Genomic DNA, 57,671 nt, shown 5'->3' on the forward strand with positions numbered 1-57,671 from the left:
TCAGGCTGCTGGTCATTGTCCGGAGAATGTCGGTGACATCCCAGGTCATGGTGCCGTGGTCGCCTATAACCTGATCTATGCCGACACCGCCAGTAATAGTGTCTTCGCCGGTACCTCCAATGACACGATTGAAGCCATCGCCCAGGTTCAGGATGTCATCACTGCCCGTTTCGTCATCCAGGTCAGTACTGGTCAGCGTGGTCAGCTGACCATCCGTGAACAGGGCGGAACCGTTGTCGCCGATCACGATGTCATCATCGCCAGTAGTCGTTACTTCATCACCGCCCTGACCGGCGATCACAACATTGTTTCCACTGGAAAGGGTGATCACATCACGGGCGCCCTGATCTATCAGCGCGCTTTCCGCAGATTGCAGGATATTGGCAACATCGTAAGTCAACTCACCATGGTCACCGAGCACATGGTCTACCCCCGTACCACCAGTGATGGTGTCTGTGCCCGCACCGCCTATGATCCGGTTAAAGCCATCACCGGCATTCAGTTGATCATTGTCACCTGTCGTATCATCAGCATCTGTGGACTCGAGCTTTGTCAGGTGGCCATCCGTAAAGATGGCTGTTGCGTTATCACCGACAAGAATGTCATTACCAGCGCCCGCGGTGACATCATCCTGACCAAAGCCCGCAATCACCAGATTATTGCCATCACCCGCACGAATAGTATCGTTACCACCATTCTGGAGCCGGAGTGACGCAACACTGATGATCTGGCCTGCAGCCAGGGTGATAATGCCGTGATCACCAAGAATCAAGTCATTATCACTGTCCAGAAGCCCCAGCGGGCTACCATCTTCATTGGCGCCGTACAGTTCATCGCCGCCGACACCACCAAGCAGCCAGTCATTACCCGCATTCCCCTGCAGAGTATCAATACCACCATGATCAGCCGTACGGTTTTGAACCAGGTCAATGGTAATCAGGTCACCATCCACATTCCGGTCAACTTCACCATTGTCGCCTATCAGGATATCGTCACCGGCATTACCGGCGACCTCATCCGCGCCCGCACCGGCAAGGATAATGTCATTCTCATCACCGCCCAGCAGGATATCGTTACCGCCCTGCGCTTCGACTGCGGTTTCGATATGCGACACATTACCTGTTGTCATCAGGCGCAGCTGTTCAGGTGAACCGTCACGGATCTGGGTGATGACGCCATGATCACCAAAGATGATGTCATCACCCATGCCACCATCAATGGTGTCATTGCCTACAGCAAGATCATCAGCCTTGGCCCCATCGTTGTCAGGATCAGCAACAGTCACTACCGTCAGCACTTCTGTTGCCAGGCTCAGGCGCTGGGATAGATCAATATTGAAGCCGGAATCGCCGTAGAGATGATCATTGCCACCCAGGCCAAAGAGGGTGTCATCACCGGAACCACCGGCGATCTGATCATTCCCCTGTGAGCCATAAATGGTGTCATTGCCTGCACCACCATAGATAATGACGCCACTCAATGCGCCAGAGGCATCAATAACATCGTTACCAGCATTGGTATACGACACTACTGAATCCAGCCCTTCCCCTCTCAGAGACGCATACCGGCTACCATTCTGACTGGTATCACCAAAGATAATCAGCGGAACGTTATTGGTGTCAGTACCGGTCACAGTAATAGTGTCACCACCCATCTCGGTAGCGCCGGTCGAAGGATCAGTCATTGCCTGATTTCCTCCGCCATGTGCCACCATGATCGGGTTCTGTTTCTGGACACTGGCGCTTACCGTTTCATCGGCCAGCTGCTCACCACTGGCCAATGAAATCTGGCTGCCATCCAGCGAGATAGACGCAATGGTGTATGTACCGTCATTTCCTGTCGTATCAGCAACAACAATGCTGTCGCCGGCCCGGAAACCCTGGTCAAACCAGCTGCCGCCATCCTGCAAGGTGATATAACTGACACCCAGCCCGACATTGTGGGAGAACACCATGGCCGCGCTGATACTGATCGCCGTGACATCAACGGTCAGGCTATCATTACCGGTGCCCAACACGGCTTCGACCACTTCCATACCGTAATAAGTGATGCCACCGGCAATAGTCTGGTCCGGGGCACCGTTTTCACCGGCTACGACTATGGCATCATCATCCATATTCAGGCCGCTTACGGATGATGTCGTTAATTGACCACTGTCGTTAGTAAGGCTGGCGTCATTGAATACCGTCAAGGTATCCGTCTGGATGGTTTCATCCGTAATCGATGGGATATCTTTGGCTGATGTCGCCTGTTCGGTGGGCAGCACCACAGGCGTCTTGAGTGACCGGTCCGCCATGGTCAGGCCACCCTCCAGAATCAGGGAACCCTGGATTGCGCTGGTCAACCCTTCTGAGCCCACGATGAAATTATCGCTGCCCAAGCCGCCGATCAGGGTCGTAATGACGCCTTCACGGGTACTTTCGATAATGAAGGTATCATCACCCTCCAGGGCATCCACATCGACCGACTCCACGCCGTCATAACTGATATTCAGTCCTGCACCAATAATGGAGTCACGAGTCACAATGAATGTGTCGTCGGCTTCTGTACCGATCGCCGTCAGCGTATCAAAGCCGCTGCCGCCATCAATGCTTAGCGGTGCGTTGACGTTGTAATCAATCGTATCGTCGTCATCGCCACCATTGAGGTCTATCTGCTTTTCTGCAACAAAAGCCCGTACGACAAATTCATCGTTGCCTTTCTCCCCTTTCAGGGTCAGTTCGGCCTTGTTGCTGTAGATCGTGAAGCTGTCGCCATCATCGCCGCCCAGCAGGGTCAGTTCTTCACTGTTGCCGTAGCTCAGGTAGCCGCGGGTTACGGCAGTGCCGGCAACTTCATCGCCGGGCGCCGTTACCGGTGCTTCACCAAAAATCTGACCCACCTGGAACGTATCCCGGCCACTGCCACCATCAATGGTCATCAGTGCACTGGTGTCATCCAGGAAGAAGCTGTCACTGCCTTCGCCGCCATTAATCAGTACACCACCGGTCAGGTCATTGAGGCTGTTATCGTAATTGATCCGCTCAACCGGATCGGCAAAGGTATTGGTTTCCACCTCACCGTGCAGACGGGCAATGAAGTTATTCCGGATCAGGAACACGTCATCTTTATCCGCCTGGGTATCCCCGGCAAAGCCCCGACCGTGAATAGTCAGGTTATCCACACCGTCAGCCGCATCACCGCTGTCGTGTACATCAATCACATAATCCGTCAGGGTTACGCCGTCGGCGTCAGTATTCGACATTGTGACGATGTATTGATCACCACCACCCTGACCATCCAGGGAAAGCACATCATCCCGTGAATGCAGTTCGTTGACGGTCAGCGTATCGTCACCCGTACCACCGGTGACGTAGGTATCACCGGCCAGCAGGCTGACATCAATCAGGATACTGTCGCCTTCACTGCCACCATCCACATCAATGCGGGTGGAACCGGTCAAACTGCCAAGCAACTGGATATCATCACTACCCGCAGCGCCGGATATACTCAGAATACCCGCCGTTGTGATGACACCATCCAGCAGGATACTGTCACTACCCGCTTCACCTTCGATGGTGATGTTGGCACCACTCAGAGCTCCCTGGTTATGGATTGTTGTTCCGTCGGCATCAAGATTCTCATAATCCCCCTGCAGCAGAAGGTCACCCTTGGCACTGACCGTGGCGCCAGATTCAATTACGAGATCATCACCGGCTCGCAGAGTGACAGTCCCGGCTGTTGATTGAATGGTTACCCCGGACTTGACTGTCAGATGATCTTCTGCACCGACCACATCATCATTGTCTTCATTGGCATCAAGTAAGATATCCAGGTCAGTAATAACGTCTTTCGCTAGCGTGATCGGGCTATGTGCCACAATATTCACGGTTCCGGTCGCAACCATACCGTTGACCTGGTCAAGCCCACCAATCGTCAGGTGACCGGTATTGGTAATCCAGACACTCCCGCTGGTCGAACGCCCTTCCATGTACCCGACAGTTGTCTGAAGATGCTTGCCTGAAGCACCGATATCCCCTTCGGCAAACAGCCTTGTCTTGCCAGACGTTACATTGGACGCATTGGCATCCGTGTTGCCATTAAGGATATTGTCCCGTCCCAGGATAAAGGCCGTGTAATCCGCCCCTGTGCCAATGGTGTTGATGGACAGGTCGCCATCCGTTTCGATCAGGTAGGTATTGAGCGCGCTGCTGGTTGTTACCGTACCGGCGGAACGGTAGGCACTGTTGATATCCAGATCATTGCCAGACACCCCAATCGCGTCATTTTCAGACGTCAGGGTAATACTGTTACCAATAACATCCGCTTCCGGCAGGCCGGCCACGTCATTGCCGCTGGCATCTTCGGTGTCTTTGATGGCCAGGTGCGCACGCAGGTCGACGTCGCCGCCATCCGCCAGCACCTCACGGATATTCATATTCCCAAGGACTTCGTGAACAAAGACATCGGAGCCTGCAGCGATCGTCAGGGTCGCATCCGTGGCCAGGTCTGTTTCCAGGTAATCACCATCCTCACCGACACCAGACGACGCTGTAAGCTTAAGCTCAGTGGCCGCACTGATATTGGCGAAGTCATGGTCAAGACCATCCACAATCGCACCACTTTCCGCCGTCAGGTAGATACCGCCAGACTGCGCATACAGGGTGCCGACATTGATATTGTCAGTTCGCTCGGTCAGGTAGATGTCCCCACTGACCCTCGCTGTAAAGATGGCGTCTGCCGCCAGGTTGATATAAATCCGGTCGTCGGCGGAACCAATTGAGCCGTCAGCGGCCTCCAGAATGACATCATTACTGGTCACGTTGGTAACACTGGCGCCACCGGCATTGATGATGGACTTGCCGGTCTTGATCCTGACCGTATCACCCGCTACGACGGTATCCAGTTTCACATCCAGTTCAGAACCCAGGAACACATCACCACTGCCCGTCGCGGACACCGAGCCTAATGCATCCACATCCACATCATCACGCAGATCGATACGGATGCCGGCAATGGTCGCGCCATCTGCGGTCGGGTCGGCAATGATTTCCGCCAGCGTGATTTTGGCACTGAATTCGGTAGATAACTGATCATCGTCAGACAGTGTAATCGTGTTAGCGGTAACCGACTTAATAGTAAAGAACTGTCCATTATCATTGGCGTTGTCGGCATTGCCGAACACCTGAATGGTCATGCCGGACTGGAAGCCGTCAGAGAGCCAGTTTCCGCCATCAATACGCAAAATGGTGTCGCCACTATTGCCGTTATTCAGGAAGTGCACCCTGGCCGAAGCAATGTCACCGGCCAGGTAAGCGACATCCGTCCTCTCTGCGGCTGCCAGTGCTACACGTTTCTGGTCAAGATCTTCACGTTCACTGTCGGACAGCAAATCCTGCGACTTGCTGAAATTGGCCAGGTCATCGCTGTCAATGACCATCGCCCCCGTGGCCGAGCCGATACTGCCGGACGCTACCACCGTCACGGTGCCACTCGCCTCAATGTTGGCATCCTCAACGGAAACCTGGGTATCCGTGATCGGCTCAATCAGGCCGGCGCTGAACAGGTTCAGCAGTTCTGTTTCTGTCCAGACCTTGATACTGCCGGTCAGGCTTGTTCTCTCAGCATCTGACAGCGTATAGGTAAAGCTGTCATCGTAGCTGTCACCATAACCGCCATACTGTCCATGCAGACTGCGGTATTCCTCGGTTCGCTTGTTGACCAGCGTCTGGATTTCACCATCCGTCCAGCCGGCATTCTCGTAATAGGTCTGCTCCTCAGCGGACAGGGATACGACAAAGTTCTCGTCATAGACGTCAGGATCAGCCTGCATTCCCCGGTAACGCCAGTAAGCCTCGTATTCCTGCTCGCGATTACTGGCGTAATCAACCAGGGTCTGGTCAATCTTGCTCTGGGCGCCGGTGTCCTCGGTCAGCTGCAGATCACTCCAGACGCCATTGAGCAGTTCATCGTAGGTCCGGTCATCCCGAACGGCGCTGTCATTGGCATCCTTGAGGCTACCGCTTGCCACGTTGATATAGACGTCACCGCTGGCGGAAACGGCTTTTTTCAGGTGCAGGTCGCCACTGGTTTCCTTGAGGTAAATATCCGTCTTCGCATCAACTGTCACGTAATTGGACAGGCTGGTGCCGGAATTCAGCGACAGTGTACGGCTGGTGCTGTTACCGATCGAACCCTCTTCTGCCACCAGCGCCACGGTGCCGCCCTGAACGGAGCCGTTGTACCAGCTGCTTGAGGTCTTCTTCGCAACCTTGATGCTTTCCTTCGCGGCCAGTCTCACGGTTTCACCGGAACCGGCCTGAACACTGTCGATCGCCAGGTCACCACTGTCTGCGACAATATGGACGACACCACCGGCTGTTGCCTTGAGGCTGGCATAAGTGTCATCGGTGAGGTTTACGGTGAGCGCGCCTGAATCGACGATATCGCCATTACCATCGACGATTATCCGACCAATATCGCCAGTGGCAGACAATACAACGCGCTTACCCGTGATATAGGAATCTTCGCTGGTCTGGCGGATATCGCCCTTCGAGGTGATGGTCGTCGTGCCGGAACTGTTCAGGATACTGCCGTCGATCAGGATATCTGCGCCAGTGACGTTAGACGTTAGAGAAACACTGCCAGCGTCATAACCAATGAAGTTGATGTTGACGTTATAGTCAGCCTTCACCGTATGGGTGTGCGTAGTAGTCGTGTACTCTTCCTTTACAAACTTGGTGTAGTAGGTCTTTTTTCCATACCAGGTACTGGTCGTCCAGCGATCTTCGACATAATTTTTCGTCTTGCTTGCATCGACCTGGGGATCTTTGAAGTAGGTATAGGCATCATTCGCCTTGGCCGCATCCAGGAAGAAGTACGGGCCTTCATCGGTAAGGCTAGGGCCTTCAAGACGTTCAGAGGTATCCCAGTAATCATCGGACGGGTCAGCGGCAAGATCATCAATCCCCAGCCAGGCGCTTTTCTTCTCGGTCTTGTAGTACCGCGTGGCGTCCAGCACATCGACCGACCAGCCATAACGCCAGCCGGATTTGATGGAATAAGTATTGCTGTCACTGCCGCTTACATCTGATTTGCCGTCTTCCTGGATAGTGACGCCATTCTCATCCTTGGTGTAAATGGTGACATGGGGATTACTGCTGGTTCCCTTGGCCTTGTCCTTGATAACCAGTGTGCCTTCACCCCGCTGAGAGGCATCCAGACTTTTCACAACGACATCGTAGGCTGTGTTGTTGGTGACCGAGATCTTGCCATAACCGCCCAGCACCCGGATCTCACCGGCGCCGGTATTAAGCATATGGCCTTCCAGCTCAATGTAACCGCCGCTGACCCGGATTTCCTGAATTTCAATCTTGCCGGTTGTCGTATTGTAATAAACGGTATAGTCGTCCGTTGACGCCGTCGACAGCTTGACCAGTCCGCTGGCCCACCGACTGATATTGGCAATTTCAATGGCCGTCGCGTTGCCGAGGGTCAGGTTGTAGTCCGGCTTACCGCTCTGCATGATCCCGTTCAGGTTCAGGTATTCAGCGCTGATCACAATCCGGTCGCCATAGAGGCTGACACCACTGGGGGTCTTGGTCAGTTCGTTTTTAACCAAGGCATCGGAAGCAGCCTTCTGTTGTCCGTTATTGGTCAGGGTGTCTAGCTTGGAGTAGGTTTCTCCGCCCACGCTGTAATCGGTCAACCCGGTGATGTAGACACTCTTTCCGACCACGTTCATGTTTTCCGCACGAACCTGGGCTTCAAAGGTCACCAATCCGTCAGGATTGCTGACGGTGAGGCTACCCTGTGGGTTTTCGACATTGCCGGTGATCGTAATAGCCGGGGTCGGAACACCGTTATTTGCAGGATCACTGTCGTCAAACGTGGTACTGATGGTGATAAACGGCGGATTATCACTACCGCCCGCCGTAATGGTTGAGAAGCTGGCGGCATCGGCAGAAACACCGTCATCAGCCTGGTTATAGTTTTCGATCTCACTGTTGCTGGCGACTTCCACGCCATTCAGGAACAGACCGCCATTGGAATCCGGAATGGAAATGCCCTTGATCTCAAGGAAGGCCGCCGTGTTATTGGTGATCTCAACACTGGCGTCACCCGGCGCATCAAATACGCCTTCGCCCTGCAGGACATCCGAGCGAATATCAATGGTGCCGGCCTGTGCCCAGATTGGGTCAATTTCAACGACAAGGACATCCTGCTTGGTATACCCGGAATACCCGTTTTCATCGGTATCCCATAATCCCTGGGACGCCAGCTCATTGGTGATCCGCGTCACTTCGGATTCGTAGAATGACTTGAGGTTGGCGTTGGTATCCTTGTACTGGTTCAGCTGTTTCTGGGCATATTGCAATTCCTGAACCAGTTCAGAATCCAGCTGATCTGTGACCGTACGGAAGGTAATGCCATCCGACTGGACGCTGCTGGTCACCTGCCCGTTGACAATGGCGTCCAGCACCAGCTCCTGTTTGCGGTCGATACCGGTACGCACCGTTCCATCGACATCAACCGTCGCATGCGCCTCTGTTTTAATGGTTCCGTCGTACAGTTCAGTGCCGCCATTGAGCGCCTTGGCCACTTCGCTCGCCCAGTTCACACCCTTGGCCTTGGCCGCCATATCGGCAAACCCGAGGCGCTCGGCATGAAGTTTCGCGTCACGGGCCGTTTCCAGCACCGCGCCGGAAGCGACAGTAATCGTATTGTTCTGGATCAGTTTCGCCGTCGCGTCCAGGCTGTTGATGGGGATGGCGCTACCAGCAAAATTATCCGTCCGGGCTTCCAGCTTGTACTGGTCACGGTTGAAGCTGGTGTCCGTACCCGTTGAGATATTGAGATTGCCGTCCGTGGTCAGGTAACTGTTCGCAGCAAAAGTCACCCTGTTTTCAGGGCGCACTTCAACTGTGGTGTCCGCTACGGCAACGGTACCCGCGCCATAGGTTTCCACATTGACCTTACCGATGGCTTCTCCGGTACCCCGGGCAGACACCTGCACATCGCCCGCGCTGCTCAGCTGCGCACGGTTGCCAACAGCGACTTCAGCGATATTGGTATCCGTCTTGATTTCCATGGTGGCGCCGGCACCGGCCAACGCGCCGCCGGAGATCAGGGTCACCTTGTCGTTCAGGATGAAATCATTGAGGGCGTCCAGCGTCATGTCACCGGCACTTGACGCGCCGTCCTCTACGGTCAGCGACGCACGATCACCAATCACCACGCGGGTGGTCATATTGACATTGGTGAAGCTGTCCGCACCGGCGGCACTGGCAACGCCGCCGGTGGTGCCCTTGATATTGTCGCCCGATACACCGTTCTTGCGCAGCTTGGTGATCGCGTCCATATCAACGTCGGTCGCCTTGACCACGGCATCGGCGCCGATACCGGCGGTCACATTGGCCGTCACATCGTGATCGGCCTTGGCGCCTGTCGCACCGAGCACACCGCCGGAACCGACGTTAATCTTGCTGTCAAAGGTGGCATTCTGTTCCGCCTTGATGACCAGGGTGCCCGCGCCGCGCTGCGTCAGGTCGATGTCTTTGCCTGTTGCGCCTTCGCGTATTTCAGCCGTTACGGTGCTCTTGTTCACGGTAATGGCTTCTGTACCGGAACCGCCCACGATACCACCGGCCCCTGCCGTACCTTCCGCATAATTGTTATCAGTGCCAACGGCTGTGATCTGGAGCGTAGAGCCTGTCAGATCCACACCGTCGCCTAAAAATGCGAGCGTTGTCGTATTTGACTTGGCTTTCGCCGAGCTGCCGCCTGCCGCCAGTAAACCGCCCGAGTAACTGTCAGCCTCTGCCTTCTGCTTGGTATTGTTAGCGGCGGAAATGGTCGTTGCGCCGGTAATGGCGAGGGTTGCGCCATCCGCCACATAGCTCTTGACCGTGCTGTTGTTATTGATGGTCGAGAGAGTCGCGTCCACCCCGATCAAGGCGCCTGCAGCTCCCAGCGAGTAAGCCTTGGCGGAGTAGCTGTTAGTCGGCACTTTGGTTTCTGCCGTAATGGAGAGACTGGCCGCATTGATGCTGATACTGCCGTTCGTGGCATCATCCGGATCACCCAATGCCGCAATCACGGTAGGTTCAATAGTGATATCAGTCAGAGAGACACCGACGGCAAGGCCACCGGCATTGACACCGTGCACTGTCACATCGGCTTTCGGTGTAGCTGTCGCCTCGATATCCACTGTACTGGTTACCGTGACAGCGGCGTTGTTTCCGATAAAGGCTTTCACAGCCGGGTCAATCCGAACCCTGGCGTCATTGCCGGAACCGGCGCCGATACCAGCCGCGACCGACCAGATATTTTCAGTAACAGTCGCAGTTGATGTGGCGGTGATCAGTACATCATCGACTGAATCACTGCCCTGCCCAACCTGGGCATAATTACCCAGATAGGCCAGGGTGGAGCCACCGATATCTACATCGCCGACTGCAGCACCAGCGGCTGCGCCGCCCGCGGTCACGCCCTTGGCCTGAACCTCATAATTCCGTGAAGCCTCGGCAGTGATGACCAGGTCATCCGCCTTGGTAATCCTGGCGCCATTGGACGACGATGAGCCATGATCAACGAAGGCCAACTGCGTTGCCGTGTCGTTTATTACGCTGACCTGGGCACCAAGGCCGACAGTGCCCGCGGAGCCGCCATAGGCGTACACAGCCACATCTTCGGCAGTAAATACGGCATTAACAGTGATATCGTCGGTGGCCGCTATATCCGTGTTGTTATCGATATAAGCGGTTGTCGCGCCGGAAAGATTCAGCACTCCGACGGAACCACCGACACTCAGGCCGACGCCACCAATCGCAGCACCGCCGGCGATCTGCTGAATATCTGCGGTTTCTGTCGCCTTCACCAGGATATCCGCTGATGCGCCCTGGCTGCCTGCGGTTACCTGTGCGCCATCACCGATATAAGCCGTGGTGTCGGATACCGTGGGATCTTCTCCCACTGTGATCTTAAACAGGCTGCTGTCGGCAACACCGTCTGCTCTCTGCGCCGTATCATCGGTCCCCAGACCGTTGGCATTTTTGCTGCTGAAGGCAGCATCAATCTTTTCCTGCGCCGGTGTCGCCTGTTCATTGCCGGTTGAATCAAGACCTGTACCGACACTGATGACCGACACGGCTCCACTGATGCCAAAGGTTGCGCCGCCGGCAAAGGCCATAACCATGGAATCAATGGTTCGATTGGCTTCAGCCTCAACGGTCACATCGCCTGCAGCGGTCACGACGCTGTTGGCGCCGATATGGGCATCTACCGCGTTTTTCGCCGTGATGACATCAATGGAAGCACCGACGCCGCCACCGCCGATGCCACCGGCACCGATATCGTTATCGAAGGTGGTGTTACCGGTCGCCTTGACTTTGGTATGGGAACCAGACGTCACATTCGCATTGGTTGCCGCGCCACTGCCGGGTACATAGGCGCCAATCCATGCGGTCGTGTTCGAGTGTGTTTCAACCACGGAGACAGAACCGGCCAGTCCGGTTCCCCCGGCAGCCAGGGTGCCGACCAGTACGGAAACATTTTCTGTCGCATCACTGTTGACCTGCACACTGCCGGTCGCGTTAATGGTCGCGCCTTCGATATAGGCCCGGGTATTGCCGTCCAGCAGTCCTACGGCGACAGAACCACCGCCGCCGACAATGCCGCCGCCGATAGTGCCGTCATACAGATCCAGCTCCACACGACTGTTAGCGTCTACATTGACACCGGCGTCACTGGTCACCTTGGCCAACCGGATAAAGGCATCGGTATCGGACGTACTCTTCACGCCGGACGCCGCACCCGCCACACCGGCATACAAACCAACCCCGACGCCGGCACTGGCAGACAGGATTTTTTCACGACTCAGGGCCGAGACATCCAGCCCTGAACCGGCATAGATATGATCTTCATCGCTCGCAATATCATCATCGGCGATATAGGCCTGCGTGGTGTTGGCAACAATATCGGTATCAATGGACGCACCGACGCCCGCAGCACCCAGCCCCGCCGCCAGGGCGCCGCCGCCACTGGTGATATCGGTGTGCTGATGTGCGCGAACCTTAACCTGCTTGCCCCGGTTACTGTTGTTATTCACCGACGCATCACTGATATAGGCACGTGTCGTATTCGTGACCTTGTTCACGATCACATTAGCGCCAATGCCAACCTGTCCGGCAAGCCCCAGGCTAACGGCTACGACATCAATTTCTTCATCATTGGTGGCAATGACGGCCAGGCCATTCAGGTTTTCGGTGCTTTCTGTTCCGGAAGCATCGTCTGCCCATTTTTTGATAGCCAGTGAACTGCCGGAGCCTTTTGCAACAACGGTTGCATCTCCCGTGATATACGCCTGGGTGTCATTATCCAGCTGGTTAACGACCACGGTGCCGCCAACGCCGACAGTGCCTGAACCGCTGAGCGTTCCGGCATAGGATTTGATGGTGTCGTCAGATTCCGCCTGAACCAGGATGTTGTCGTCTGTTGTAACCGTACCGCCGTTGATATACGCCCGCACATCATTGTGAATCAGGTTGCTGGACGCAGATCCCGCCACGCTGGCCGTGCCGGAACCGGAAATACCGGCGGATAACGTCGAAATCGTCGCGTCCGACGTTGCCACGATGCGGATATTGCCTGCATTACCGGTCGTCACGACGACAGTGGAATTATCCACATAGGATTTAACCGTATTCTCGATTTCGTTATAGGCGACAGCCGCACCAACCGCGACGGTGCCGGAACCGCTGATCTGGGCTGAACCGGAACGGATATCCGAGGTGTCGGTGGCCAGAACATCAATATTCCCGGTAGCGGTAACGGATGCGCCACCGCTGATATGAGCGTCAACCGTCTTGCGAATCCAGTTCAGTGAGAAGGAACCGGCGCCAGCGAAGGTGCCGGAGCCCGTAATGGATACGCTGAACGTATTGATATCCGCATCCGATGTCGCCTCCACCTTCACGGCATCAGCGATAACGGTGGCGTTATCAATGTAGGCTTTGATGGTATTGGCGGTATCATAATCGCCCGGATCATCCGGGTTACCACCCACATAGTTATAACCGACAGCCGCCCCGATAGCAGCGGTACCGGCGCCACTGCCGCCACCGGCCAGCGCGTTGAGGGTGGCCTGGTCAGACGCGGAAACCCTGGCGGTGCCATTGCTGGCCTGCGCCCTGGCGCTGTCTGCAATACGGGCTTCAACACTGTTACGCAGCCAGTTCAGCGACAGGGATCCCGCGCCGCCCACGGTACCGGCGCCGGAACCACTGATGGTAAACGACCAGATCTGGGCATCCAGAATCGGATCGTCATCCGAGTCGCTATCGCCATCATCAGCGAGGGCGACAGACGGCAACTGGTCAGTATTCAGAACCTGGGCCGAAACCGTGATATTGCCATTCGTTGCCGTTGCCTGAGTGCCACTGCCTTCTATGCGGGCCTGCAGGTCACTGCGCATATCATTGGTGGCGGAAGCGATAGACGCCGCGCCACTGCCAGAGCCGCTGGCAGCGCCCGCAACAATCACCATGATGGGTGTCGTGGTTGCCGCTACATTGATATCCGAATAGGCGGTCACTGTCGCCCCGCCCTTGATGGAGGCGTTGACCAGGTTACGCATAAAGTTGATGGAGATGGAACCGGCCACCGCGACACTGCTGGCACCGGCAGCGCCAATAGTGACATTGACAATACTGGCGGAGGAATCGGCCAGAACATTCACCGAGCCAAGGCTTGAATCTACCGCTGAATTGTCGATGTAGGCGCGCACGATACCGGTATTGATGCTGTCGCGATTCTCCGCCACATTCCGGGACGGATCGCCCGGATCACCACCGATGTAGTTATAGGAAATGGCCGCCCCCAGTGCCCCGCTGCTGGCAATACCAATGGCAAAGGCGACACTGGTTATCTCCGCGTCGTCACTGGCGACAACCCTGATATCGCCACTGGCATCCACATCCGCGCTGTTAACGACATAAGACTCAACCGTATTGCGTAGCCAGTTCAGGGAGATGGCGGCGCCGCCTGCAAAGGTATTGGCACCGGCGCCGGCAATGGAAACATTGATGATCTGGGCGCCAAGATCCGTGTCGTCAGGCAGGCCGTTCGTATCTACGCCCAGCGACGCGAAATCAACATCTGCGCCTGGCGCCACGAAACCGGAAGTGATATTGACCGCACCGGCAGAGGACGTAACACGGGAGCCGTCCACATACGCGCGTACCGTGTTACTGACCTCTGCCGTTGAGATGGCTGCGCCAACAGCGGCGGTTTTGGAGACCGCGCCGCCACCGGCGACGACCACTACGGTGGAGCTGTCAGCGGCATTGATCCCGATGTCGCCGGAAGCATCCAGGTCAGCGTTACCCGTGACCTTTGCCTCAACCGTATTCTTGATTTCATTGACGGCAATCGAACCGCCCAGCGCATAGTTCTTTGAACCCGCGCCGCCAATGGCGACGCTGACCACAACCTCTTCAGCGGTTGCACGCACCTCTAGAGTCGAACCCGTGGATTCCACCTTGGCGTTATTGATACGGGCAGTGATGTCGTTATCAACCAGGTTGACACCGATGCTGGCGCCCAGGGCGCCTTCTTTGGAAAACGCCAGACCACCGGCAAATACGACGCTGGTTGTCGTATCCGCGGCGGCAACCTGGATCAGGCCAGCCGCTTTTACATCACTGCTGTCGGAAATATAAGCGTCAATGGTGTTTTCAGACTGGTTCACTGAAAACGCGCCAGCCAGCGCCACCTTGTCAGCACCGGCGCCCCCGACAGATACGGAGGTATTGGTTGAATCCTGCGTCGCCTTCACCCGAAGGGCGCCACTGGTGCGTAACGTGGAACCTTCTACCTTGGCAGTTACATTATTAGTGAAAAAGTTCAGGGCAAAGGCCGCGCCTAACCCAAGTGTCTTGCCGTACGCAAAGCCGCCACTGAATGAGAAAATCGATGATTCATCGCTGGCTGAAACGGTGACATTGCCAGCAGACGACTCGGTTGTGATGCTATTAACAATCCCTGCGGTAACCGTGTTATCCAGGAAGTTAACCGACAGTGTACCGGCAACCCCGTAACCATTGCCGCCATTACCGCCGGTCGCCGCTGCACCTGCGCCAGTGACAGTGACCAGCATGCCATCGGCCCTGGCCTGAACATCCATGGCCCCGTCATGCTCAAGCGTTGTGACATTCTCAACCAGGGCCTTGGTGGTATTCTGAATTTCTGCAAAGGCAATGGCCGCGCCTACGCCCGCCTTGCCGCCGAAGCCGCCAGAGCCGGCGACCACCACCATGTTGGTTTTATCATCCGCCAGCAGGGAGACCGTACCGGATATATCCGCGTCAAGGGTATTGTCAACACCGTCAGACAGGTTACGAAGACCAGCTTCTGTCGTGTAATCCGTAAAGTTCACAGCAACAGAACCCGCCATACCGGCGGAGCTTGAGCCACCACTGGCGCCGCCGACACCGGCAGTCACAGACACCACCCAGCCATCGCGGGTCGCGTCAAAGTCCAGTGACGACGCAGTCAGCTTGCTGGCGCCGTCAAGGAAAGCGCTATTGGTGCCAGTGACCACATTCACACCGATGGCGCCGGCAAGGCCCTTGGCCGTGCCCGTGGCCTGTCCACGGGTATAGGCGACGCTGCCACCCAATGCGCCAACAGCGGTAGTGTTACCGGACTTGATGACCAGGTTGCCACTGCTGAAATTCCCGGTGTCGTATACATAGGCACGGGCATCGTCGTCGATAACATTCAGGGTAATCGCGCCGGACACGCTGGTGCCGGACTTGGCGCTGGCGGGGCTGTCGGCCTGGGCCGCAGCAGAGGCAAACTTTGAATTGGTCTTCATTTCAGCCAGCACGGAAGACATTTTGGTCTGCCAGGCCATCAGGGCATCGCTGTCCTTCTGGCTGCCGCTTCCGCCCTGGGTGCCGCCGGTGCCGCCACTGGGAGCATCCGGCGCCGGGTTGACCACGGCCTTGGCGCCCGCAAGGGCCATCGCCCCGATAAAGCCCTTGTTGTCGGCAGACAACTTGACGTCACCGGCAACGGTCACGCTGCCACGGGTGCCGACAGAGTCATCGTCGTGCCGGTTACCGATCAGCGCCTCGGTATCACGGGTAATGAAATTCCCCGACATGGACAGGCCAATACCGATATGCTCGGAACTGGTGACGCCACCTGCCGCCGTGATCACATACGCGGTATCTTTCGCATCCACGAACAGGGAAGCGCCACTGGCATCACTGTCGCCTACCGCGTTGTTGCCCAGGTTGATGGTCGCGCCATTATCAATCCAGGCCAGTGTCGTATTCTGAACCACGTTGTACAGGAAGGCGCCATTGAAGCTGACATCATCCGCACTGCCGCCCGACGCCCCGACGGTGACACTGAGCACCTCGTTATCCGCGTCCACTTCCAGACTGTCGGCATAAAGTGTTACGCCGTCTTCTATCTTGGCGGTGACATCATCAATGTAGGTGTAAACGCCAAGGGTGCCGCCAACGGCATCGCCACCGTCGGCAGCACTGCTGCCAAATCCCGGGGTTTCAGCGGAGGGTTTCCAGTTCTTGGAATAGGAACTGCCCCCGGTAACACCGAGGGTTTTGAAATTACCCGCCAGGGCAATGGCATGGTTGACACTAACGGCTTCGACCACAACATCCCGTGAACCGGAAGCAAAGTCATCACTCCCCGTAACACCGTCATCATCCTGGTTGATCCGTGCGCCGCTCTTAATTTTTGCGGTGGCGTCATGATCCATCACCAGGACGGCGCCTGCGGCGGCAACCGACAGTTTTTGTCCTTCCGCCGTCGCCTGGCTCCAACTGTCTATCAGGTTGTTATCCAGCCCGAGGTTACCGTCAAGGTAGGTGGTGAGATTGCGGACAAATTCCATGCCGGTATCCACCACCACGTTGCCGAGTTCTTCCCAGTAATTGGTATCGGTGAAATCAGCCGTTGCCAGGTCGATATCCTGTTCGACCGTACTGATGTACTGATAGCGACTGCCTACATTGCCCTGGCCGCTAAAGCCTTCCTTGACATCAACCGTGTCGTCTTTTTTGAGTGTCTGCGTGTTCTGGTCGGTGGTATGGGTGGCCTGGGTATTTTGATCAAGGAACGGTGACACCAGGTTGGCGCCCCACAAACCCAGCGGGTCGATTTTGTTCAGGGTCTGCGCCTGAACAGTAATTTTGTCTTTTGCGTCGACCTCGGCATCACCATTAATCAGCGCTTCGGTTTCATTGATGTAAACACCGACACTGAGCGCGACAGAAATTCCTTTCGCCGTGGATTTCTTGGTGGAATCCCCCGTGGCAACTCCTTCGTCCGTTGCCGAGGATGAAGCCGAAACATCCGGCCGGTTTTCGATAATCGCGGAAACCCTGATAGTGCCGTCTGCCTCAACATCGGCCAGCTGGTCGGTATTACCGTCACCGATGCGGGCATCCACATGGTTCTGGTCGACCACAACCGACAGCGCTGCCGCCACATCAAAATCCCAGACGGCATCTGACGTCGGCAGTTTACTGGTCACATACTTGGCAATCGGACCTGTGATCCAGCTGGTCATCTTGTCAATGGCCGCACCCTTGGTATCATCCAGCAGGTCTCCGGTGGATTCGGTCCCTACCCCGGCCGCTGCCGTCACGCCGTTTGCCTTGGACGGAATCACGAACATCTTGTTGATGTCCACGGCTTCCTTTTCCTGGTGTGAGTAGACTTCAAGGTTACCGCCGACATCCGCCTGACCGTCCAGGAACGCCTGGGTTTCACCGTACTCCGAACTGACCGCGATAGCGATGCCGAGGGTGCCGTCATTGCCAGCGGTCGAACGGGCCATGGTCCGGTTACGGTCGACGGTTTCAGCCTGCACCACCAGGTGGTTGCCAACCGACAGGTTGGCGTCATTGGTCACATGTACCTGCGACAGGGAATCAATCACGCTGACCGCCGCCGCACCCGACATGGTGCCGCCAGCGCTGGCATCGGCAACTACATCGACGGTGTGGTCGGCAAGGCTGCGGAAAAACGCATCGCCTGTCGTATTGATATTGCCGTCTACAGTGACCTTGGCTTCAGTGATCGCAACACCGACAGCAATGCCAAGCAGCGGGGAAATCGGGGCGGCAAATGTCCGGACATACGACTGGGCATCGGCACTGAAATCTTCGGCGTAAATATTGGCAGTGCTGCCAATCTTGACCTTCGCCTTGGATGTCGACACCGCGACACCGGCAAACAGCGAGGTTTCGGTGGCGCTGATCACCCCGCTGAAGCCCCGGGCCAGGTAATCGCTGAGAGGTACGTTGTCGAAATCACTGTCACTGAGGTAGTAGCGGCTGTCTGCCGCCGCTTTCACCACGACATCGCCACCGCGGATAGTGGCGTTATCGATGGTGATATCCACCGAAATGTAATCAATATTGGCAAAACCGGTGGTCCAGATCGCCCGGTCGTCAATGGCGGAAATGGTGATCTTGCCATCCGTGCCAGCGTCCGTTGTCGCTTCGGCCAGCATCTGGGCGCCGGAATCGATGGTGATGTGATAGCCCTTCAGGGTAATGTTACCGGCTGCCGTCGCATGGCTGGTATCCAGCGTATAGCCCTGCAGTTTAATGGTGTCAGCCTTGAGCTGGATATTCTGACCTGAAGCCGTGATGTTTTCGCTGACGGTCAGTGAATCACCGCCGTTGACCACGTACTCGGCCGCAGCGGCGCCATCCCAGCTGATCCAGTTGAAATCCGACTGGGTTACCAATCCATCAGCGTCGTCTACCACCACCTCATTGGCCGTGCCGCCACCGACATTGATCGTGACCTTGTCACCAATGGCCAAGTTGGACGTATCCACCAGGAACTGATCGTCCTGGCTGCTGCCCTTGAGCGTATCCTTGCCGCCACCGGTCGCGAGAATGACCGAGCCCAGCGTAAAGGCAGACGCGTCAATCAGGTTGGCCGATGCCCCGCCGGTCAGGGTGGCATGCTCAATACCTGACAGGGTATCAGTCAATGTAGCCCCGTCGGTTTCGGCAACCGCAATCGTACCGCCACTGTTAAATGAACCCGTGGCTACAAGCTTGGCGACATTCTTCGCGGCCAGGTTACCGGTAAACGTCACAGTCAGCGAGTTATCAGCATTGAGGACAACGGACACATCTCCGTCGCCTATATTGGTCAGCGCTTTCAGTGCATTGCTGACATCAGCGGCGGTGGCATTCCAGTCCAGTGAGTCGGTTGTTTCGCCATCAAACGACAAGGTGTAATTACCTGACGTGACACCCGTCAACGTGATTTGCTGGCTTTCGTTGGTGCCGTCACCACGGTCGAGTGATGTATCGGTCAGCACAAAGCGGTTATCACCACTTTCGATGAGCCGGTCAGCGCCGAGGCCGCCGGTAATTGTGTCCGCGCCGAGTCCCCCGGTCAGGCTGTCATTGCCCACTGTTCCCGTGATCGTATCAGCGCCCGCACCACCATCAATGGTGACAAAACCGACCACCACCGTATTTCCGGTGATACCTGTCTTGTCGCCAGTTACCGAGAGCCCCAGGTCTGTAGCGGCAGTGGAGCCATTAGCGGCCGCCAGCGTAACAACGCTGTTCCCGCCAGTACTGTCGGTAATAGTGATCGCGTTTCCGTTGACAGAGAGGGACGCTGAGAGATTGTTGTGGGCTTCAGTGATGGTATCCAGCACATTCTGGATTGTCAGCGCATAGCTCAGGTCAATATCGACAACCGTGGTGCCATCGGACAGCGTGATCTGGAAATCAGCGCCGGTGGCGCGCCCCACGCCGTCGCCATTATTGAGTTCGGTAAGGTAAACGCCGGTTGTCAGGCCATTAAAGGCGGAGGCGTCAATAACGTTATCACCGGCGCCACCGGTCAACCTCGCCATTTCGATACCGGACAGGGTATCGGTATCACTGCCTGCGACCAGTGAATGATTAGTCAGTTTAAAACCGTTGTCCCCTGTTTCCACCAGGGTATCTGTTGCGCCGCCACCGGTGATGACATCGCTGCCCGCGCCACCGGTCAGGGTGTCGTTGCCGACACCACCGATCAGCGTATCATCGCCGCTGCCGCCGATCAGGATATTGTCACCGTTGCCGCCCGCCAGGATCACTGAACCCGTAAAGGCGGAAGCATCCATCAGGTTATCACCGGCGCCACCTGTCAGTGTCGCTTTTTCGATGCCGGAGAGGATGTCCGTTAATGTAGCCCCGTCGGATTCAGCGACGGATACGGTTCCACCACTGTTGAACGCACCAGTTGCCACGATTTTTCCGATGTTTTTCGCAGCAAGGTTGCCGGTAAACGTCAGGGTCAGTGTTCCATCAGCGTTTAGGACAACATCGATATCTTCATCGCCGATAGTGTCAAGCTGCCGCAGGGCGAGGCTGACTTCTTCAGCGGTGGCATTCCAGGCCAGCGCAGAGGTGGTTTTGCCGTCAAGGCCCAGGGTATAGCTGCCCGAGGTGACATTGGTGAAGGTAATTACCTGGACTTCATTAGTGCCATCACCCCGGTCAAGGGAGGTGTCGGTGAGAACGAAACGATTGTCGCCTGTTTCGACCAGCGTATCCGTGCCCACTCCACCAGTCACGGTGTCTGTGCCAAGTCCACCGGTCAGTACATCATCTTTGCCGGTGCCGGTCAGGACATCATCGCCAGCGCCGCCATCCAGGGTGACACCTGACAGCGTGAACGCCGAAGCATCCAGCGTATTGTTCCCCGCCCCGCCCGTCAGGCGCGCCGTTTCAATATTCGCAAGAGTGTCGGCAGCATCAAGGCCGACGGCTAATGTCGTATCAGTCAGCGTGAAATCCGCATCACGGGTTTCAACCAGGGTGTCGGTTCCACCCAGACCGTCGATGGAATCCTGACCTTCGCCACCCGTCAGGGTATCGTTCGCGGCGGTGCCTTTGAGGGTATCGGCGCCTGCGCCGCCATCCAGTGTTACGCCGCCCAGAGTGAAAGCGGACGCATCAAGGGTATTGTCACCATCTCCGCCGGTCAGCGCGGCGGATTCAATACCGGTTAGCGTATCCACTTCCGAGCCAATGGTAAGACGGCTGTCTTCCAGCTTGAAATTCGCGTCACGGGTTTCGCTGACGGTATCGACGCCCGTTCCCCCTGTCAGCGAATCCGCTCCGAGGCCGCCGCTGAGCGTATCATTACCGGCGCCGCCGTCTATCGTGTTGTCATTGTCGTTTCCGGTCAGGTTGTCGTCGTAACCTGAACCGGTGATGGAACCGAAACCACTGATGGATCGGAACCCGGTCGCGGTTCCCTGTTCCAGGTCAACGGTCACGCCGCTGCTGTAACCGGCATAATCCAGCGTGTCGTTGTCATCCGCGGACAATGCTTCGATACCGGTCAGGGTAATGCCGGCCAGCTCAAGGCTGTTGGCGTCTTTGACCTGCCAGCTGTTTTCGCTGTCAATGGTCGTATTGAGGGTATCGTCGCCACTACCACCGGCCAGTGATTCAATCCCGCTGAAGGACAAATCGCCGGATTCTCCGCTGTTACTGCCCGTCAGTGTCCAGGTGGAATCCGCGTCAGCGCCCACCAGGGTATCGCTGCCGGTACCGGCATTAAACGTGATCAGCAGGGTATCGGCACTGAGCGAGGTTATGCTCTTGTCCAACGTCAGGCTGTCATCGCCGTCTGTACCGGTAATGGTGATATGGTTCCTGCTGTCCAGGGTTGCTTCATACAGAACCGGGGCATCAGCATTGCTATTATCCAGCAGCTGCAACACCGACGTGTTGTCCTGCTCAATCACCCGCAGCATCAGGTCATTGGCATCGTTGCCCATCTCATGGCTGAGATCATTGGTCTGCAACGCCATGCCCATGGGGTCGGCAGAGAAGAGCAGCCTCGGCTCCAGGCTCTCGAAGGTAAACCGATGTTGCGCAGACGCGCTTTTACGGCGAATACGGCGAACCGGCTTTTTCCCAGGGGATGACTCTGCCCCGGGCATTTCCCGGTTCAGCAGGCTTTTCCCCAGCGACAGGACGCTGTTCTTCAACCGTGACAGAGGATGAAGGGCGGTTGTCGTAGGAAATGGATATGCCATGGTCTGCGCTTCCGTATTTGTCCGTTTTTATATCCGGTGTCTGGAGCTTGTCCTTACTGCAACACCGTGACGGCCTCGATCGGTACTACCTGGGTAGTGCGTCTACAGCCTTTATTCTAATAAGCCCGTCACGTCAGCGAGCGGCCGGAGCCGCTCACCATCCCGGGGCATAAAGTCGCACCGTACTGGTGCAACTTTCTTTTACTGCAATGTGGCTTCTTCTTCCGGTGCAGCGGCTTCTTCCTTGGACGCTGCTGGCTCCGATGCTTCAGCACCCGCCACTTTCTCCAGCATGCTGGTGAAGTTACGCATGGACTGGAGATGGATATAAATCAGCTCCAGTGCATCGGTCTTCGCAAGGTCTGCCAACTGCTCACCGGTCAGTGATTTCAGTTTTTCACGGTTAACGGCCATGAAGCCGGTCAGGGTCAGTTTCTCGCCATCCGGCTGGGTAAACTGGGCGCCCATGGGTTCCAGCAGATCCAGCTCTTTCAGTTTGCTGCAGAAGTTGCGGGTGCGGTTGAAATGCACCTGGTACTCCTTGAGGAACGCCAGCACATTATCCAGGTACTGGGTTTTTTCACCTTCCACATCAAACAGCCGCTCGCCAGCACCCTCCTGGTTACAACCAGTGTAGGTTTCATCAATGCAGAGGGTGAAATTGGCGCCATCATCGGAGCTGGAGAAAACAAACGGATAGCGTCGTAAAAAGGCCGGCACATAACGGGATGTCATTTGACCTTCATCGTCCAGATACAGGTTTTCCTGTTCCCTGACGCCAAGGATCACCACCGGCATGACCTGGTCGTCATTACCCGTAAAGACGACGGCCATCTCGCTGGCGGCATTGGGGAATTCCACGGCCATCAGGGGTACCGAGTTCACATCCCGGGCAAATTCAAAGTCAGTCACCCGCTTGATTGCCCAGTCACGATGACGCTGGCTGGAGACCGGCTGAACCTGGCTGTAAATCAGTAATTGCTTTGCCATGCTTTTTCTACCTCTTTCCTGCTCTTTCCCTGTGGGGCGTTCCATTGTTGTCAAACCATTGCATCGGTCAGCTGCACAGGCGCAAGACCTGTGACGGCACAACCGGCTGCAATAACTGTTCTTCCCATCCGTATTTACGGACATACGCCGTATTCAGCCCGAGACACTGCTCCGACTGACACCGGTCGCGATACGCGCACTGGTGAAAACCATTGCGCATGAATTCTTCCCAGAACGCCGGATCAATATGCAGTTCCGGCTGATCATTGACCAAAACATCACCCAGCTCACCGAGCAGGCATTCGGGGAAGTTTTTCACTTCTACCGCACGACCCAGTGTTTGGGCCCGAATAATGGCCTGTCGCAGAAACGGCAATACCGTGTTGTGGGGTACCAGCAGATCTTTTTCGTCATTTTCCTGCATGGGCCAATACGACCAGAACTCCATCTGCTCAAGTCGCTTGAGGTGAGCCAGCCTTTCCACCAGATCGGGCAATAATTGATAACTGCTGGCAGTGACCACCGTGTTGGTCAGAAGAGCAACGCCGTCTACCGCGTCAAGGTATTCAAGCCCCTGCATCATGCGGTCAAAGGCGCCGGGAACACCCGTGATATGGTCATGACTCTGCGCGTCAGAGCCTGCAACACTCACGAAAAATTCATCCACACCCGATTCCAACAGACAATCACAGTAGCTTTTCTGGTGCAGGTGCATGCCATGGGTCTGGATGCGTACATGGCGGAAGCCGGAAGCCCTTGCCTTGCGGGCCAGTTCCGGCAAATCCCGGCGCAGGGTAATTTCAGAGCCTGTCAGGATAATGCCCTGCCATTGGCGATGCTGGCGGTTATGGGCAAGGATTTCATGGAAACGTTCAAGGGTTTGCGGGACGAGACGATCCATGGTGTCCTCAATCATGCAATGCTCGCACTTGAGATTGCACCGGAACTCCATGGTGACAGAGACGTAATCGTTATTGTTAAACCGTCCCATACTCACGTCAGAACACCCCGTAGTATGCGCTTTTAGTAATGCTTATCGCACCATTGACCATCGTATAGTCAAATCCAACGTCGTATAGAAGATGATCAAAGTTATCCCTGTTTTTTGCAACAAACTTTACATGAGCATCGGGAAAACCGGTTGCTTCAAGGAAAAACAGCAACTGGTCAATGGTCACTCTTGAGAAGTAAATACCATCACACAGACGTTTGTTCGCGACGACGATGGTCTGGCATTCCACCAGCTCAGGCCAGAGTACGGCTTCAGGGTTCAGCGTATCCAGGCTGAGATGTGCTGAGCAGGCCATCTTGGCCAAAATATCTTCCTGCTCATTCCGGGCATCAAAAAAACTGTAGAGATTGTTAAATGTCAGGCCGCCAGCCGTCAGGGCGTAACACAGTCCGGACGAAACATTGCTGCCAGCATTGCCCATATAGATATTTATTTCGTCCAACGTGTGATGTTCCAGCCCCGTCGCAGATTCAAGATCAATCGAAAACATGAAGTACGGACTGTTTTCATTCACCGTCAGATCACAACGCAGCCAGGGGGATAACACATCGACCAGCCGTGATGCTGAAACCTGCCGATCCAGACGATCGTAGTCGTAGAAATAGAGTTCCCAGCTGAAACCTTTTTCAGATTGCTTGATACCCCAGACAGTCCTGAAATCACCAATGGCTTCACGGATAGCCTGGCAGATTTCGGTCAGATGTTCCGCGCCAGCCTGCTGAAATGAATCATGAAGCATGTTGATCGAGCGCAACTTACCGGACTGGGTGGAACATGGATCGTAAGGCCAGAGACAGTAATCAAGACACGGGTCATCAGCCTGTGACCACTCAATGTCAGCAATCTCGATAGCACGGGCTCTCTCAAGGGCAACAGACATACTAACGCCCCTCAATGCCAAAGTAGACAGTGGCAAATGGTTGACCATTTCGAGCAACACCGACAGCCATATGGCCAAGGGTCTGACCAGCATGTTCCCTCAACCAGCGCGACACTTTAACGGGCGAAATCCGGAACCAGTCCGCCAGGGGTTCCAGCAAATGACGGATATCACCCAGCACCATATCAGCGTCGTACAAGTTGAGATCAAACGACTTGCGGGGATTACCCGGTTCTTCGACCTCGAGACACATCAATTCTTCTACCGGGACACGCCCGGCAGCGAGCATCAGAACCTGCTGCGCAAATAATGACAAAGGTTCATGCTTGTCACCAAGATATTTTGACAGCTCGTGAACCAGCTGGTTTTGTACATCGTCCGGTTTCAACCAGTAACGCGTGATGGCATGTCGCATGGGTTCGGAGACATCCCACTTCAAGGCCTGGTGTACGAGAACGGGCTCCTTGACGCGACCTTTTTCCATCGCTTTGCGAACCTTCGAGGCGAACTCCACGTACAATTTGCAGAGCCTTGTGTCAGATTCTGCCTCAAAACCCAGATGGACAATATCGGCCTCAGACAGGATTGCCAAGAGCGCGTCAAGCCTGTCAGCAGGTGCATTTAATTGCTGGCAAAGGCGTGACAGCCTCTGTTCGGGCTGCTGGCCCAGGGTCGATTTATGCACCGTCATCAGGAATCGGTCATCCAGCATCTGGTGATCACTGAACTTCACCGAGCGCTCAAAACCATAGGGGGCCTTAAGCGCCTCTGCAAAGGTCGCCAGCACTGCCGATTCCGGATGCTGCATCAGTCCGCCTGCCTTGCCACTACCAGGGTACTTGTACGGCTGTAGGCAGATAAATGGGCGGAACCGGTTTTCTCATCGGCCAGTAGCATATTCACCTGGATCAGGTCGGATTCCGACAACACGCCCACGGCACGCTTGAGACGCAGCGTGTTGAGAATGTAGCCATACCGGGCGCGGGCATATTCACTGCGGGCAAAGAAGAGATCACGTTCGGCGTCCAGGACAGATAGACTGGTGGTCAGACCGGAAGAGTAGCCGACCCGCTTGGCCTCAACCGCCAGTTCATAGGACTCTACCGATTTCGCAAGGGATTCCACTTTGGCAATATCGGTCATCACGCCATCGTAGGCAGACAATGTTTGACGTTTGACCGCCCGCCTCTCCTGCTCCTGTTCCTGAAGGGTTCGGCTGAGCAGGTCAGCAGCTTCACGCACCCTGGACGACACCAGCCCACCCGAATATATCGGGATATTAAGCGACAGAGTCGCAGCAGTAGTGCTGACCTCGCTGCCGCCCCCGTAGAGTGAGCCCTGGGTATCGTTATTGTTGTAACCAATATTGAGATCCACTGTTGGATAGTGAGCACCCTTGAGCGCTTTCACTTCCTCCCTTGCGGCCTCCACGGTATGGGCGAGAACCCTCAGTTCCGGGTTATATTCCAGCGCCGTCGTCAGCCATTCGCTGGTATTGTTCGGCACAGGCGACACCAGCGGCACCTCGGCCTTCAGCAACGCCAGCGAGGCCGGTGTACTGCCGGTGAGTTCACTGACCATTTCCAGGCTGTCTTTCAGACGACTGCGGACTTCCAGGCCCCGCGCCCTGGTTTGCAGGTAGCGGGCCTGGGCATCCAGGTAGTCTGTCTCCCGGGCAAGGCCGTCCTGCCGCCTGGCCTTGATCAGCTCAAAGTGCTGCCGGACCGACTTCTCTTCCGCCGCAATGTAGGTGTTTTCCTCGTATACGGCGAGCGCCGCAAAATAGGCTTCGGCGGTTCTCAGCAGGAGATCCTGTTCCAGCGCGCCGAGTTCCGCGATGTACTGTTCATCCAGTGCTTCCGCCTGGCGCAGCCTGGCCCAGTTGCTGTAGCTGTAGACAGACTGGGTAATCGAGAGCGTGTAATCGTCCGCCGAGTAGCGGGTGGAGCCAGAATCCAGAACCGGATTATCGGAACGCTTGATATCCTGGTCGTTTTCTGTCCGGCTGACGGAGAAAGAGATCGAGGGCAACAGATCCGCCCGGATCTGCGTGTAACCTTCGGCATCCGCGCTGAACTGATGAATACCCGCCAGGTAAACAGGATCGTTTTTCAGAGCCTTCTGGTAGATATCAGACAAGTCTTCCGCATGGGCGAATCCCGCACCGGCCAGCAACAGACCGGCAACCTGAATCGCACGTATTTTTCTGGGCCATCTGGCATTGTTCATTGCGCAAATTGCTCCCTTTGCCAGCGGCAAAAACATTATTATTTTTTGTGACATTGTTATCGGTTTTTACAATTTTACGCACTATTTTATTTCATTCGCAAATTTAATCTGCTTAACCATACGACGAGAAAGGTTAATTAACGACTCTACATTCGCGCTTTTATATTCCTGCACAGACAGTCAATTTAAACCTGAGTCATTGCACGAAAAATGAATACAGGATGCATGGAAAACATGACGATTCAATGAATGACCCGACAATGTTTCCACATACTTTTCCCGCCAGATATTACCCTGGATGACGCATCGGCGATTAAAAAAGTTATATAAATATATCGATATATAATATTTATCCAAATCACAAGGTTATCTTATTTAATTAGCCTGAATCGTCGTCTGCAATTAAACGTCTTTTATCGTTTATTTAGAATAATATTCCCGCCGCACTATCCAGTGCAGACAACCTGCAGATATCTCGTTACATAACAACGTACATTTCACGCTTTGGCTCCTCCCCATGCTGGTTTAGAATGCGCAGTTTTTATTCGCCATCATTACCGTGAAGGATCCTGCCGATCCGGTGGCTGCTTAGTACAAGAGAGGCTGTTTTTCATGTCCACAGAATCCCCCAAGGTCGGCTTTGTCAGCCTGGGCTGCCCGAAAGCCCTGGTCGACTCTGAACGCATCCTGACCCAACTGAAGCTGGACGGCTATGAGGTCGTCAACAGCTACGAAGGCGCCGACGTGGTAGTGGTGAATACCTGTGGATTCATTGACGACGCCAAGAAAGAGTCCCTGGACGCCATCGGTGAAGCGATCAAGGAAAACGGCAAGGTCATTGTTACCGGCTGTATGGGTAAAGATGAGAACAGCATCCGCTCCGTGCACCCGAGCGTTCTGAGTGTCACCGGCCCGCATGCCTATGAAGAAGTGGTCGGCGCCGTGCATGAGTGGGTGCCGCCGTCCAAAGAACACAATCCCTTTGTGGACCTGGTTCCGCCGCAGGGCATCAAGCTAACCCCTCGCCATTACGCTTACCTGAAAATATCAGAAGGCTGCAACCACAGCTGCAGTTTCTGCATTATTCCGGACCTGCGCGGCAAACTGGTCAGCCGTCCTTCCGGCGACGTGCTGGAAGAAGCCGAACGCCTGGTCGATGCAGGCACCCGGGAACTGCTGGTTGTCTCCCAGGACACCAGCGCCTACGGTGTCGATCTGAAGTACCGTACCCACTTCTGGCAGGGCCAGCCGGTGAAAACACGCCTGAAAGAACTGGCCACCGAGCTGGGTCGTCTTGGCGCCTGGGTACGTTTGCACTATGTCTACCCTTACCCCAATGTGGATGACCTGATCCCACTGATGGCCGAAGGCCTCGTCTTGCCTTACCTGGACATTCCGCTGCAACACGCCAGCCAGCATACGCTCAAGGCCATGAAGCGTCCGGCGCATAGCGAAAACACACTGGCACGTATCCAGAACTGGCGGAAGATCTGTCCGGAAATTGCCCTGCGCTCCAGCTTTATCGTGGGCTTCCCCGGTGAGACCGAAGACGACTTCCAACAGCTGCTCAACTTCCTGGAAGAAGCGCGACTGGAACGGGTCGGCTGCTTCAAGTATTCCGCTGTGGATGGCGCCCGCGCCAATGCACTACCCGGCGCTGTTCCTGAAGAAGTGAAAGAAGAACGCTGGGAGCGCCTGATGGAAGTCCAGCAACGTATCAGTGCAGAAAAACTGCAGGAAAAAGTCGGTCGCCAGATGCAGGTACTGGTTGATGGCACCAATGAAGACGGTGATGTCTTTGGCCGCAGCTATGCCGATGCGCCGGATATCGACGGTGTCGTCTGGCTGGAAAACGGTCAGGGCCTGCAACCCGGCGACCTGACCGACGTAGAAATCTTTGATGCTGACGAGTACGACCTTTACGCTCGCCCAGCCCCCCGGGATGAATAACATTCAGCCCTGAATATACGACTCCTTTTCTACAGGGGTTCCCGTTCACACGGGAATCCCTTCACTAAAAGACGTCTATGGAAGTCTACCTTTTAAGACTTTCAGGTTATGAACAATAATTCCTTTATGACTGCAAACTATTGTCAGAAGCCTTGCCCTTCCTCATATACTGAATAATGAACATGGAGGGAACCATTATGACAATAAAAGACCATCCGCATCCGGGCTTGATTTTGTCCAGATTCCTCGCTCGACGTTATATCACCGTAGGTGATCTCTGTACCCAGATGGACATTCAGTCCAGCCATATTGAAAGCGTATTACACGGTCGAAGGCGAATTGGCGCCTTGTTTGCCCACAGGCTCTGTCAGGCCATTGGTGGAAAACCACAGATCTGGATGAGACTGCAAAAGCGTTACGACAATGCTCGCCTAAACACACTGCCCTGATAGCTTTAACCCGCAAAGGTGGCTTTCCAGTCACCTTTTCATTTATAAAACCTGATGCTTTCTTATCACAAAAAAACGCTGCCCATACTGACGACTACAGTCAGTCATCAATATGAGCAGCGCGCTGTTCCTGCTTCCAGTCAGTAACCGTTACTGAGGATTCCAGTCACCCGTTTTATCACCTTCAAGAATTTCCGGATTGAGCAGGTGGTGGGAGCCATTCCAGACAGGGAAGTAGTTAAAGCCCCGGTCAGTCCATGCAGGATCGAGAATAGGTCTGAAGTCCCGTGTATCAAGCACCGTGAAGAAGATGTTTCGAATCCGCTTGATGGGCTTCCAGGTTCTGACCTCTTCCCAGAGCACGCCTATCTTATTGTCGCCAAGGTACATGGTGGAAACATTGGAAAAACCGGATTTAGTGATCGGCTGAACAATATTCACCGGTGAATAATCACGGTTAAACATTTCATCAGGATCAATCCGGTGCGACCAGGCTTCCCGACGGTTGTCCAGCCCCTCGTACCAGCTATAGAAAACACTGGTTGTGTAGTAGATATACTCACCATCCGTCGCAAGACCTGATTGCGTTGGCGTCACAAAACGACCAGTCAGTGCAACATTATTTCCCTCACTGTCTTTTGGCCCCTGCGCATTAAAACCCTTGAGCCAGGTTTTGCCGCCATCGGTACTATAGGCCAGGCCGGACCCGTCATATTCATACTCGCCACTCAGACGTGAGAACATGTGCAGGGTGCCTTTGAGGTAAACAATCTGTTTTTCCGTGAAGCCTGCGTTGGCATTACCGGTACTCAACCGATTTGAAAGCTGCCAGGTGTCGCCATCATCATCGGTGTAAGCGGCCTTGAACAGCCCCCCTGGCATAGTGTTACCCTGGCATTCAGCGGGTATCGGGTATTTGGTTCCGGCCTTGCCCGGGAAGTCCCGTGTATGGAAAGGCAGCAGTATACGACCACCATCCGGTTCTCCGGCAGGAATCTGGATAGCACGCCCCGGACCGATGACCAGTGCCTCACAGCGATCACCAAACACGCTGGACATATCTTGCGGCTCAGACCAGGTATTGCCATTGTCCGAACTCTTTGTGTGCATCACAGCCACTTTCAGCAGGGTATGCGTGTTCTGGTAACTGACAACATGGTTGTAGTACAGGTGCAGCACCCCGGTTACCTGGTTGTAGACCGACACCGGATTCATCAGATTGTGCTTGTAGCCAGCGCCATCAGTCTTGGCTCTCGGCGCATTTTCAGGAAGCAGGATCCTGCGGGAACTGGTCAGCTTGCCGGTATCCTTTTTCAGGGTACGCATGACGATGCTCTGGCGCTTGTAGTCGTTCGTCGCCAGGGGATCGAGGCGCCGTTCGGCAAAAAAAACAACATCACCGTTATTCAACTGCGCCATGCTTGGAATACGGTATTTATCATCTGTTTTTGAACCAAAGACAAACAGGTTGTGGGCACTGCGGTAACGGCCATCCTTGACAGGATCTACAAAATTTTCAGCCGATACCGTAAGAGACATGGACAGTGGAACAAGACAAGCGACTTGCGCCCACCGCTTAACCAAGTGGCGACGTATACCTGAAAACATGTTCACCTCTCTTTTTATTATTATTTGCGATCAACAGAGTAACCGGTTTCATCACACTGACAATTGACTGTTTTACCCTTAATTTCGCAATAATCGGCCATAATCTGCTCTTTCAATTGCGATTAATGTATTCCCTGTTGTGTTGCCTGCTCTTCTTTCAGGGAATTGCATTTTTTAATGCCTCATAAAGCAAGGTATTCAAAGGAAACAATCGTTACCTGAAAAATGATGATGTTATTCAGCACTAACGATACCTGGACAGGCTCACAAGGCTTACGGCTTCTTTGCTTTATTTGCCATCATTACCGAGAAGTAACTGACAGCTCATAACAGCAAATAGCCCGGGCCCACTGAGAGAGACCACTTTAGTACAAAAACTACAAAAACTCGGGCTAAAGTCATGATCAGGAATAAAACGACCCTTTCGCTTGCACTCGTAATGGGTACAACCCTGTTACACCCCGTTGATGCAGTTGCCGCATCAACAGAGTCCCTTTTTCACCAATTACCCGAAAATACCGCTGAATCGCGGGCATTAAGTATCCGTGAAAAATCCGTTAACGGTCAGATCGACAAGGTGTTTGTCGACGGCCTGAACCGGGAAGTCACCCTGCGCGGTTTCAATGTGTCCGGCAAAGTCAAGCTGGCGGAATACGGTTTCCAGCCCTTTGCCAATGTGGCTGACGCCCGGACCAGCTTTGACACCCTCGGCCAGAAGGTCGGCAGTAACATGGTGCGCTACACCGTCAGCTGGGAAGGCATCCATACGGCGCCAGGCACCATCGATTACAACTACCTGGACAACGCCATCGCCTACATGAAAGAGGCGATAAACAATGGCCTGTACGTCCTCGTGGATTACCATGCGGACCTCTACAGCCGCCACACCTTCAGGATGGACTCGAAAGACACCGGCAACGGCGCGCCCGGCTGGGCGGTGCATCCGGTCAACGGTAAAGACGACTGTGGTCTTCCCTGTGAGCTCACCTGGTCCGCCCACAAGCTCTCGGACAGCGCTGTGCGCAATGGCATGAAATCCTTCTGGTACGACCACTGGATCATGGATCGGGACCTGCCCGCGGCCGAGCTTTACCTTCCCGCCAGCAACACCTGTGCCGATATCGCCGGCGGTGACATGTCGGACTCCAACACGGTACTGTCCTGGCAGTGCAACAGCCAGCCCCACCAGCAGTGGTTGTATCAACAGGATGGCTCACTGCGTTCGGTCAAAAATACCAACCAGTGCCTGGACGTGGCCGGTGCGAAAACCGCGGACAATACCGACATCCAGATTTATCGCTGCAACAATTCCCGCGCCCAGCAGTTTATTCTCGACCAGCGCGGTCGCCTGCATAGCGCACTGGACTTCAACAAGTGTGTTGTCGATAACAACGGTAACCTGAAGCTAGCGGAATGCAGCCTCGGCAACACTAGCCAGCAGTTTGTCCTGCGCAGTGTCATGGACGGCGCCGACCTGGGCAGCGACCTGACCTACTCACAGACGGCATTTGTCTGGCAGATTGGCCAGGTAGCAGCCTACATGAAAGCCAACATGACCGAGTATGAATTTGCCCATGTCCTTGGCTTTGAGCCGTTAAATGAGCCGTTTGACGGTGGTGTCGGCAAGATGTCGTATAAAGAGTTCGACAACCAGTTGCTCTGGCCCTTCTACGAGCGCGTCCGCGCCGAGCTGGATCGTCAGGGTGTCACCGACAAACCAGTCTATGCCGAACCCATGGTGTTCTGGAGTTCCATCGCAGGTGTGACCGCACCAGCCACCGGTGGTCACTACCTGGATTACCAGCCCGGTGACGGTTTTGTTTTCACACCGCATTTCTACGACCAGGCGCGTATGGGCGTGGAAGACCTGTCTGTGGCCCGCAACGGCGCGCACTTCCCCAACCTCGACCTGATCCGTGATGAAGCCCGCTACCTGAACCTGGCGACTTTCCTGTCAGAGTTCGGCATGTGGCTTGAAGGCTGGGGACACACCGATACCGAGCGTGTCGTCAACGGCACATACCAAGCTATGGAATCCTCTGACCGGGTGCACGGTAAGGACCGTTACGTGGATTTCTACACACCGGTGGTCAGTGGCGCACAATGGCAGTGGGACATCTACTACGATAACCACTACGAATTCCAGAACGGCAATCCCAACAACCTGAAAACCGAGGACGACGCCTGGAACGCCGAGAACTTCTCGGTCATCAATAACTATGGCCAGGGGTACAACGTCAAGGCCAACCTGGTGGAACGCGCTTATCCCCGTGCAGTGCAGGGAGATATCATGCACTTCGCCTATGAAGGCCTTGTGCCTGATGAAGCCAGTGAACTCATGGCTTACCATTCGATTCGCGCCAGCCTGTCCGGCCAGTTCCGTGACCGGGAGTTCTTCCGTAACCACAAGTTTGCCTTCCTGACCTGGCGTGGTCGCACCAGCGATGCACCCACGGAAATCTACATCCCCCGTCATATGGATGCCACCGAGCTGACTGTCATCACCGAGGCGGGCGTATTCCAGGGCCTTGAGGTCAATGGCGGACTCAACCATACCCTGAACGAAGTGGCCATCTACAGTGATCCTGCCAAGCAGCCCGGTGCGGGTCATGTCGTTGCTATCTGGGATGATGTCGAAACGGGAGAAACGGCGCAGGGTTACCATTTCGCACTGGTCATCGACGGCAACGCGGGGCTGGATGCCGGCACCCTGGACGAACTGCAACAGGCCCTGAAAGAGACGGTCAACCAGCAGAAGAGTCCTGTTTACCTGACCCATACCATGACCCATGGCGGCTACCCTTCCGACAAGGGCGCAGGCAGTGCCACCAATGAAGGCTGGATGACCCTGGTTAACCAGGATACCGGCAAGTGCCTGGACGTAGCCGGCGGTCGCATTTTCAACGGTACGAATGTCCAAAGCTATCGCTGCAACGGCTCAAATGCGCAGCGCTGGTTCTATGACCAGTCATCGGGCTACCTGCGCTCAGGCGTTAACTGGAACCGCTGCCTGGACAATGGTGGACAGAACCGTAACGGCGGCAAGCTGGTAATCTGGACCTGCAAGAACAGCAAGAACATGCGCTGGGATCTGGTCGGTAACACCCTGCGCCCGAGGGTTAACCACAACTACGCGGTTGAGGCCTACGGCGCGGGCGACAGCTCCAATGTCGGCATGTCAAAGGTAGAGAACGGCGATGCCCGGCAAGCCTGGGAACGCCACTTCAAATAAGCGGTATTAGGTCTATAAGCCGAGACACCAGCTAACCCCGGTGTCTCGGCCTGTTTTTTATAGCAGCAAGCCTTCAGTGGACAGCGTCTGCAAACCTGCCATCAGGCCTTGCAGCCGACACGATCTACGCTTTGACGCATTCCCGAATATTTTCGATTTAATCCTTTGAACAAACCAACAGCGACGCTTCATTTGGCCTGAATGGTCGTCAACGCCGGGTGTTTTCATTGCGAACTGACAGGCAATGCTCAGCCCGAATACAAAAGCCATGCCTGTTCTGAAGAAGCTTCGGCGTGCCTGAAGTCTTTTACTGACCTTGTTCTCCTCTTCGCAGAAAGGCTCTTCCTGGGCAGGAGCAAGACGAATAAGTCAACATATTGCTGATCAAGACAGTAAAAATCACTAACTCATCAGAACAACTCAGAATCAGCCTTGTCTAGAGAAAGAAGTCCGAATAGCAGACGTCCTGAAACAGGAATCACCTGTAAGCCTGTTCGCGGTGATCCAGCATATTTGGCTTAATTTATACTCATTCTCTTACTGGCAAGCACTGAAAGGAGATCTATATCCGGTGCAACCGATAGTGTAACCAACAATACAGTAGCAAAAGGACTCCCATGGACAGAACCAGCAACCTTACAAATGCACCGGCTTTAAGATCGGCGCCTGCCACCAACGCAGACGTTCCAACCGCCAGTCCTGACAGTCAGGCAACGATCCCTGTAGTCGGCACGTCACCCAATGCTGCAGCCAGTCTCCATCCTGAAACAGGAAACCTGCCACAGCGGCGCGTACAAAATATAAGCGGTAAGAACGGCACACAGAAAGGCTTGATAGTGGAAAAAGATATTCTTTCCGTATTCAATGATGACATCCGGAAAAAACTTCTTCATTTTTTACAGCTGAACGCGACTATCGATCATCATGTTTATGCGGCTGAGATACCCCCGTCTACACGGGATCATACCGAACGTAAATACTATCGTGATATACTGTGTCGATGTTATGCAATTATTCCTGCCGCACCATTACCCCTGATTGATTCTGCAAAATCAACATCCTCTCATGATCAGAAAACCGAAAACCTCATCACAACCCTCAAGGCATACTTCCAGTTACCATTCTCACGACCACAGGTTGAAATGATCTTTTATGCCTCCTGTCTACACATGGAAATTAATAACAATATGCTGGATTTTGAAAGATGCTTTCTCTTGTTGGCAGCCTGGGGTCCTCAATACAGAACAACTTATAAAGATGACATAACGTTTATTCTAGAAACAAAAATTCCACCCTCCATAGTGTGCGATGACGCTATGGAGCAAACAATAATATTTGCCCTGATTATCGCGTGGTCCTGCATGGTAGGACCTAAAAATGGAAGCTCATTATCAGAACATTCTCTGAAGATAATTACGCATATATATAATGCCGATCAGGAGAGCAATGTACATAGAACCGAGAAACAATCCATTATTCTTGCAATCAAAGAATTAAGGAATTATATACGGAGAACGAACAAAAATTTGATAGAAGAACATAAAAAAGATTTTGCTGACAACATTTTAAAAACGATTCCAACGGATTCCTGCAATATGGATTTGTCACAAACTAAAAAAGATATATCGGAGAAAGAAAAAGGTAAACTTGAAGAGCTTACACTCTTTACCAAACTGACCGGTGTACTGAAAAATGCTTTTGCGTCAGAAATACCACCAACGCTTAACGCATGCAAAAAAGCTGACCAACAAATCAAGGACAGCTGCCAGGCAACAGACGCCAGTATAAAGAGCTACAGTGTAGAAGATCAAATCATAGAAATCATAAAGCAGGAAGCCCAAAAAGCCCTTGAAAATGGCACTATTAAAAAAACCAATAAGCCATCAGTGGATGATATCGAAACCTACACAAAATTCGCCATTTATAAATATCTTCATTCGTTTTTTTATGATTCACATGCGATTCGCGCGCTACTGATCGAAAAGGCAATTAGCATGCTGGATGAGTGCATTAATGCATTTTTTAGTTATACCGATTGACCTGTCTCATTGCACAGCTAATGGTCAACTATTCCGACAGCCGCATCATTGGTGCTGACGCCTTAAATGTTTCCCCTGGTCAAAAGCAATAAACGCTTTTCTGTTCTCAATGCTATTTTACCAGGCCATTCCTTCATGTGATTCCAGACCTGTTCGTCAGGATTAAGCCCTGGCGAATAGCCGGGTAGACAATGCAACTTCAGCAGCGGACTCCTGACTGACATCATTCTGCAGCCGTTTTGAACGATGGACTCGATGTCCGTCAGTCATCACAATGACAGGCTTGTTAACGCCCTGGACAAGACCTTTGAGAAAGCGAATCAACATACATTGATCCATTTTGCCAGCAAACATTTTATACCAGGGAAAACCTCCAGCGCTTACCGTCGGCATCTCTGGCCAAACCAACTCGCCAGACAAAAGTCTTGGCCATAAACTCATGTGTCTATTGTTGATTGATACGTGATTCCTGATGACCCGGAACATATCATTTTGGTGGTCGGTGATCCTGCTTGCGCTCGTAGCCTTCATGTTCAACACATCCGAGTTTGTCCCCGTCGGTCTTCTGACGTCACTCGGCAAGAGTTTCAACATGAGTGCTGTGGAAGTCGGTCCCATACTGACCATCTACGCAACCGTTGTGGCACTCGCCTCGCTGCCGGCAGTGTTGATGTTTGAACGCTTTGAGCGTAGAGACCTGCTACTGAAGGTATTAACCTTTTTCGTGGTCAGTCATGGCGTCTGCGCCATGGCTTCGAGCTACCCTGTTCTGATCGCTGGTCGAGTGGGTATCGCCCTTGCCCATTCACTGTTCTGGGCAGTGTCTCCAGCCATCATTGTACGCCTGGCGCCAAAGAGGTATAGAGCCACGGTATTGGGGTTACTCTCCTCCGGTGTCGTGTTGGCATCCGTCCTGGGGATTCCGGTGGGACGAATCATTGATCAGCTCCTGGGCTGGCGCGTCACGTTTGCGATGATTGGTTTCATCACATTGATACTGATGCTTGGGCTTTGGCGAACCCTGCCCAGGCTGCCTGCCGAACACGGTGGAGATTTAAAAAGCCTCTCAGACCTGCGCCGCAACAGGGCTCTCATGGGGTTATTTTGCCTGGAGATCCTGTTGATCACCGCCCATTTCTCGGTATACACCTACCTGGAACCCATACTGATTGAACACTTTGGATATACGCCGGGACTCACCACCGTGTTCCTTTTGTTGTTTGGATTCTCCGGGCTGCTGGGCAGCGTGCTGTTCATCCGATATCAGGACAACCATCCGCTGGCTCTGCTGGTCATGGCTATGGTCACACTGGGTCTCTGTCTGTCAACCCTGTCAATGATGGGTCATTACCTGTGGTCACTGGTCATGCTGTTCATGGTGTGGGGAGCGGCCATTATCCTGATCGCATTATCACTGATGTCCTGGTGTCTCAAGTTGGCGCCAGAGGCCACCGATGTGGCAATGGCTATTAACTCCGGCCTGTACAATGTTGGCATTGGCGGAGGGGCATTGCTTGGCAACATACTGGCTCACCACTTTGGTGTAGGACATAACGGTGCGTTTGCCGTCTTGCTGGTTCTGGCAGGTGTGATCCCCCTGGTATTCCTGTTTCGAGCCTTCGCCAACATCCGAATGCCACAATAGCAGCCCGGGAAAATGTGTCGGGATCGTGGGGCGTTATAACTGCCTGCGACCTGGAACTGGCTAAAAAGGCTAACAGTTTTTTTGTTAACGTAGGTCGGGTCGCTTGCGAGCCGACGTTTTACCGGCAGACGACGTCGGCTTCCTTTGGAAACCGACTTACCCGGGAAACCTGCAAATTTTAGCAAGCAATACAGAACAGGCGACCGAGCCTTAAACAGTGGTTAGAAAAAACAATGGGTATTACAAGAGTTGACCGCTCTAAACACGCATAAAAAACCTCAGCAATCAAGCTATTTTATTCGCTTAACTGCTGAGGCATTTCTATTTACGCACTGCTGATCAACAAGCTCCTGATGATCAATCCTGATAACTCTCTACCGGCGGGCAGCTGCACATCAGGTGACGGTCACCGTAGACGTTGTCGACACGGTTGACCGATGGCCAGAACTTGCTGCGCGCAACGCTCGGCACCGGATAAGCGGCTTCTTCACGGGTGTAGGGACGATCCCACTCGTTATCCAGAATATCCGCCAGGGTGTGCGGCGCTCTTACCAGCATATTGTTTTCAGCATCCAGCTCACCATTTTCAACCCGGGCGATTTCATGACGGATCTGCGCCATGGCTTCGATGAAACGATCCAGCTCGGCCTTGGACTCACTTTCCGTCGGCTCGACCATCAGCGTACCGGCAACCGGGAAGCTCATGGTCGGCGCATGGAAACCGAAGTCCATCAGACGCTTGGCGATATCTTCCTCGGTGATACCGCTGGCCGCCTTGAGCGGACGGATATCGATGATGCACTCGTGCGCCACGCGACCATTCCGACCGGTGTACAGCACTGGATAGTACTCAGCCAGTTTCTTCGCCAGGTAGTTGGCGTTCATCAGGGCCACGGCGGTAGACTTGCGGATACCTTCACTGCCCATCATGCGGATATACGCCCACGGAATCGGCAGGATGGAAACGGAGCCCCAGGGCGCGGCGCTGATTGCAGTGCTTTCCGGATTCGGTCCATCCAGCTTAATGACACTGTGGTTGGCAACGAAAGGAATCAGGTGTTTCTTGATACCGATCGGTCCCATACCCGGGCCACCGCCACCATGAGGAATGCACAGGGTCTTGTGCAGGTTCCAGTGGGACACATCCGCACCGATTTCCGCCGGCTTGGAGACACCCACCTGGCCATTCATGTTGGCACCATCCATGTACACCTGGCCACCGTTGGCGTGGATGATGTCACAAATTTCACGGATACCTTCTTCGTACACACCATGGGTGGACGGATAGGTGATCATCAGCGCAGCCAGCTTATCCTTCATGTCTTCGGCTTTCTGCTTGAGATCGGCGACATCAACGTTGCCCTTCTCATCGCAGGCCGTGACCACAACCTTCATACCCGCCATCGCCGCAGACGCCGGGTTGGTACCGTGCGCAGACGCCGGAATCAGGCAGATATTCCGGTGTCCTTCACCAATGCTTTCCAGGTAGTTACGGATCGCCATCAGGCCCGCGTACTCACCCTGGGCGCCGGAGTTTGGCTGCATGCTCACCGCATCAAAGCCGGTGATAATTTCCAGGTATTCTTCCAGCTCACGGATCATCTGGCGGGTGCCTTCAGACTGTTTAACCGGCACGAACGGGTGCATGCGGCCCAGCTCCGGCCAGGTCACCGGCAGCATTTCGGTGGTGGCGTTGAGCTTCATGGTGCAGGAGCCCAGCGGAATCATGGAATGATTCAGGGCCAGGTCGCGATCTTCCAGGCGCTTGATGTAGCGCAGCATCTCGGTTTCAGAGTGATAGCTGTTGAAGACCGGATGAGTCAGGATGGCGTCGTCACGCATCAGTTCCGCTGGAATAGAAGCAGAACCTTTTGAGGTGATCTGGCTGTCCAGTGTATCAACACTGAGACCGTGGCCTTCGCCCAGCACGATATCCCACAGGCTGACAATATCGTCACGGGTGGTGCATTCATCCAGACTGATACTCAGGCGGTTGTCTTCAAAGACACGCAGGTTAACCTGGCGGGCATCGGCACGCGCCAGGATGGCGGCCTTGTCCTTCACCTGCAGAGTGATAGTGTCAAACCAGGTATCGTTCTGCAGGGTGACGCCTTTGGCTTTCAGACCAGCTGCCAGGATATCGGTCAGACGATGGATGCGGGTCGCAATATTCTTCAGTCCTTCCGGACCATGGTAAACCGCATAGAAAGAGGCCATGTTGGCCAGCAGAACCTGAGCGGTACAGATGTTACTGGTCGCCTTCTCACGACGGATGTGCTGCTCACGAGTCTGCATGGCGAGGCGATAGCCCTTGTTGCCACGTTGGTCGATGGAAACACCGATCACACGGCCCGGCAAGGAGCGCTTGTGTGTTTCGCTGGTCGCAAAGAACGCAGCGTGTGGGCCACCGTAGCCCATTGGCACACCGAAACGCTGGGCACTGCCCAGTACGACATCAGCGCCCAGGGAGCCCGGTGATTTCATCAAAATCAGGCTCATGATATCCGCTACTACGGAGACGATACACTTCTGTCCCTGCAGTTCAGCGATCAGGCTCTGGGGATTGCGGATCTCGCCATAGGTATCAGAGTAAGCAATCAGCGCACCGAAACTGTCGTGGTTCACAGCTTCAGCGGCAGGCCCAACGATGATATCGACATCAAAACCCTTCGCACGGGTTTTCACCACGTCAATCGTTTGCGGATGGCAGTTTTCATCGATATAGAACAGGTTGCTCTTCTTGTTCTTGGAGACACGGCGCGCCAGACCAAGCGCTTCACCGGCAGCGGTACCTTCATCCAGCAGGGAAGCGCTGGCCAGGTCCAGACCGGTCAGGTCCATGGTCAGCTGCTGGAAGTTCACCAGGGCTTCCATCCGGCCCTGGGCGATTTCCGGCTGATAAGGGGTATACGCGGTATACCAGCCCGGATTCTCAAAGACATTACGCAGGATAACGGTCGGCGTCAGCGTATCGTGGTAGCCCATGCCGATGAAGCTGCGATACATCTTGTTCTTCGCCAGCATGTTCTTCAGATAGGACAGGGTTTCCGCTTCTGTATGGGCTTCACCCACCCTGGGCGCCTCGGCCTGCAAAATGCTGCCGGGGATGGTGTTGTCGAGCAGCTCTTCCAGGGAGCCCAGGCCGAGTTCGGCCAGGATTTCCGCCGTCTCCTGTTCACCGGGACCGATATGACGACGGATAAATTCGTTCTTGTTTTCCAGATCCTTCAGGGACGCATGTTCAGCAGTCATTCGCACATTCCAGCCAATAAACCAATGCCATTAATAACAAAGCCCCGACAGTCGTCGAGGCTTTGTATCCCTACCAGTCAATCACGACCATCGCTGATCCCGGTCAACGGCTGCCCTGTGGACAGACATTCTCTATCACCTTCGTCTAACCATTTCCCCATCAGGGTGAGGGAAGCATCAGGACAGAGAACCGGATTACGCATGGCGGAGAACCAGCCTCTTACTCTTCAGATTCACACAGTTCTGCGTAAGCGTCTGCATCCAGCAGTTCAGACAGCTCACCTTCGTCGCTGGGCTTCAGGCGGAAGAACCAGCCTTCGCCATAGGGCTCGGAGTTCACCAGCTCAGGGGCTTCTTCCAGCGCTTCGTTAATCGCCACAACTTCACCTGACAGCGGCGCGTACAGGTCAGACGCCGCTTTTACGGACTCAACCACACCGGCTTCATCGTTCGCGCTGACTTCGGAGCCCACTTCCGGCAATTCAACAAACACCACGTCGCCGAGCGATGCCTGGGCATGATCGGTGACACCGATGGTGACGGTGCCATCCTCTTCCATGCGGATCCATTCATGCGATGAGACATAGCGCAGTTCAGAAGGAATGCTGCTCATTAATCCAATCCTCTAGCTTTACGTTACCTGACAGAATTCGAGCCACTCAGGTGTCAGTCGAATACTTTCTTACCGTTACGAACGAAACCGGCCTTGATCACCCGGACCGGCAGGGATTTACCACGGACATCCACCACCGCTTCGCTGCCGGTGCCGGCAGGCACCCGCGCCATGGCAATGGCATGCCCCAGGGTGGGCGAGAAGGTACCGCTGGTGATCACCCCTTCCCCTAAACCTTCCACAATCACTTTCTGTCCGGGACGCAGCACACCGCGTCCTTCCAGCACCAGGCCGACCAGGCGGTCATACTGGCCATCCGCCTTGATGGCTTCCAGAGCAGAGCGACCGATAAAATCACGATCCGCCGGCTCCCAGGCCACACACCAGCCCATATTAGCAGACAGTGGACTGATGCTTTCGTCCATGTCGGAACCGTACAGGTTCATGCCGGCTTCAAGGCGCAGGGTGTCACGGGCGCCGAGGCCTGCCGGTCGGACACCGGCTTCCAGCAATGCTTTCCAGAAGGATTCCGCTTCTTTCTCCGGCACCACGATTTCCAGGCCGTCTTCACCGGTGTAACCGGTTCTGGCAATAAACCAGCCTTCCACTTCGATACCCTGGAAGACTTTCAGTTCACGGATCACTTCAGCCTTGGTTGCAGACACCGCCAGCGCCGCCTTTTCACGGGCATTCGGTCCCTGAACGGCGATCATGGCCATTTCAGGACGTTCTTCCAGGGAGACTTCAAAGCGAGCCGCCTGCCTGGTCATCCATTCGAGATCTTTTTCACGGGTTGCGCAGTTGACGACAACGCGGTACCAGTCGCCCATGCCATAGACGATCAGGTCGTCAATCACCCCGCCTTCGGGGTTCAGCATGCCGCTGTAGAGGGCCTTGCCGGGAGTGGTGAGTTTGTCGACATCATTGGCGAGAAGGTGGCGGAGGAAATCCCGGGCATCCTGACCCGAAATATCAATGACCGTCATGTGGGAAACATCGAACATGCCGGCGTCCTGACGCACGGCGTGGTGCTCTTCAACCTGAGAGCCGTAATGGAGAGGCATATCCCAGCCGCCGAAATCCACGAGTTTACCGCCGGCCTGCTGATGCGCTTCGTACAGCGCCGTCTTCTTGCCCATGTGCTTGTCGTCCCGATATATAGTGACAGGAAAGCCCTTGTCGGAAAGGGCTGTCTTTCTGCTAGCAACCGTAGTGGGACTGGCATTCTAACCAGATGATTTATAGGGAACAACCGCGCAGATCAACGAAATTTGGAGTTTTTTTCACCAACAACACGTATCCAGATCAATACTTTTTTTCGCAATTAACGTACATACCACCGGAAAACCGCTCTAACTTGGGAAGACAGGGAGTAGCAAGCCTGGCACCAATCAAATATCCCCGGTCTCCATAGGCTCTTCTTTCTCTTTTTTTGTGGGTAAGGTTTCATCTGAGCTGGCTTTTGGGGTAGCTATAGAGGTTGCTTCCATGGAAGTGCTCATCTGATCACCAGGTAAAGATGAAAACTTCTTTGCATCTGGAGAAAGTGAGCCTGACTCAGGTTTCTGCGATCCACCCCGTTCTGAACTACGATCCGAGGGCTGGCTATAACTTAACGATCTTCCATATGGGGTATGTTTTTTTCTATCCTGACGCTTTTGTTTCGCTCGAGTCGCTTGATATTCATGCGCTGTTTGGCGTTGTCCAAAAATCGCTATGCTTTCTGCCTCAATCGGTAAAGACGAATATGTCGGTGACTCAGGCCTGACGACTGAACTAACAGATGTTGCTACTTCAGTCATTGATTCGCTGACCGATCGTTTTCTTTTCCCTTGATATTCCGTTGCGCCAAGTAATACCCGGGAAACTGCACCCTCCAGCTCCAGCATTTCTTTTTCCTTCATACGTGTGCTGTCGGCAGTGCTTAGTCCTTCTCTTGTTTTCAAAACTACATCTAAATCCTCAACGTGCCTGAAACCACCTTTGCTAATGTCCTCTATTGCTTCAAGCTCCTCTTCAGAGGATCCTTCGATATCAGCAGCTGATTTTTCCTGAGACCGGTATTGGGAAAATTGTGAACCCCGATCATCAACAGCTGTTGCAGACCTTCCACGTCTGGCAGGTTGAGCGGACATTGACTCACCCCCTTCCTGGTGAAGCGACAAACTTTCATCAGGAGACACAGCTTGAGGCTGACCCGGACGACGTTGTCTCTCCTCAGGCTGGGGCTGACGTTTAACAGTATCCTGTACTTTTCCAGGTTGTGAAGGATCCATTAAAAACTCCAGCGAAACAGTTTTTTATAAAACAAAAAATCACGTATTAGCTCGCCCAATAGCTAAGTTAATTTGAATATCTCTAGTGCCACATTTAGCTTCTCTTGCATCTCATCTTCCAGATCCTTTTCCAGTACATCTTTCAAGCTTGTATTTATACCAGCGACCTCCGTCGGGGCTTCCTCTTCTACCTCCGTCGGAGCTTCCTTTTCTACTTCCGTCGGGGCTTCCTTTTCTACTTCCATCGGGGCTTCCTCTTCTACTTCCGTCGGGGCTTCCTCTTCTACCTCCGTCGGGGCTTCCTCTTCTACTTCCGTCGGGGCTTCCTCTTCTACTTCCGTCGGGGCTTCCTCTTCTACTTCCGTCGGGGCTTCCTCTTCTACTTCCATCTGAGATTCATCCGCACTTTCCATCAGGCGATGTTGCAGTTCTTCTTCCAGCCGAGCTTCCACAGTACTATCCATGCGATGTTCCAGTTCGTCTTTCAGCCCGTCTTTAATTTCAGGATTTAGATTAAAAACAGCTTCATAAACAGGTTTTAATCGAGAAGCGCCTGATTCGGAAAATGCAGCTTCACATATTTTATGTTGCAACAATTGGCATACTGTTCGGTTATCAGAATCTTCCTTCTCCCACACTTTAACCAACGTGCCATCATCTTTCTCTTTAAGGTAGCTTCCCACGAGGCTAATCACATCACCTCTTTCTTTCAAAACTGCCAAATGAAAAAACGTTCCATGCACACTTGATTCTGACAATAAAACACCAGCACCCGATTTCAGGAGTAAACGCAAAACATTATCGCCCACCTCAGAACGAACAAGACAACACTCATAAATTACCGGATATCCAGATGCATCATTTTGTTCATTCACAATTTTTTCAAGCTTAGCTAAGTATTCACTGACAGCTGGACAGCTCTTGGCGATCCATTCTCCCAGCTTCGCCAGTAATACCGTTGAGTTATAATCAAGACAGTAACGTACAAGATAAAAAATAAAACTTTCATACCCCCTATCTTTTTTGAACAAATCCGCCCCATGCCTAATCCAAAATGAAACCGTATTTTCATATCCTTCCCGACACGCAAACATCAGCGGCGTCATTTTTTCCAAATCTGTTTCCGCATTCAGGAACTGATCTAAACGATCATTAAATTCATTACTGATTAATCCCCAAAGGTACTCAATACTCTCAGAGTATCCGACCGAAGAAAGCATGTGCATAACCTGCAAACCATATTTTTCGTCATGTCGAAAAGATTCTTCAACAAGCTGACTTTTATTTTCATGCTGTTCTAATAGCTGTTTTATCTTTGAATCAGTATATTTTTCATCTGGCTCACTAACTTTATAGCCTAAACATTCAAAAAATAGACTAAAATAGTTGTTCGCAGCCGCCAGCAACACATTTGTATCTTCATCGGGACTTGGTCTACGAACAACTACACGTCTAGGTATAGGCTTATGCTTTTTGCTTGGTGGAAACTCTCCTCTGTCTGCTCCTTCCTGACTCTCAGTATCAGCAATCAAATCCATTTCACGCCTTCTCTTAAACTCTGCAACTCTTACTTGACCAGCACTGGCTGCCGTTTCATCAGAAACACTCTGCCCTGGTGGTCCATAAATTTCACTTGGAAATTCCGCCATCGGTCTATCCGAACCACTGGTACTTTCACCAACCCTTAGATTCTTCATCAGCAAAGTTTCATCGACTCCAACAGGCTGTGTATCAACCTCCATACTCTGCAAATCCAGATCCGACGCACCAGGAGCTCCACTTTCACTTCGCAGACCTTTTGTTGATTCTACAGAAGCCACATCTAAACGATGTCCATTATCATCTTTCTTTGACTCTTGGCTCACCTCAGTATGAAAACCTGACGATGATGCCCCCGGATCTGATCCATGCCCTACTTTTTTCATAAAACAACGTCCAATAAATTAATCAACAATACTACACTACTGACATAAAGATTATTGATGAAGTTCACAATCAGAGGTAACCTTTCAGTTACACGCAATAACAGATAATGAAACACAAAACCAATGAAAACCAAGACTCTTAATTTATTTTCATACCACCCTATCGACATCCAAACCGATATTAAAGACCAACATTAAACCATTAAAAAATGTAGCATCCGCAAAAACCTAATCAGCAGCATTTTGCATCAATTACTTCGTATTCAAGGAAAAAAGTCAGGATTGGTGATAAATGCTTCATCCGTCAGTGTTTTAAGAAAGGCCACTATTGCATTTTGTTCATCATCAGTAAGCCCCAATGGATGCATCAAGTTTGTTTTATTGCTGACATCAATACCACCGCTGTTAAAATGACTAACCACTTCCTCCAGTGTTTCCATACTGCCGTTATGCATATAAGGCCCGGTCAGTGCAACATTACGCAATGTCGGCGTTCTGAATTTACCGCGATCATCTTCGCTGCCAGTAATACGCATCAAGCCCGGATCGGGGTCTTCATTCGCCCCCGGTAAACCGATGTTGTAATACCCGTAGACTGTCAGGTTTTCCCCATAATGACAGCGATAACATTGTGCCTTCCCATTGAAAAGCTGCAAGCCTTTCATTTCCCTGGAAGAAAGAGCGCTTTTATCACCTCGGTACAGGAAATCGTCAAACTGTGACTGTGTGCTGATCAGGGTCCGCTGAAAGGTAGCAAGTGCCCTGACGATGACAGATGGGTCTGGCGCCCTGCCATAGGCTTTCTGGCTCATTTCAACATACACACTATCCCTGTTCAGACGATCAGCAGCCTCCTCGATTTTGAGCCCCATCTCTTCCGGATCCTCAATGGGACTACGCGCCTGAATCTCCAGGGTATGCGCCCCGCCATCCCAAAAAAGGGCGGGATGAAAGGCCACATTCGTCAGTGTCGGCGCATTGCGAAAACCGGGGTGATTATTGATGCCTGTCGATATGGGTAAGCGCCTGGGGTCAGAAAACGCCAGTGACGGCTCATGACAGGAACTGCAGGACATCGAGTAATCCGCACTGAGAACAGGGTCATAAAAGAGCTTTTTTCCCAGCTCCACCCGTGCCTGAGTCAGCTGGTTATCATAGGGAATTTCAAAAGCCCGGAAACCGTCCGGCAATTCGGGAATCGTAAAACGATCTTCTGGCTTCGTGAAATAGAACGTCATCAGGCTGCCAATCACCGCACCGGCCAAACCAGTAACCAACACAATCGCTTTATTTTGCATATCAATAATTATTGTCTTGTTTTCCTGATCACAAGCATCTGGTTAACCGCAATATCCTTTAATAATTGCTCACTGCCATCGGGCCATACAATCCGCAGCAGTAAAACCTCATCATCAGTCCCCAAACCAAAATGGCTATCCAGTGGATTCTGGGACATATAGTTATTTCCGACCCTAACTTCCCGCATCTGCTGGCCAGATTTACTGTGCAAATAAATCCGCGCGCCAATACCATGCCTGTTAGGCGCATCACCCAGCAACCTGACCGTCAGGAAATGGGTGTTATCGCTATCCTGCCCATGCATATTGTTTCGATAGAGCATGACTCGACCGGTGTTGTTGGCAACCAGCAGATCAACATCGCCATCACGGTCATAGTCCAGGCAGCTGACACCTCGTCCCTGCCCCCGATCTGTCACCCCGTACTCACGAGCCATATCGCGGAACGTGCCATCCCGTTGGTTAATAAACAGTCGGGATTGCTGATCTTTAAATCCGCCCGCTTTACCCAGGAAAGCCTCTCGAAACAGAGAGAGGTAATAGAATTCTTCAAGATCCACCAGCTGTGTTTCTGATAAGGGTACTGTCAGACTGTCCTTAAGCGCCGTAAATGTCTCATATCGATCATCCAGGACGAAATCATCGACCTCCAGCAACGTCAACAGGTAACGCAGATCCGGCCGGGTTTCACGTAGATCAATATAAAAGCCATTGGCATGGAAGATATCGAGCCAGCCATCGTTGTTGAAATCCGCTGCACAGCTGCCCCATCCCCAGCCGCCATCTGCCACTCCCGACGTTTCGGTCACATCCTCAAACCGTAATTTTCCCTGATGCTCCCCCATATTCCGGTAGAGCCGGTTTCCCTGAAAGCCCCAACCAAATCCCTCTGTTGGTGTATCATCCTGCCCTTCCGGAACAAAAATGCTGGTCACGAACCAGTCAAGATTACCGTCATTGTCGAAATCACCAATCGCTGCCCCCATGCCATTCTCATCACGAATCACGGCTTTGTCCGTTTGATTCTCCAGCTTTTTGCCCGTCTGGTTAATGAAGTACTGACTGGTCAGAAAATCACTGGCCAACGCCAGGTCAGGTCTCCGGTCATTATTCAGATCAGCAAAATTGGGTGTAAACACAAAGTCCCGTTCGCCGATCTGGCCAACAACGCCATAGTCACGTGCCATGCCGGCAAAAAGCCCCCGGCCATCGTTGCGCCAGAGGTGTTCTTCTTCCGCCCCTTCATCCATATCCCAGTGGGCCAGCCAGGCATCCAGATCACCGTCACCATCTACATCACCGAAACCTGCACCTACTGTGGCGCGTCCGACCTTGAAGCCAGCCCGGCTGACCGGCAGGAACTGTTCCCTGCCATTGTTCAGAAAAACCATCGGTTCATTGGCATTCCTGCTGCCGGTAAACAGGTCGAGCCAACCATCACCATTCAGGTCCACCAGGGCGGCGCCGGTCAAATCATGATGGGTGTCGATTCCCCAGTTATCCGCTGGCGGGCTGAAAACACCTCCGCCCTGATTGATCATCACTGCTGCAGCTTTCTGATCTCCCTGGTCCAGAATCAGGTCGGTCAAACAGTCGCCATTTATGTCGCCAACAGCCATGCCGCCATGCATGATCAGCCGGGTGATGGTGGCTCCGAAGTTATGGATGACCCCTCCCTTCTGCGCCATCACGCTGATCTCTCTGTGAGTATTCAGACCGCTTTGCAACGCCACTTCAGTAAAGCCCTGTCCGTGTTCACCAGCAGGCTTGATCTGACAGTTAACATTCCATGCTGGCACGGTACCGAGATCAGGCAGAACACCAGCGGTTACTTTCTCTTCAGCCGTTATTGATGGCAGCACCTTGTGGTTATCAAAAACTTTGGGAATACGGGCATTCAAACGTTGATCATCGAGTGACTCGCCTTGGGGAAGCCAGGGGGCCAGACAATCGCTGTCCGTAATGCAGGGATCCGTCAACGTGTTGAGAAAAGCAACCAGGTAACCAATGGACTCATCAGATAAGGCTCTTGCTGCACGCTTATCCGCCTCAGACCAGAAGTCGCTGCTGGTTTGCAGCTGCTTCAAAGCGTCATAGGTGTTGGCTTTGGCCATGGGATAGGCCACATCAAGGCCTTCAAACTGTGGGAGGTGCTGGAGGCTGAAGTCATAGTTCACCAGCGATTGTTCAGGATTCAGGTGGTGTCGAATAATTTCGGTCAGAGAGGTAAAAGCCCCGGTATGCCCATACGGAGCGGTTTCTGTCACATTCAGCAGGCTGGGCGTACGGAATGCATACATGTCCTGAAGCCGGCGGGTCGCACCATAGCGACCCAGGTCTCGCTCATGCACCACCTTGCCCCGACCAAACTGGGGGATGGCCAGGTTGTGGTATTTCTCATCCGTGAAAAATTCACCGCCATGGCATTGGTAACACTGGGCGCCCCCTTCCTGTAACGGTGTATAAAACAGGAAAGCGCCCTTCTTCGCTGCCTGGCTGATGGTTCCTTCTCCCGCCAACCAACGGCGCCAGGGCGTATCAATAAACACCTGGGAACGCTGGTATTCCGCCAGCGCCCGCGCAATATTTGCGTAGGTAATAACAGATTCTGCTGAAGCATCAGGTTGTTCAAATGCCCATCGGAACAGTGCGGGCCAGCGGTTAACCGCTAATTCACCGGTTTTCCCCTGCAGGCGTTTTTCCAGGTATTCCCTGACGGCGTGATGCTCTCCCCTGAGTGGTGCAGAAAAGCCCCGCATTTCATTGAGAGCTACCACCGGGAAACGACTCTGTGCTTCTGTCAGATTGGCTCCGGCTTCAGGATCCTTGCCGCCAAAAAGACTATCCGGCGTTCTGATGACTTCATTCTGACCATTATGGGCGGGTGCCTCAGCAGCTCGATAAATACCAAAATAGCGATCTATGGCTTCAACCCGACCATCATAAAAAAAAGCATGGTCATAAAAGGCTATGTTAAACGTGGTTGGGGAGTTCCTCTCTACATTGGGTCCACCGTCAGCCTCCGGGTCGATACGATAGTTCCCGTCATGGCGACGACCTGGCCCCACAATATCAGGCTCAATGGCACCGACACCCACCGGCAATGACAAACCATCCGCACCACCCAGGCGTGGATCATGACAGCTGGCACAGGCAACATCGAAATCACCGCTGAGGCTTTTGCTGAAAAAGAGTTCCCGCCCTAGCTGGGCCTGTCTGGAACGATGGATAGAGGGTAACTGGCGGTTATTAACCGATTCATCTGGCAATCCACCAGGCTCGGCAATGCGATTGCGAAGGTATTTTCTGAAACGATCATCACTTGACCGATCATCAAAGCCAACATTAACAGCGCTACTGGATGGAAAGGTGGACTTTTGCCAATCTCCATTGGCTTCAGCATCAGGACAAAACGATACGCATCCAACCAGAAGACATGATTGAATACCTCGTTTTACTGCAGCATGACTTCCATACTCAAAGATATCCATTATTCGAATAGTATTTGGTGACTGCATTCATAATGGCACCATACATCTGAGTATTTGCTTTTAACATATTGAGTCCATCTCATAACGCAGCTGTTAACGTGAACACTCATACTGACTGGTGATTCCATTTTTTATCTATCAACCAGTTCCTTTGGACTAAATGCCGAGAGGGGGAAGGTATAATGCCTTCCCCTGAACATCCTCAGTCACATCATTTGAATATATCGTAACGTTCCTTAATACAATTTTCTTTCGGGCCTTCCACCCTATGGGTTCTGTAAGCCCCACCATGGAGATTGAAACAAATATGCTTGTCGTCCTCGTAGCCAGCTGGAACTAATTCAAAATCATCGACATGACGTAACTTATGAATGATACCCGCCTCCCAGCCTGAACCCGCAACATATCCCTTGACCGTAATTTTTATTTTCTTGATGGGATTTAAGTGTCCTCTATCGCTTTCAATTTTAATGTGCCCCACTTCGTTCTTCGTAAGCTCCGAACCTTCCATCTTGCGCATTTTGCTCCAGTCATCACTACCCTGGGGCTTAACCTGGTAATAAACCTTGGAAATCCACATGCCATAGTTAGAGACGTAGACATGCGTTGTCCTCCAGTCAAATATCTCCTTTTCTGGATCTGGCATAAAGTCACCGCCACCGGGGTTGGGGTTGCCTTCACCATCCCAGTCATCTCCTGGATAAGTGATTGTTGGCGGGTTTCCAACGTAGGGAATATCCGGATTCGGTTTCCATTGGGTCGGTATCGTCTCAAAGAACTCATACCTGACATCACGACCGCGGGGAGCGGGCTTCACATTTTTTGACCACACCTTCACCCATGCGTCTTTCTTGCTGTCGTACTGCTCCAGCTCAGCGGTAATGACACTAAAAGGATGCTCTCCACCCGGAAGGGTGTAGTCTTCAAGTCCATAATACTGCCTTGCACCAATCTTGTTGACATACTCCCCTAGCTTTCTCGCCCGGATATTTGCTCTTATTGCTCCGTCAAGAGCATTCCCACCCTTGAACTTAATCACCACCTGGGTCTTACCATAAGCTTCAGTGATGTTAATGGAAGGCGTTATGGGGCCACCGGTGGTGACAATTCCCTGATTGGATGAAGGAGGAAGAGGCATTGCTGGAGGGATGTCAACGGGATTCTTGACACAGGTATCATCACACTCATGCCAGTCCATCTGGTTATCGATCAGATTGCCATAGAGTGTAAACACCTTTTGTGTTGAACTCCCCGAAAAGGCGTCTCTTTTGAAATAAACATTAATACGGTAGGTATCGTCATTATCCTGTTGTGTTTGTGCCCGCTCTACATACTCCATGTTCACATATGTTCTATTGGTTGGCGCGGGAAATCCACGCTTCGCTGTGACATGCGCATCAATACCCTGCCTGATTTCATAGGCTAAGCGCGTAGCTTCCTGAAGTTTTGCCTTATCAGTGAAGTCCTGATATGCATAAAGGGCATAGGCAAGAATCACCGCAACGATCAATACCGCAAACATCATTTCAATCAGGCTGTAACCCTTTGCCAGTAACGTGCTCTGTTTCACGATAGTCCTGGCCCCTCCATGAGACATAAGACGGCTACTCAACGCGTTATGATTGTGATAATTATTAATCTAGATAGACATCCCACCAGAAGTAAAGCGACCCGCCAATGCATCCCTTATTGAGATGACCGAGCCTCCTGTCGTAATACCAGCATCTGATTGACCGGCAGGTTCGTAAAATGTTCCTCATTGCCATCAAGCCTGATAATACGCAACATCTTGACCACCACATAATCTGGTGTCTGAAATAACGATCAGGTGATACGCCCGTTAGCCCCCGTAAAGCATCACCCTGTTCATTAGCGGCTTCTGCACTTCGAACGTCACCGTCATCATTAGCGACACTATTGACCAGAAAACAGTGACAAGACAACACAACCACCTTCCGTATTGTCTGCTGCCCGTCATGGATGGACATTTGATCCCTGAAATGATTTATACCGCTGATTTGCCCAACTTAAGCAGCACTTCCAAAGAATCGGGAAGTATTCAATGCTGCCCAAAAAAACATTCCGGCTGGAAACGCTACATCTAAAACGACAGGGTATGGCTGACGCCGCCTGCAAATCGCTTAAGGCGACTACAGGCGACATTATCTGATCATGCGTTGCTGGCAGAACGCCTAACCAACAACACAACCGGTAAAAAGCCCGCTATCACGAGCGTCAATGCTGGCAATGCTGCGCGCTCCCAATGCCCTTCCGAGGTCATCTCGTGAATACGAACGGCGAGGGTGTCCCACCCAAACGGTCGCATAAGGAGCGTGGCGGGCATCTCTTTCAACACATCTACAAAGACCAGGAGCGCTGCCGTTAATACACCGGGTGCCAACATCGGCAGATAAACGCGTCGAATAATGGCAAAAGAATCTGCGCCAAGCGTCCTCGCCGCTTCCTGCAAAGCCGGACGTATCTGGGCAATACTGCCGGATAGCGGTTCAAACGCCACCGCAAGAAAACGGATGCAATAGGCCAGCACCAAAGCCATCCAGCTGCCCAGAAAGACCTGCTGTACAGGTATGCCCAGACTTTCCTGTAATGTTGCAACCAAACCATGATCAAGCCAGCTGAAAGCCGTCATGACCCCTACGGCCAGCACCGAACCGGGCAAGGCATAACCGGTTGTCGCAACTCTCACTGAACGTAGAACACACCGATCCGGCTGCATTCTGCCTGCAAAGACCAGCAGCAGCGCTAACACCACAGTGATTCCCGCTGCAGATGCAGCCAACAACAAGGTGTTGAATGCCAGCTCCAGATATCGTGCATTCAGATCCTGCAGGGCATTGGTAGCAATCCAGTAAAGCAACTGGGCTACGGGTATCACAAAGGCCAGTGTAAAAACCATCAGGCACGCAGTACTTGCCAGCCAGGCTTTAGCGCCTGTCAGCCGGGTTCTTGAAAGTGGCTGCTGTCGCTCATGGCAGGTATACCGGGCACGTCCACGGCTCCAGCGTTCTGCAGAAAGCAACAGGAAGATCAACAGCAGCAGGAGAGAAGCCAACTGCGCGGCAGCCTGCAGGTTAAAAAAACCGTACCAGGTCTTGTAAATCGCGGTCGTCAGGGTGTCATAGTTAAACACGGAAACGGCGCCAAAATCCGCCATGGTTTCCATCAGCGCCAGAGCGACACCGCCGGCAATGGCCGGGCGCGCCATTGGCAGTGTTACCCTGAAAAAGGCCTTCAATGGTGACAGCCCCAGTAACCGTGCAGCTTCCAGCGTACTGCGCCCCTGCCGTAAAAAAGCGGTACGAGCGAGCATGTAAACATAGGGATAAAACACCAGCACCAGTGTGGTGATCATCCCGGCAGGCCCCCGGATATCCACCCAGGTAAATCCGGGCACCACCGATCGAAGCCAGTTCTGAAACGGGCCGCTGAAATCAAACACACCCAGGTAAACAAACGCCAAGACATAGGCAGGAATGGCAAAAGGCAGAATCAATGCCCAATCCAGCCACTTGCGACCGGGAAATTCACAGAGCGTCACCAACGCGGCCAGCGCCACCCCCAGTATGGTCACTCCGACACCAACCCCCACAACCAATATCGCTGTATTGGATAGCAGGCGCCCCAACTGTGTTTCGAGCAGATGACGCCAGATATCTGTCTGGATATCCCCCCAGCTCAGCAACAGGACAATAACCGGAATCGCAACACAGGCGGCGATGGCCAATGCAATCAACCGCCAGCCAGAGACGCGGTGCAGGATATCCCGAAATGCAGAACGCCCGCCCGGGAGGGGCGAGCGCTCAGGATCCGGAAATGAAAAGGTTCCGGAGGATAGCATCAGTTGTACTTGGCCCGGTCCATCAGCTGGATAGCTTCAGACTGCAACCGGCCAGCAGTTTCTACATTCAGGTTATCCTGTTTGAAATGACCCCACGCAGAAACTTCAGAAGAAGGCTGAACATCGGCATTGGCCGGGTATTCCATATTGCTGTCAGCCAGGATCCGCTGGGCTTCCGGCGTGCTCATCCATTCCAGCAGTTTGGCAGCGGCTTCCGGATGCTTGGCATACCGGGTAATACCGGCACCTGACACATTCACATGCACACCACTGCCGTTCTGGTTAGCCCAGAAAAGCTTCAGGTTGGTATCCGGCTTTTGCTTCAACAGGCGACCAAAGTAATAGGTATTTACGATGGTGACATCACAGATGCCACTCGCAACCGCTTCCATGGCCTTGGTGTCATTGGAGAAGACCGGCATAGCCAGGTTATGCACCCAGCCCTTCACCACTTTTTCACTACCGGGTTCACCCAGGCGGTCGATCATGGTGGCGACCAGTGACTGGTTGTACACCTTCTTGGACGTACGCAGGCACAAGCGGCCTTCCCACTTGGGATCCGCCAGGTCTTCATAGGAAGAGAGCTGTTCGGGCTTTATACGATCACTGGCATAGACCATGGTACGGGCACGAACGGACATGCCATACCAGTTATTGTCAGGGTCCCGCAGGTGGGCAGGAATATTCTTTTGCAGTGTTTCGGAGGTATAGGGCTGCAGAATGCCCTTTTCCTTGGCTTGCCAGAGGTTACCGGCATCCACGGTAATCAGCATATCGGCCGGGGTGGTCTTGCCTTCGGCTTCAAGACGGGCAATCAGGGGGGCATCCTTGTCGGTGATATAACGGATTTTGACACCGGTCTTCTTGGTATATAGATCAAACAGGGGCTTGATCAGTTCTTCATTGCGTGAAGAGTAAACCACCAGCTCATCATCAGCCGCTGAAGCCACCGATGCAGAAAGACCTGCAAACAATGTGGTTGACGCGAGCAATGCCGCCGTCAATGTTTTTTTCAACCCCAGTCCCATTGCAATCACCTTATCGTCATCTACTGCTGCATTGTGGCGCAATGTTAATCATTATCATTTGTAACCTCAACAACAATATGCTGATTGTCAATAATGACTATCCCGTATAGCGACACGAATAAACTCCCATGATTAGGCTGTACGGCTTATCCATGGGAGGTGTGGTTGGAGTGATTTGTTGACTCGTTAAAGCGTTATTGCGTGGATTTGGATGGCTCCGTTGGCATCATTCCCTCCATACCTGGCATGGAGGGAATGGCTTCCATCCCCTGGGGCATCTGCTGCATCACCTGGTTGATGGATTCCTGAATCAGTGCAACCATCGTTCTGTGCCCTTCATCAAAGCCTTGATAAAAGGCTCGTTCCGCCTTGCTTTTCATAGCAGATGGTTCGGCAATCGCTTGCCGGGAACCCGCTTTCGTCTCACCACTGAACATGACCTCCATGGCGGTGGGAATGGTCAGGGCAATAGCCCGACCTGACATGTAACCGTCAATATAGCGCCCGCGCAGAATGGCATTATCGGAAGAACCCAGGCCACTGCTTTTATAAGCGACAGCGGCTTCGCACCAGCGATCGAGGTATTCATTGTCCGATTCCTCATCACAGGAGTAATGGACAAAACCCTGCGCTGCTACCACCGCCTGATAACCGGCCCGGTAACCGGCTTGAGCAACGGGCTGTCCGGAAAAGGATTGGGGATTACTGGCCATGGCAGCATCCTGTCGCCCCAGCCCATAGGAATTAATGAACGCATCACGTTTCTGGTTATCATCCCTGGCAAACACCTTGCTGTGTTTCCAGGCATCCAGCCCCTTGCACCAGGCCCGTGTCGCAGCAGAGGAATCCGTGGCGTTATTGCAATCCGGCGTTTTGGGAGGCACTGGTACCGGCTTTTCAACAATAACCTCAACCACCTCACGCTCAACGGCGGGCTCATCCAGCACGGGAGACTGTCCGTCTTCCTCATTATTTCCACATCCCTGCAACATCATCGCCAACAGTGCTGCACAGGACAAAGCCTTCAGTGACGATCTGTCCATACTACCACTCCCTCCGACATTCATTCGTCTCTTCAACCCACATGGATACGCACGGTCGGCCTACTATAGTCGACATTCAAAAGGCAACGGAGCGGCATAGCTCAAGATTGACAACAGTACTGACAGCATTGGTCAAGCCGTAAACAAAGAAAGAATGGGTATTCGTCTAGCAAGGCATACTGCCTTGCTACGGATCAAGGATTCATGACCTGCCGAATGATCTGTTCTTTCAGGAAAGGAATCTGGTTCGTTAGCGAAAGACCGGTATTTCGCATCCAGCGTAGCAACAGCAGATCACTGCCAAACAGTTGCTGGAATCCCTGCATAATGCCCATCACCGCCAGGTTATGCGGCTCACGACGCCGCTGATAGCGTGCCAGCAATAAAGCATCGGCATAATCGCCACCGCGTTCACAGGTCCGGTGAATCTCCCCGGACAACTGCCGGGCATCCAACAAACCGAGGTTCACACCCTGCCCGGCCAGTGGATGGATAGTATGGGCAGCATCGCCCATCACGACGACCCGGCCACGATAATACTGTCGCGCATGCCGCTGCCTAAGCGGCATGCAATACCGCTTGTCGGTTGATAACACCTGACCCAGCCGGTGTTCAAACGCACTGCCCAGTTTCTGGCAAAACGCGTCATCCGTCAGCGTCATCATCTGTTGGGCCTGATCAGGCACCAGCGACCAGACAATAGAGCAGTAATGAGTATCGCCATCACTGGGCAGAGGTAGAAACGCCAACGGGCCTGAC

The 57,671-nt window shown here is 53.4% G+C and carries 27 protein-coding genes (1 of these 27 running past the window's edge); 5 read left to right on the plus strand and 22 right to left on the minus strand.

The window, feature by feature from the left end:
* The 6 genes from AC27K1_RS19595 to AC27K1_RS19620 form a co-directional block, all read right to left on the minus strand.
* Positions 1 to 22,093 (minus strand): LEPR-XLL domain-containing protein (locus AC27K1_RS19595; protein ID WP_487152486.1); only part of this gene is annotated, 22,093 nt, incomplete at its 3' end.
* Between the two features lie 201 nt (positions 22,094 to 22,294).
* On the minus strand, positions 22,295 to 23,083 hold the full coding sequence (locus AC27K1_RS19600; RefSeq protein WP_487152487.1) for a SapC family protein: 789 nt from the start codon (positions 23,081 to 23,083) through the stop codon (positions 22,295 to 22,297).
* Positions 23,084 to 23,150: 67 nt separating this feature from the next.
* The gene (locus AC27K1_RS19605; RefSeq protein ID WP_487152519.1) at positions 23,151 to 24,074 is read right to left on the minus strand and encodes a radical SAM protein; all 924 of its coding nucleotides are present in this window, start codon (positions 24,072 to 24,074) and stop codon (positions 23,151 to 23,153) included.
* Positions 24,075 to 24,081: 7 nt separating this feature from the next.
* Positions 24,082 to 24,975, minus strand: coding sequence for a hypothetical protein (locus AC27K1_RS19610; RefSeq protein ID WP_487152488.1), 894 nt, complete (start codon positions 24,973 to 24,975; stop codon positions 24,082 to 24,084).
* A 1-nt stretch (position 24,976) separates the two neighbouring features.
* Positions 24,977 to 25,783, minus strand: coding sequence for a hypothetical protein (locus AC27K1_RS19615; protein ID WP_487152489.1), 807 nt, complete (start codon positions 25,781 to 25,783; stop codon positions 24,977 to 24,979).
* Positions 25,783 to 27,204, minus strand: a complete 1,422-nt coding sequence (locus AC27K1_RS19620; protein WP_487152490.1) for a TolC family outer membrane protein — start codon at positions 27,202 to 27,204, stop codon at positions 25,783 to 25,785. Before AC27K1_RS19620 ends, AC27K1_RS19615 begins: the two co-directional genes overlap by 1 nt.
* 612 nt (positions 27,205 to 27,816) lie before the next feature.
* Here AC27K1_RS19620 and rimO point away from each other — a divergent pair.
* Positions 27,817 to 29,154: a 30S ribosomal protein S12 methylthiotransferase RimO gene (gene rimO, locus AC27K1_RS19625; RefSeq protein WP_487152491.1), complete on the plus strand. Its 1,338-nt coding sequence runs from the start codon at positions 27,817 to 27,819 to the stop codon at positions 29,152 to 29,154.
* Positions 29,155 to 29,351: 197 nt separating this feature from the next.
* Positions 29,352 to 29,603: a HigA family addiction module antitoxin gene (locus AC27K1_RS19630; RefSeq protein WP_487152492.1), complete on the plus strand. Its 252-nt coding sequence runs from the start codon at positions 29,352 to 29,354 to the stop codon at positions 29,601 to 29,603.
* Between the two features lie 150 nt (positions 29,604 to 29,753).
* On the opposite strand, the gene AC27K1_RS19635 is transcribed toward AC27K1_RS19630, so the two are convergent.
* Positions 29,754 to 31,142, minus strand: a complete 1,389-nt coding sequence (locus tag AC27K1_RS19635; protein ID WP_487152493.1) for a sialidase family protein — start codon at positions 31,140 to 31,142, stop codon at positions 29,754 to 29,756.
* Between the two features lie 469 nt (positions 31,143 to 31,611).
* Here AC27K1_RS19635 and AC27K1_RS19640 point away from each other — a divergent pair, with 469 nt between their 5' ends.
* Complete coding sequence (locus tag AC27K1_RS19640) at positions 31,612 to 34,443, plus strand: ricin-type beta-trefoil lectin domain protein (protein WP_487152494.1); 2,832 nt, start codon at positions 31,612 to 31,614, stop codon at positions 34,441 to 34,443.
* A 617-nt stretch (positions 34,444 to 35,060) separates the two neighbouring features.
* On the plus strand, positions 35,061 to 36,482 hold the full coding sequence (locus AC27K1_RS19645) for a hypothetical protein (protein WP_487152495.1): 1,422 nt from the start codon (positions 35,061 to 35,063) through the stop codon (positions 36,480 to 36,482).
* A gap of 62 nt (positions 36,483 to 36,544) precedes the next feature.
* On the opposite strand, the gene AC27K1_RS19650 is transcribed toward AC27K1_RS19645, so the two are convergent.
* The gene (locus AC27K1_RS19650; RefSeq protein WP_487152496.1) at positions 36,545 to 36,709 is read right to left on the minus strand and encodes a transposase; all 165 of its coding nucleotides are present in this window, start codon (positions 36,707 to 36,709) and stop codon (positions 36,545 to 36,547) included.
* Positions 36,645 to 36,809 carry a hypothetical protein gene (locus AC27K1_RS19655; RefSeq protein WP_487152520.1) on the minus strand — a complete coding sequence of 55 codons (165 nt, stop codon included), beginning with the start codon at positions 36,807 to 36,809 and terminating at the stop codon, positions 36,645 to 36,647. The genes AC27K1_RS19650 and AC27K1_RS19655 overlap by 65 nt, the downstream gene beginning before the upstream one ends.
* Positions 36,810 to 36,954: 145 nt before the next feature.
* Here AC27K1_RS19655 and AC27K1_RS19660 point away from each other — a divergent pair, with 145 nt between their 5' ends.
* On the plus strand, positions 36,955 to 38,127 hold the full coding sequence (locus AC27K1_RS19660; protein ID WP_487152497.1) for a sugar transporter: 1,173 nt from the start codon (positions 36,955 to 36,957) through the stop codon (positions 38,125 to 38,127).
* A gap of 357 nt (positions 38,128 to 38,484) precedes the next feature.
* On the opposite strand, the gene gcvP is transcribed toward AC27K1_RS19660, so the two are convergent.
* The 13 genes from gcvP to AC27K1_RS19725 all read right to left on the minus strand — a co-directional run.
* Complete coding sequence (gene gcvP / locus AC27K1_RS19665; protein WP_487152498.1) at positions 38,485 to 41,379, minus strand: aminomethyl-transferring glycine dehydrogenase; 2,895 nt, start codon at positions 41,377 to 41,379, stop codon at positions 38,485 to 38,487.
* A 77-nt stretch (positions 41,380 to 41,456) separates the two neighbouring features.
* Complete coding sequence (locus AC27K1_RS19670) at positions 41,457 to 41,582, minus strand: hypothetical protein (RefSeq protein WP_487152499.1); 126 nt, start codon at positions 41,580 to 41,582, stop codon at positions 41,457 to 41,459.
* A gap of 17 nt (positions 41,583 to 41,599) precedes the next feature.
* A complete protein-coding gene (gcvH, locus tag AC27K1_RS19675; protein ID WP_395179538.1) occupies positions 41,600 to 41,992 on the minus strand; it encodes a glycine cleavage system protein GcvH in 393 nt (130 codons plus the stop codon).
* Positions 41,993 to 42,045: 53 nt separating this feature from the next.
* Entirely contained in the window at positions 42,046 to 43,131 is a 1,086-nt protein-coding gene (gcvT, locus tag AC27K1_RS19680; RefSeq protein WP_487152500.1) for a glycine cleavage system aminomethyltransferase GcvT, read from the minus strand.
* Between the two features lie 252 nt (positions 43,132 to 43,383).
* Positions 43,384 to 44,268 carry a hypothetical protein gene (locus AC27K1_RS19685; protein WP_487152501.1) on the minus strand — a complete coding sequence of 295 codons (885 nt, stop codon included), beginning with the start codon at positions 44,266 to 44,268 and terminating at the stop codon, positions 43,384 to 43,386.
* A 62-nt stretch (positions 44,269 to 44,330) separates the two neighbouring features.
* A complete protein-coding gene (locus tag AC27K1_RS19690) occupies positions 44,331 to 46,193 on the minus strand; it encodes a hypothetical protein (protein WP_487152502.1) in 1,863 nt (620 codons plus the stop codon).
* 263 nt (positions 46,194 to 46,456) lie between these two features.
* On the minus strand, positions 46,457 to 47,491 hold the full coding sequence (locus AC27K1_RS19695) for a cytochrome-c peroxidase (RefSeq protein WP_487152503.1): 1,035 nt from the start codon (positions 47,489 to 47,491) through the stop codon (positions 46,457 to 46,459).
* Between the two features lie 8 nt (positions 47,492 to 47,499).
* Positions 47,500 to 51,009, minus strand: coding sequence for an FG-GAP-like repeat-containing protein (locus AC27K1_RS19700; RefSeq protein ID WP_487152504.1), 3,510 nt, complete (start codon positions 51,007 to 51,009; stop codon positions 47,500 to 47,502).
* Between the two features lie 184 nt (positions 51,010 to 51,193).
* Positions 51,194 to 52,552: a type II secretion system protein gene (locus AC27K1_RS19705; protein WP_487152505.1), complete on the minus strand. Its 1,359-nt coding sequence runs from the start codon at positions 52,550 to 52,552 to the stop codon at positions 51,194 to 51,196.
* Positions 52,553 to 53,152: 600 nt separating this feature from the next.
* Complete coding sequence (locus tag AC27K1_RS19710; RefSeq protein WP_487152506.1) at positions 53,153 to 54,841, minus strand: ABC transporter permease; 1,689 nt, start codon at positions 54,839 to 54,841, stop codon at positions 53,153 to 53,155.
* Positions 54,841 to 55,869, minus strand: a complete 1,029-nt coding sequence (locus AC27K1_RS19715; protein WP_487152507.1) for an extracellular solute-binding protein — start codon at positions 55,867 to 55,869, stop codon at positions 54,841 to 54,843. Before AC27K1_RS19715 ends, AC27K1_RS19710 begins: the two co-directional genes overlap by 1 nt.
* 194 nt (positions 55,870 to 56,063) lie before the next feature.
* Positions 56,064 to 56,912 (minus strand): hypothetical protein, encoded by an 849-nt coding sequence (locus tag AC27K1_RS19720; RefSeq protein ID WP_487152508.1) that lies wholly within the window; start codon positions 56,910 to 56,912, stop codon positions 56,064 to 56,066.
* A 194-nt stretch (positions 56,913 to 57,106) separates the two neighbouring features.
* On the minus strand, positions 57,107 to 57,671 hold the 3' portion of the coding sequence (locus AC27K1_RS19725; RefSeq protein WP_487152509.1) for an FAD-dependent monooxygenase. It continues 650 nt past the right edge of the window; 565 of the gene's 1,215 nt are visible here — the last part of the coding sequence; its start codon lies off the right edge, out of view; it ends in the stop codon at positions 57,107 to 57,109.

It is taken from the genome of Kistimonas ophiarachnellae, from assembly GCF_057552235.1.

Bases quoted from the DNA above. Each gene is read 5' to 3' on its own strand.
- AC27K1_RS19600 (WP_487152487.1), bottom strand. From the start codon at position 23,083: ATGGCAAAGCAATTACTGATTTACAGCCAGGTTCAGCCGGTCTCCAGC.
- AC27K1_RS19605 (WP_487152519.1), bottom strand. From the start codon at position 24,074: ATGGGACGGTTTAACAATAACGATTACGTCTCTGTCACCATGGAGTTC.
- AC27K1_RS19610 (WP_487152488.1), bottom strand. From the start codon at position 24,975: ATGTCTGTTGCCCTTGAGAGAGCCCGTGCTATCGAGATTGCTGACATT.
- AC27K1_RS19615 (WP_487152489.1), bottom strand. From the start codon at position 25,783: ATGCAGCATCCGGAATCGGCAGTGCTGGCGACCTTTGCAGAGGCGCTT.
- AC27K1_RS19620 (WP_487152490.1), bottom strand. From the start codon at position 27,204: ATGAACAATGCCAGATGGCCCAGAAAAATACGTGCGATTCAGGTTGCC.
- rimO (WP_487152491.1), top strand. From the start codon at position 27,817: ATGTCCACAGAATCCCCCAAGGTCGGCTTTGTCAGCCTGGGCTGCCCG.
- AC27K1_RS19630 (WP_487152492.1), top strand. From the start codon at position 29,352: ATGACAATAAAAGACCATCCGCATCCGGGCTTGATTTTGTCCAGATTC.
- AC27K1_RS19635 (WP_487152493.1), bottom strand. From the start codon at position 31,142: ATGTCTCTTACGGTATCGGCTGAAAATTTTGTAGATCCTGTCAAGGAT.
- AC27K1_RS19640 (WP_487152494.1), top strand. From the start codon at position 31,612: ATGATCAGGAATAAAACGACCCTTTCGCTTGCACTCGTAATGGGTACA.
- AC27K1_RS19645 (WP_487152495.1), top strand. From the start codon at position 35,061: ATGGACAGAACCAGCAACCTTACAAATGCACCGGCTTTAAGATCGGCG.
- AC27K1_RS19650 (WP_487152496.1), bottom strand. From the start codon at position 36,709: ATGATGTCAGTCAGGAGTCCGCTGCTGAAGTTGCATTGTCTACCCGGC.
- AC27K1_RS19655 (WP_487152520.1), bottom strand. From the start codon at position 36,809: ATGTTGATTCGCTTTCTCAAAGGTCTTGTCCAGGGCGTTAACAAGCCT.
- AC27K1_RS19660 (WP_487152497.1), top strand. From the start codon at position 36,955: ATGACCCGGAACATATCATTTTGGTGGTCGGTGATCCTGCTTGCGCTC.
- gcvP (WP_487152498.1), bottom strand. From the start codon at position 41,379: ATGACTGCTGAACATGCGTCCCTGAAGGATCTGGAAAACAAGAACGAA.
- AC27K1_RS19670 (WP_487152499.1), bottom strand. From the start codon at position 41,582: ATGCGTAATCCGGTTCTCTGTCCTGATGCTTCCCTCACCCTGATGGGG.
- gcvH (WP_395179538.1), bottom strand. From the start codon at position 41,992: ATGAGCAGCATTCCTTCTGAACTGCGCTATGTCTCATCGCATGAATGG.
- gcvT (WP_487152500.1), bottom strand. From the start codon at position 43,131: ATGGGCAAGAAGACGGCGCTGTACGAAGCGCATCAGCAGGCCGGCGGT.
- AC27K1_RS19685 (WP_487152501.1), bottom strand. From the start codon at position 44,268: ATGGATCCTTCACAACCTGGAAAAGTACAGGATACTGTTAAACGTCAG.
- AC27K1_RS19690 (WP_487152502.1), bottom strand. From the start codon at position 46,193: ATGAAAAAAGTAGGGCATGGATCAGATCCGGGGGCATCATCGTCAGGT.
- AC27K1_RS19695 (WP_487152503.1), bottom strand. From the start codon at position 47,491: ATGCAAAATAAAGCGATTGTGTTGGTTACTGGTTTGGCCGGTGCGGTG.
- AC27K1_RS19700 (WP_487152504.1), bottom strand. From the start codon at position 51,009: ATGCAGTCACCAAATACTATTCGAATAATGGATATCTTTGAGTATGGA.
- AC27K1_RS19710 (WP_487152506.1), bottom strand. From the start codon at position 54,841: ATGCTATCCTCCGGAACCTTTTCATTTCCGGATCCTGAGCGCTCGCCC.
- AC27K1_RS19715 (WP_487152507.1), bottom strand. From the start codon at position 55,869: ATGGGACTGGGGTTGAAAAAAACATTGACGGCGGCATTGCTCGCGTCA.
- AC27K1_RS19720 (WP_487152508.1), bottom strand. From the start codon at position 56,912: ATGGACAGATCGTCACTGAAGGCTTTGTCCTGTGCAGCACTGTTGGCG.